Origin of the sequence: Ruminococcus albus AD2013, assembly GCF_000526775.1 — a bacterium.
In the GTDB taxonomy this organism is placed as follows: domain Bacteria; phylum Bacillota; class Clostridia; order Oscillospirales; family Ruminococcaceae; genus Hominimerdicola; species Hominimerdicola alba_A.
In genome coordinates this window covers 1,903,159-1,960,829 of sequence record NZ_JAGS01000001.1, presented here as the reverse complement: position 1 = coordinate 1,960,829, position 57,671 = coordinate 1,903,159, and the positions used below count along the sequence as shown (strand labels likewise).

Annotated in this window: 58 protein-coding genes (2 of these 58 only partly in view); 41 read left to right on the top strand and 17 right to left on the bottom strand. The window is 46.7% G+C overall.

All coding sequences use genetic code 11. The features are described from left to right. Nucleotides 1-1,744: the 3' portion of a response regulator gene (locus N773_RS0108645; RefSeq protein WP_024857422.1), read on the top strand. The gene continues 1,874 nt to the left of window position 1, outside the view; the window shows 1,744 of its 3,618 coding nt (coding positions 1,875-3,618); the start codon falls outside the window, past its left edge; its stop codon occupies nt 1,742-1,744. Nucleotides 1,745-1,782: 38 nt separating this feature from the next. Here the strand turns inward: N773_RS0108645 and N773_RS0108640 are convergent, their stop codons facing one another. From N773_RS0108640 to N773_RS20025, 4 genes are all read right to left on the bottom strand, one after another. Continuing rightward, nucleotides 1,783-2,760: a hypothetical protein gene (locus N773_RS0108640; RefSeq protein ID WP_024857421.1), complete on the bottom strand. Its 978-nt coding sequence runs from the start codon at nt 2,758-2,760 to the stop codon at nt 1,783-1,785. Between the two features lie 321 nt (nt 2,761-3,081). After that, a complete protein-coding gene (locus N773_RS0108635; protein ID WP_024857420.1) occupies nt 3,082-4,698 on the bottom strand; it encodes an ABC-F family ATP-binding cassette domain-containing protein in 1,617 nt (538 codons plus the stop codon). Nucleotides 4,699-4,731: 33 nt separating this feature from the next. Continuing rightward, nucleotides 4,732-5,187, bottom strand: a complete 456-nt coding sequence (locus N773_RS0108630) for a hypothetical protein (RefSeq protein WP_024857419.1) — start codon at nt 5,185-5,187, stop codon at nt 4,732-4,734. A gap of 10 nt (nt 5,188-5,197) precedes the next feature. After that, entirely contained in the window at nt 5,198-5,665 is a 468-nt protein-coding gene (locus N773_RS20025; protein ID WP_043537853.1) for a GNAT family N-acetyltransferase, read from the bottom strand. Nucleotides 5,666-5,844: 179 nt separating this feature from the next. On the opposite strand from N773_RS20025, the gene N773_RS0108620 reads away from it, so the two are divergent. From N773_RS0108620 to N773_RS22585, 5 genes are all read left to right on the top strand, one after another. Continuing rightward, complete coding sequence (locus N773_RS0108620; RefSeq protein ID WP_024857418.1) at nt 5,845-6,168, top strand: hypothetical protein; 324 nt, start codon at nt 5,845-5,847, stop codon at nt 6,166-6,168. A 69-nt stretch (nt 6,169-6,237) separates the two neighbouring features. Beyond that, the gene (locus N773_RS0108615) at nt 6,238-6,927 is read left to right on the top strand and encodes a DUF2461 family protein (protein WP_024857417.1); all 690 of its coding nucleotides are present in this window, start codon (nt 6,238-6,240) and stop codon (nt 6,925-6,927) included. Nucleotides 6,928-6,931: 4 nt separating this feature from the next. After that, nucleotides 6,932-7,708, top strand: coding sequence for an EFR1 family ferrodoxin (locus N773_RS0108610; RefSeq protein ID WP_024857416.1), 777 nt, complete (start codon nt 6,932-6,934; stop codon nt 7,706-7,708). 2 nt (nt 7,709-7,710) lie between these two features. Then, nucleotides 7,711-8,526, top strand: coding sequence for a hypothetical protein (locus N773_RS0108605; protein WP_024857415.1), 816 nt, complete (start codon nt 7,711-7,713; stop codon nt 8,524-8,526). A 279-nt stretch (nt 8,527-8,805) separates the two neighbouring features. Beyond that, nucleotides 8,806-9,108, top strand: a complete 303-nt coding sequence (locus tag N773_RS22585) for a hypothetical protein (RefSeq protein ID WP_024857414.1) — start codon at nt 8,806-8,808, stop codon at nt 9,106-9,108. On the opposite strand, the gene N773_RS0108595 is transcribed toward N773_RS22585, so the two are convergent. Together N773_RS0108595 and N773_RS0108590 are read right to left on the bottom strand one after the other, a co-directional pair. Next, entirely contained in the window at nt 9,089-9,775 is a 687-nt protein-coding gene (locus tag N773_RS0108595) for an HAD family hydrolase (protein ID WP_024857413.1), read from the bottom strand. The two genes, N773_RS22585 and N773_RS0108595, sit on opposite strands and share 20 nt — an antisense overlap. 230 nt (nt 9,776-10,005) lie before the next feature. Continuing rightward, on the bottom strand, nt 10,006-10,473 hold the full coding sequence (locus N773_RS0108590; protein WP_242840370.1) for a divergent PAP2 family protein: 468 nt from the start codon (nt 10,471-10,473) through the stop codon (nt 10,006-10,008). A gap of 40 nt (nt 10,474-10,513) precedes the next feature. On the opposite strand from N773_RS0108590, the gene N773_RS22580 reads away from it, so the two are divergent. From N773_RS22580 to N773_RS0108575, 4 genes are all read left to right on the top strand, one after another. Beyond that, nucleotides 10,514-10,702 (top strand): hypothetical protein, encoded by a 189-nt coding sequence (locus N773_RS22580; RefSeq protein WP_196231618.1) that lies wholly within the window; start codon nt 10,514-10,516, stop codon nt 10,700-10,702. A gap of 30 nt (nt 10,703-10,732) precedes the next feature. Then, nucleotides 10,733-11,560: an IS1595 family transposase gene (locus N773_RS0108585; RefSeq protein WP_024857411.1), complete on the top strand. Its 828-nt coding sequence runs from the start codon at nt 10,733-10,735 to the stop codon at nt 11,558-11,560. Nucleotides 11,561-12,231: 671 nt separating this feature from the next. Next, nucleotides 12,232-13,764, top strand: coding sequence for an EAL domain-containing protein (locus N773_RS21215; protein ID WP_024857410.1), 1,533 nt, complete (start codon nt 12,232-12,234; stop codon nt 13,762-13,764). A 151-nt stretch (nt 13,765-13,915) separates the two neighbouring features. Continuing rightward, nucleotides 13,916-14,791, top strand: coding sequence for an IS1595 family transposase (locus N773_RS0108575; protein WP_024857409.1), 876 nt, complete (start codon nt 13,916-13,918; stop codon nt 14,789-14,791). Nucleotides 14,792-14,831: 40 nt separating this feature from the next. Here N773_RS0108575 and N773_RS0108570 read toward each other — a convergent pair whose 3' ends face one another. Continuing rightward, entirely contained in the window at nt 14,832-16,220 is a 1,389-nt protein-coding gene (locus tag N773_RS0108570; protein ID WP_024857408.1) for a hypothetical protein, read from the bottom strand. Nucleotides 16,221-16,430: 210 nt separating this feature from the next. Between N773_RS0108570 and N773_RS23500 the strand changes: the two genes are divergently transcribed. The 24 genes from N773_RS23500 (at nt 16,431) to N773_RS0108450 (ending at nt 34,114) form a co-directional block, all read left to right on the top strand. Next, nucleotides 16,431-16,658 (top strand): transposase, encoded by a 228-nt coding sequence (locus tag N773_RS23500; RefSeq protein WP_278245334.1) that lies wholly within the window; start codon nt 16,431-16,433, stop codon nt 16,656-16,658. A gap of 906 nt (nt 16,659-17,564) precedes the next feature. Continuing rightward, nucleotides 17,565-18,368, top strand: coding sequence for an adenosylmethionine decarboxylase (speD, locus tag N773_RS0108565; protein ID WP_013497909.1), 804 nt, complete (start codon nt 17,565-17,567; stop codon nt 18,366-18,368). Nucleotides 18,369-18,495: 127 nt separating this feature from the next. Then, a complete protein-coding gene (locus N773_RS0108560; RefSeq protein ID WP_024857407.1) occupies nt 18,496-18,858 on the top strand; it encodes a four helix bundle protein in 363 nt (120 codons plus the stop codon). Between the two features lie 93 nt (nt 18,859-18,951). After that, nucleotides 18,952-20,403: an aminotransferase class I/II-fold pyridoxal phosphate-dependent enzyme gene (locus N773_RS0108555; RefSeq protein WP_024857406.1), complete on the top strand. Its 1,452-nt coding sequence runs from the start codon at nt 18,952-18,954 to the stop codon at nt 20,401-20,403. An 8-nt stretch (nt 20,404-20,411) separates the two neighbouring features. Further along, nucleotides 20,412-20,933 (top strand): hypothetical protein, encoded by a 522-nt coding sequence (locus tag N773_RS0108550; RefSeq protein ID WP_196231617.1) that lies wholly within the window; start codon nt 20,412-20,414, stop codon nt 20,931-20,933. A gap of 63 nt (nt 20,934-20,996) precedes the next feature. Then, nucleotides 20,997-21,506 carry a hypothetical protein gene (locus N773_RS0108545; RefSeq protein WP_024857404.1) on the top strand — a complete coding sequence of 170 codons (510 nt, stop codon included), beginning with the start codon at nt 20,997-20,999 and terminating at the stop codon, nt 21,504-21,506. Nucleotides 21,507-21,521: 15 nt separating this feature from the next. Beyond that, complete coding sequence (locus tag N773_RS0108540; protein WP_024857403.1) at nt 21,522-21,773, top strand: hypothetical protein; 252 nt, start codon at nt 21,522-21,524, stop codon at nt 21,771-21,773. A 4-nt stretch (nt 21,774-21,777) separates the two neighbouring features. Next, entirely contained in the window at nt 21,778-22,212 is a 435-nt protein-coding gene (locus N773_RS0108535) for a GNAT family N-acetyltransferase (RefSeq protein WP_051454274.1), read from the top strand. 20 nt (nt 22,213-22,232) lie between these two features. Continuing rightward, nucleotides 22,233-22,784, top strand: a complete 552-nt coding sequence (locus N773_RS0108530; RefSeq protein ID WP_196231616.1) for a hypothetical protein — start codon at nt 22,233-22,235, stop codon at nt 22,782-22,784. 71 nt (nt 22,785-22,855) lie between these two features. Next, nucleotides 22,856-23,470 (top strand): hypothetical protein, encoded by a 615-nt coding sequence (locus N773_RS0108525; protein WP_024857400.1) that lies wholly within the window; start codon nt 22,856-22,858, stop codon nt 23,468-23,470. Nucleotides 23,471-23,511: 41 nt separating this feature from the next. Beyond that, nucleotides 23,512-24,360 carry a polyamine aminopropyltransferase gene (gene speE / locus N773_RS0108520; protein WP_024857399.1) on the top strand — a complete coding sequence of 283 codons (849 nt, stop codon included), beginning with the start codon at nt 23,512-23,514 and terminating at the stop codon, nt 24,358-24,360. A 15-nt stretch (nt 24,361-24,375) separates the two neighbouring features. Continuing rightward, complete coding sequence (locus tag N773_RS0108515; protein WP_024857398.1) at nt 24,376-24,669, top strand: hypothetical protein; 294 nt, start codon at nt 24,376-24,378, stop codon at nt 24,667-24,669. 85 nt (nt 24,670-24,754) lie between these two features. Beyond that, nucleotides 24,755-25,261 carry a DUF3592 domain-containing protein gene (locus N773_RS0108510; protein WP_024857397.1) on the top strand — a complete coding sequence of 169 codons (507 nt, stop codon included), beginning with the start codon at nt 24,755-24,757 and terminating at the stop codon, nt 25,259-25,261. Between the two features lie 74 nt (nt 25,262-25,335). Next, a complete protein-coding gene (gene speB, locus N773_RS0108505; protein WP_024857396.1) occupies nt 25,336-26,190 on the top strand; it encodes an agmatinase in 855 nt (284 codons plus the stop codon). Nucleotides 26,191-26,406: 216 nt separating this feature from the next. Continuing rightward, entirely contained in the window at nt 26,407-26,892 is a 486-nt protein-coding gene (locus N773_RS0108500) for a DUF6756 family protein (RefSeq protein ID WP_024857395.1), read from the top strand. A 206-nt stretch (nt 26,893-27,098) separates the two neighbouring features. Further along, nucleotides 27,099-27,770: a methyltransferase family protein gene (locus N773_RS0108495; RefSeq protein ID WP_024857394.1), complete on the top strand. Its 672-nt coding sequence runs from the start codon at nt 27,099-27,101 to the stop codon at nt 27,768-27,770. A gap of 129 nt (nt 27,771-27,899) precedes the next feature. Continuing rightward, nucleotides 27,900-28,520, top strand: a complete 621-nt coding sequence (locus N773_RS21210; RefSeq protein WP_155250871.1) for a hypothetical protein — start codon at nt 27,900-27,902, stop codon at nt 28,518-28,520. Nucleotides 28,521-28,589: 69 nt separating this feature from the next. Beyond that, entirely contained in the window at nt 28,590-29,252 is a 663-nt protein-coding gene (locus tag N773_RS0108480; protein WP_024857392.1) for a hypothetical protein, read from the top strand. 67 nt (nt 29,253-29,319) lie between these two features. Further along, nucleotides 29,320-30,522, top strand: coding sequence for a saccharopine dehydrogenase family protein (locus N773_RS0108475; RefSeq protein WP_024857391.1), 1,203 nt, complete (start codon nt 29,320-29,322; stop codon nt 30,520-30,522). Nucleotides 30,523-30,910: 388 nt separating this feature from the next. Beyond that, entirely contained in the window at nt 30,911-31,630 is a 720-nt protein-coding gene (locus tag N773_RS0108470; RefSeq protein WP_024857390.1) for a leucine-rich repeat domain-containing protein, read from the top strand. An 85-nt stretch (nt 31,631-31,715) separates the two neighbouring features. Continuing rightward, complete coding sequence (locus N773_RS0108465; RefSeq protein WP_024857389.1) at nt 31,716-32,510, top strand: alpha/beta hydrolase; 795 nt, start codon at nt 31,716-31,718, stop codon at nt 32,508-32,510. Between the two features lie 18 nt (nt 32,511-32,528). Continuing rightward, nucleotides 32,529-33,134, top strand: coding sequence for an SMI1/KNR4 family protein (locus N773_RS0108460; protein WP_024857388.1), 606 nt, complete (start codon nt 32,529-32,531; stop codon nt 33,132-33,134). Further along, the gene (gene nth, locus N773_RS0108455) at nt 33,131-33,769 is read left to right on the top strand and encodes an endonuclease III (RefSeq protein WP_024857387.1); all 639 of its coding nucleotides are present in this window, start codon (nt 33,131-33,133) and stop codon (nt 33,767-33,769) included. The genes N773_RS0108460 and nth overlap by 4 nt, the downstream gene beginning before the upstream one ends. A gap of 66 nt (nt 33,770-33,835) precedes the next feature. Next, nucleotides 33,836-34,114, top strand: a complete 279-nt coding sequence (locus tag N773_RS0108450; protein ID WP_024857386.1) for a hypothetical protein — start codon at nt 33,836-33,838, stop codon at nt 34,112-34,114. Nucleotides 34,115-34,176: 62 nt separating this feature from the next. Here the strand turns inward: N773_RS0108450 and N773_RS0108445 are convergent, their stop codons facing one another. Further along, on the bottom strand, nt 34,177-36,102 hold the full coding sequence (locus N773_RS0108445) for an EAL domain-containing protein (protein WP_024857385.1): 1,926 nt from the start codon (nt 36,100-36,102) through the stop codon (nt 34,177-34,179). A gap of 324 nt (nt 36,103-36,426) precedes the next feature. Here N773_RS0108445 and N773_RS22575 point away from each other — a divergent pair, with 324 nt between their 5' ends. Beyond that, nucleotides 36,427-36,567: a hypothetical protein gene (locus N773_RS22575; protein ID WP_196231615.1), complete on the top strand. Its 141-nt coding sequence runs from the start codon at nt 36,427-36,429 to the stop codon at nt 36,565-36,567. A 109-nt stretch (nt 36,568-36,676) separates the two neighbouring features. On the opposite strand, the gene N773_RS0108440 is transcribed toward N773_RS22575, so the two are convergent. From N773_RS0108440 to N773_RS0108430, 3 genes are all read right to left on the bottom strand, one after another. Next, nucleotides 36,677-38,146 carry a hypothetical protein gene (locus N773_RS0108440; protein ID WP_155250870.1) on the bottom strand — a complete coding sequence of 490 codons (1,470 nt, stop codon included), beginning with the start codon at nt 38,144-38,146 and terminating at the stop codon, nt 36,677-36,679. After that, complete coding sequence (locus N773_RS0108435) at nt 38,143-38,673, bottom strand: sigma-70 family RNA polymerase sigma factor (protein ID WP_024857383.1); 531 nt, start codon at nt 38,671-38,673, stop codon at nt 38,143-38,145. Before N773_RS0108435 ends, N773_RS0108440 begins: the two co-directional genes overlap by 4 nt. Before the next feature lie 388 nt (nt 38,674-39,061). Further along, entirely contained in the window at nt 39,062-39,460 is a 399-nt protein-coding gene (locus N773_RS0108430; RefSeq protein WP_024857382.1) for an Hpt domain-containing protein, read from the bottom strand. A gap of 439 nt (nt 39,461-39,899) precedes the next feature. Here N773_RS0108430 and N773_RS0108425 point away from each other — a divergent pair, with 439 nt between their 5' ends. The 5 genes from N773_RS0108425 to N773_RS0108400 all read left to right on the top strand — a co-directional run bounded on the left by N773_RS0108425 (nt 39,900) and on the right by N773_RS0108400 (nt 46,482). After that, a complete protein-coding gene (locus N773_RS0108425) occupies nt 39,900-40,718 on the top strand; it encodes a hypothetical protein (protein ID WP_024857381.1) in 819 nt (272 codons plus the stop codon). A 23-nt stretch (nt 40,719-40,741) separates the two neighbouring features. After that, nucleotides 40,742-41,584, top strand: coding sequence for a hypothetical protein (locus N773_RS0108420; protein WP_024857380.1), 843 nt, complete (start codon nt 40,742-40,744; stop codon nt 41,582-41,584). Between the two features lie 155 nt (nt 41,585-41,739). Further along, nucleotides 41,740-42,285 (top strand): helix-turn-helix domain-containing protein, encoded by a 546-nt coding sequence (locus N773_RS0108415; RefSeq protein ID WP_024857379.1) that lies wholly within the window; start codon nt 41,740-41,742, stop codon nt 42,283-42,285. A 380-nt stretch (nt 42,286-42,665) separates the two neighbouring features. Then, nucleotides 42,666-44,057: a WG repeat-containing protein gene (locus N773_RS0108405; protein WP_024857378.1), complete on the top strand. Its 1,392-nt coding sequence runs from the start codon at nt 42,666-42,668 to the stop codon at nt 44,055-44,057. A gap of 595 nt (nt 44,058-44,652) precedes the next feature. Then, nucleotides 44,653-46,482 (top strand): polysaccharide pyruvyl transferase family protein, encoded by a 1,830-nt coding sequence (locus N773_RS0108400; RefSeq protein WP_024857377.1) that lies wholly within the window; start codon nt 44,653-44,655, stop codon nt 46,480-46,482. A 58-nt stretch (nt 46,483-46,540) separates the two neighbouring features. Here the strand turns inward: N773_RS0108400 and N773_RS0108395 are convergent, their stop codons facing one another. From N773_RS0108395 to N773_RS0108385, 3 genes are all read right to left on the bottom strand, one after another. Beyond that, a complete protein-coding gene (locus N773_RS0108395) occupies nt 46,541-49,234 on the bottom strand; it encodes a valine--tRNA ligase (protein WP_024857376.1) in 2,694 nt (897 codons plus the stop codon). 67 nt (nt 49,235-49,301) lie between these two features. Then, entirely contained in the window at nt 49,302-52,424 is a 3,123-nt protein-coding gene (gene ileS, locus N773_RS0108390) for an isoleucine--tRNA ligase (protein WP_242840368.1), read from the bottom strand. A 202-nt stretch (nt 52,425-52,626) separates the two neighbouring features. Then, nucleotides 52,627-53,265: a hypothetical protein gene (locus N773_RS0108385; RefSeq protein WP_024857374.1), complete on the bottom strand. Its 639-nt coding sequence runs from the start codon at nt 53,263-53,265 to the stop codon at nt 52,627-52,629. 287 nt (nt 53,266-53,552) lie between these two features. Here N773_RS0108385 and N773_RS0108380 point away from each other — a divergent pair, with 287 nt between their 5' ends. Then, nucleotides 53,553-54,761, top strand: a complete 1,209-nt coding sequence (locus N773_RS0108380; protein ID WP_024857373.1) for a SpoIVB peptidase S55 domain-containing protein — start codon at nt 53,553-53,555, stop codon at nt 54,759-54,761. 48 nt (nt 54,762-54,809) lie between these two features. Here N773_RS0108380 and rapZ read toward each other — a convergent pair whose 3' ends face one another. The 3 genes from rapZ to hprK form a co-directional block, all read right to left on the bottom strand. After that, nucleotides 54,810-55,670, bottom strand: coding sequence for an RNase adapter RapZ (rapZ, locus tag N773_RS0108375; RefSeq protein WP_024857372.1), 861 nt, complete (start codon nt 55,668-55,670; stop codon nt 54,810-54,812). A gap of 40 nt (nt 55,671-55,710) precedes the next feature. Continuing rightward, nucleotides 55,711-56,646, bottom strand: a complete 936-nt coding sequence (gene murB, locus N773_RS0108370) for a UDP-N-acetylmuramate dehydrogenase (protein WP_051454272.1) — start codon at nt 56,644-56,646, stop codon at nt 55,711-55,713. Between the two features lie 122 nt (nt 56,647-56,768). Beyond that, nucleotides 56,769-57,671 carry the 3' portion of an HPr(Ser) kinase/phosphatase gene (gene hprK / locus N773_RS0108365; RefSeq protein ID WP_024857370.1) on the bottom strand. 57 nt of this gene lie beyond the right edge of the window, so only the last 903 of its 960 coding nucleotides appear in the window; its start codon lies beyond the right edge, outside the window; it ends in the stop codon at nt 56,769-56,771.

Below are 57,671 nucleotides of genomic sequence, written 5' to 3'. Positions count from 1 at the left end.
CATAGATACGGCTTCATCTGGTGCGGAGGCGCTGAGACTTGCGGCGCTGAATACCTATGATATCTACTTTATCGATCACATGATGCCCGATATGGACGGTATCGAAACGCTGAAAAGGCTCCGTGCCATGGAGGGCAGAGAAAACGCTTTATGCGTGGCACTGACGGCGAATGCGGTATCGGGGGCGAGAGAGACTTACATCGAAGCGGGGTTCAACGATTATCTTTCAAAGCCCGTTGACGGTGAACGTCTGGAGAAGATGATGGCGGGTATGCTGCCCGAGGAAAAGCTGGAAAAACAGGCTGTATCCGAGGGACGCAGGGTCAGCACTGCGCCGAAGGTACTGGTGGTGGACGACGATCAGGTCATCAGGACAACGGCAAAGAATATCCTGGATAATATCTTCGATGTTATAACCTGCGGTACAGGTGAGGAAGCGATAGCTCTGACAAAAAGCAAGATGCCCGACGCTGTGCTTCTGGATATCAGCCTTGCGGGAATGAACGGTTTTGAAGTTCTCAGCAGGCTTAAAGAAGACCCCGAGGTGCGGGACATACCTGTTATATTCGTGACGGGTGAAGACAGCGCCGAGGCTGAAAGCACAGGATTCAAGAACGGTGCGGCGGACTATGTGAAGAAGCCCTTCTCACCCGAGGTGCTGATACAGCGAACGAAACGTGCCGTGGAGCTTTATCAGCTGCAATCGGGACTGAAGAGCGAAGTTGACAGACAGCAGATAAGGAGCGAAAGACTCTCGCTGGAGATGATGATGGCTCTTGCGAAGACCGTTGACGCGAAGGATCATTACACCAACGGACATTCCAACCGTGTTGCTATATACTCGGCTGAACTTGCAAGAAGACTGGGCAAGAGCGAAGCTGAACAGCAGCAGATATTCCGCATGGGACTTATGCATGATATCGGCAAGATAGGTGTCAGCGAGGATATACTTAACAAGACCTCCCGGCTTACTGACGAGGAGTTCATGCAGATAAAGCGGCATACTGTCATAGGCAGTGAGATACTGTCTTCCATAACCGAAATGCCGGGGCTTGCCACAGGTGCAAGGTCGCATCACGAGAAATACGACGGCAGCGGTTATCCCGACGGGCTGAAAGGCAAGGATATCCCTGAGGCTGCGCGTATAATATGTGCGGCGGACTGCTATGATGCCATGACTTCCACGAGAACGTACTCAAAGCCCATGGAACAGCAGAAGGTAAGGAACGAGTTCATCAGGTGCAGCGGAACGCAGTTCGACCCTGATGTTGCTGCGGCTATGATACAGATGATAGACGACGATGCCGACTACATCATGAACGAGCAGGGATTCACCAACGAGATATGGCAGGGCAGTGCGAAGATAGAAGAACTAGCCGCAGGTGAGAATGCCCTTGCGGAAAAGGGCTTTAACGGCATTGATGGTCTTGACGCGGATACAGGCATAAAGCACTGCAGCGGCGAGGACAACTATAAGCTTACACTGGAAGCTTTTGCGGAATCGGCTGAAGAGTATACCGAGAGCATAAGAAAATTCGTGGCGGAAAACGACAGGGAGAATGCCATGATAAAGCTCCATTCGCTGAAAGGTGCCGCAAGGACGATAGGTGCTGAAAAACTTGGCGATATGGCATATACAGGCGAGATGTTCTACCGTGGCAGATCGGAGGAGAAACCCGATATCGAGGGTACTCTTGCGGAGCTTGCAAGGCTGACGGAAGCGTTATATAAAAGACTCAGATGATAAAAAAGCCGGAGGACATCAGCGTCCTCCGGCATATTTTATATGTGGTTGTATGCCTCAGTATGTTCTGAGTTTTCTTTTTCAGCTTCTTCCATTTCGTGCTTTACATGGTTTGAAGATACCAGACTTATCGCAGCAAAGATAAGGAAACCTGTGGTTACTATAAAGGGGAACCTAACAAGAGTATGCTGCGGTATAATGTAGGGAAGAAGTCCGACAGAACCGCAGGGCGGGAAGTAGAAACCTGTTATTTCGATGGCGAACATTATAGCACAGGTGGTAACTGCTGCCGCAGCTGCCATTGGAAGTCCTGCTATCTCACCAAGAAGTATGCGGCAGGAAACTCCGAGAAATGCGCTTAGTGCCATCATTACCGTTGCCGTGGTCATGTCCTTTTTCACAGGTGATGACGGTGCAGTCATTTCAAAAAAAGCGACTATCAGCGGCGGTGCTATGAAGAAAGGTCTTTCCAGCGCCAGTGGGATAAAGCATACGATGCTTGCGATTATTACCTGAGCCAAACGAAGCCTGATAAGCGGTCTTGTGGGTTCAATGGGAACATAGCGGTACTTGTTCCGCATTCCTGTTTCTTCAAATATATGCAGCGTGAGAAGTGTGATACCCGTCACTGTCACCACCGATAGCGGATAAGCCGCACTGTGTGTGCCGTTCATTATCGGGAGTATGCAGGCAGATATTGCAGGAAGGAAATTTGTCTGCGAAAGGGTTATGAGTATCGTTACTGCGGCAAGCCCTATTGGTATTTTTATATATATCGGAAAAGGTACGAACATTACAACAGCCATGCCCAGAAGTGCGGCGGCTGTTATAGTCAGCATCAGGCGAAGCTTGCTTGTGTTCCACGACCTGACAGGTGCTGCAAGTACGCCTATGGCGACAGCGGCTGCCTCGGGAAAGATGATATCGGTTTCGCCTGTTATCCTTGATACTGCGACCATAAGCACCGAAAGTGCGGAGGTTATCAGTATCGGTATAAATTTTTTCTTATCGGTCATTGGTTCACCTCAAACTTTCCCTGCAAATTTAAGCTATATAAAAGTATATCATATTGCGGGGGCATTTTAATTAAGATTTTTTGAACTTATTAACGGGTATTTTTGAGTGGTCTGATTTTTAGGGCATTTTTGGCGCTTCTTTTGTGGGAGTTGCAGAAAATGTTGATTATATTAAATAATTGACATTCACAATAGTTTATATTAAACATGAATTAAGAGTAATTAACCTGCGAACATGGGCGTTTATGACTAAAGACACAGGCGCAAAAAGAGCGTATGCATTGGATCTGCATACGCTCTCTGCAATTATTATGAAACAGCTTATTCGATAAAGGACTTCATGCCCTGTTCTCTTCTCCATTCAAGGAATTCTTCGTAGGTTCCTGCACGGTCGATACAGCCGTCGGGTGTTATCTCGATGATGCGGTTTGCAACGGTCTGTACAATCTCGTGGTCGTGGCTTGCGAAGATAACAACACCCTTGAAATCACGCAGTGCATTGTTTACTGCGGTTATGGATTCGAGGTCGAGGTGGTTGGTGGGGCGGTCAAGCAGGATAACGTTGGAGCCGAAAAGCATCATTCGGCTGAACATACATCTGACCTTTTCACCACCCGAGAGTACCTCAACGGGCTTGTATATCTCGTCGCCCGAGAACAGCATACGTCCCAGGAATCCGCGGAGAAATGTGTCTGTTACCTCGGAAGTCGAGTAGGGGCGGAGCCAGTCAACTATGCTTTCGGTGTGGCCGTTGAAATACTCGGAGTTGTCAACGGGGAAGTATGAACGTGAAGTGGATACGCCCCACTTGATAGTACCCTCATCGGGTTCGGTCTCCTCTGCGAGTATCTTGAAGAGGGCGGTTATAGCCTGTTCGCTTTCGCCTATAAATGCCACCTTATCGGTGCGGGAGAGAGTGAAGCTGACATTGTTGAGAAGCTTTACGCCGTCAACTGTCTTGGAGACATTATTTACTTTCAGTATATCCTTGCCTAGTTCGCGGTCGATATTGAAGCCGATGAACGGGTATTTTCTCGATGAAGCGGGCATTTCCTCAACAGAAAGTTTATCCAGAAGCTTACGCCTTGCAGTAGCCTGACGGGATTTGGATTTGTTTGCGGAGAAACGGTTGATGAACTCCTGCAGCTCCTTGATCTTTTCCTCGGCTTTCTTGTTCTGGTTTTTGATAAGTCTCTGCATCAGCTGTGAGGACTCGTACCAGAATTCGTAGTTGCCCACGTACATCTTGATCTTGGTGTAGTCGATATCAACGATATGTGTGCAGACATTGTTGAGGAAGTGTCTGTCATGGCTGACAACCAGTACAGTTCCGAAGTAGTCTGCAAGGAAATCTTCAAGCCAGCGGATAGCGTCGATATCCAGATGGTTTGTAGGCTCGTCCAGCATGATGATATCGGGATTGCCGAAAAGTGCCTGTGCCAGCAGTACCTTGACTTTCTCGTTACCCGAAAGTCCTGCCATCTGCTGATAGAGAAGGTCTTCGGAGAGACCCAGACCCTGTATCAGCTTTGATGCATCGGATTCAGCTTCCCAGCCGTTGAGTTCTGCAAATTCGCTTTCCAGCTGACCTGCACGGTCGCCGTCTTCCTCAGAAAAATCTTCCTTGGCATAGAGTGCGTCTTTCTCCTGCATGATATCGTAAAGACGCTTGTTGCCCATGATTACGGTATCAAGGACGGTATACTCGTCAAATGCGAAGTGGTCCTGCTTCAGCACTGAAAGGCGCTCGCCTTTGGTGATAGCTACTTCGCCCGTGGTGGGTTCAAGTTCGCCGTTGAGTATACGCAGGAAAGTGGATTTGCCCGCGCCGTTGGCACCTATGATACCATAGCAGTTGCCGTTGGTGAACTTGAGGTCTACGTCCTTGAAAAGAAGCTGTCCGCCAAAGGACAGGCTGACGTTTGAAACTGTTATCATTTTACTTACTCCTTAATATTGAATATCCTTACTTTACTCTTTATCGTTCCAGCGGTAGGTGATACTATCCGCGGAAATTGTTATCGTAGCTTCGATATCGCCGTATTTGCCGCAGCCGAACAGGTCGCATTCGTAGAGATAGCTTTGATAGCCCTTGTACTCTTTGAGAAATTCTATCTTCATACCGCTGTTCATTAGTTTAACGAACTCCTCAAAGGGGAGATTTCTGCGCAGGGCAACACAATCGTCCTCGTTTTCGGTGCGCCATTCAAATATATCCACATAGATATTGCAGTGCATATCGGGGTAGATTGTATGGAACTCAACTTCGCCTTTGCCCGTATCGCGGGAAAGCATGGTAGTCCCTTTTGCGTACCAGAAACCCTCTTCAAATCCGAAAGTCAGCGTGCTGTCACCAAAGGTAAGGCTGGTGGCACGGCAGTCATGGAGAGAAAAATTCTCCATATCGTTATCCGAATATTTAAACATTCTTTTCTCCTTATTCAGTGGGGAGTATCATCTCATGTTCCATGGGAACAAAGCCGTAACGTTCATAAAGAGGTCTGCCCATATCGGTGGCTTCAAGGGCGATGAAAGATATGCCTTTAGCTTTAGCATCACGGGTAAGCAGGTCGAGTGTTTTTGTGGCTATGCCCTGTCTGCGGTATGCGGGGTCGGTGTACATATTCATTATATAGGCTTTTCTCCCTGTGGGGACATCGCAGGTGGGCATTACCCTGTAATAGCTTATTCCCCCTGCGGCGATGATATCATCACCGTCATAAACGAGATATGCGGTATGGCTGCCGTCCGTCAGGGACTGCCTGTAATATTCCCGTGACTGCTGTTCTATCACGGACATATCCGTATCATCGGGCAGTCTGTTCGCAGCTATCAGAACTTTTATCCTTGATGAAACGAGTATATCAAGGTCGCTGATGTCGGCGCGTTTGTATTCAGGTCGCACAAGACACACCTCCGCATTATATCATACTTTAAAATTATAACATTTTACGTAAGCTTTGTAAATCGGCAAATCATACGGAAAAAACTCAAATCTGAATAAAGCTGTTGACTGTTTGGGAAAAATCGGTTATAATATATCTGAATAGACGTATGACCCGATCAAGTGCAGGGAGAAAAAATATGCTCAGAGAAGAACTTGAAGAGACAGTGGAAAGATATGATCTGGTGAAGCGGACTTTTGACAGTTTTTGGGTGTGCTTTGAGAACTATCTTACAGACGATATCACAAAAGAGGAAAGCAGAGAGTACGGTCTTACTGACAAAGATCAGGTGGAAGTAAAGCTTTACGGCTATTCCTTTGTTGTATCAAAAAAGTTCAGCCGTGAGTTCATCAAGGTCGATCTTGATGTTTACAAAAAGGACAGCAGTTCCGAATTTGCCGAATACTACTGCATATACAGCCTTGCCGGCGAGTGCGAGGACGATTACTTTGTCATAACCTGACAGGGGTCATATACAAAAGAAGAAAAACGTAAAAGAGAAGATGATAGAAAGAAAGCAGAGGTAACAGTTATGCCGTTTACACCTAATGCACCGCAGTTTTTATTTGAAAACTACACCCGCAACGACAAGGAATGGTTCAGGGCGAACAAGGAGACCTATGAAAAGGAAGTTCTTGTTCCCATGCGGGAGATGATAGAGTACCTTGCACCGCTGATGGGGCGTATCGACAGCAGGATAGTATGCTCGCCGAAAAAGGTGAGCCGTATCTACAGGGACGTAAGGCTTATCAGGGACGGTATGTTTTTCAGAAAAAGCATATGGTTCTCTCTTATGCGCCCTAAGGAGAGGTTTGTCAGCAAGCCCGAGTTCTTTTTCTGGATAAGTCCCGATGACCTTGGCTGGGGCTGCGGGTATTATAATATGCCCTCGCCCGTTGTGGAAAAGGTGCGTATGTACATACTCAACCGCGACAAAGCAGCGGTGAAAGCTATCGACGCTTATGAGAGTCAGGACAGCCTTGTGCTTGACGGTGCACCTTACAAGCGTGACAGATACCCCAATGAACCTGTGAGATACAAGAACTGGCTCAACAGGAGAAATCCCGTAGTGCTTCATTCCAGCGATGACCCCGAACTGTTTTTCGGTGACAAGCTGTGTGAAAGAGTGGCGGCGGATTTCGAGAAGATAGCCCCCGTGTACGAGCTTTTCATAAAGGCAGAGGATGCTGTGGCAGCGGAGGATTCTGAAAAGACGAGGTGAGAAGATGGTCTTATATTTCAGCGGTACGGGCAACACCCGTTATGCGGCAGAGGTGATAGGTGAACTTCTGCACAACGAAGTCAAGGACATAAGAGAATTCATAAAATCGGGCGTTAAGACGAAGTTCTATTCAAAGGCGCCTTATATCATCTGTGCGCCTATATATGCCTGGAGGTTCCCGCCGCTGGTGGAGGGCTTTCTGGAGCGTTCCGATTTCTGGGGCAGTGACAAGGTATACTTTGTTGCGACCTGTGAATCGCAGACAGGTGACGCGGCAAGGTATCTCAAAAAGATATGTGAGAAAAAGGGCATGACCTTTATGGGATTTGCGGGCGTGCCAATGCCAGAGAACTATATCATCATGTACAAGCCCCCGAAAGAGGATGAGCAGAAGCACATTTTCAGGATGGCAAACAGTGAACTTGTGAGTATAGTCAACACTATCAGCCGAGGAGAAGTGCTGATAGATGATCTGGATATGAAGCTGCTGAAACCTCTGACGAAGCTGGTAAATCCATGGTTTTTCGGGGCTTGCGTTTCAAGCAGGAAATTCCACACGACGGATAAATGCATAGGCTGCGGCAAATGTGTTGAAGCCTGTCCTTACGGCAGTATAACTCTGTCAGACGGCAGACCTGTATGGGGCGAAAAATGTATGCACTGTATGTCATGCATATGCGGATGTCCCACGGGGGCTATCGAGTACGGCCGCAGGACTGTGGGCAGGGACAGGTATTACTGCCGAAAAGAGCCCAATATCACTTGGAGGTACAAATATTAAATATGGATATGAATAATATGCAGTTTGGCTGGCAGTATTCACCCGAGCAGAAATTCGTGTTCAAGCCGAAGCTTGCAAGGGGCGAGCGTTCTACAGGCGGCGGACTTTGGTTTGTGGCGCTGATACCGCTGTTCGGAATAGTTATGGAAAACTTCGCTGTGGATAAGTATTCGGGTGCGGTGCTGTGGCTGTCGGTTATATTCCTGATGTTTTTTGGCTGTCATGCTGACCTTAAACACGCTGACGACATTGATGATGCGGCGCGGCAAAGTCTGAAAAAAGCGGTGTGGATACCTCCGCTGTACCTGTACCGCAGGGACAAACTTCGCGGCGCGGGTAAAACCAAGAGTATCGTTCTGTTGATACTCATAGTGGCGGCGATATTCTCAAACGGATTTATTCAGGGGCTTACAGTGAATGAAAATTCCCTGATTGAAAGGCTTGAAAACACACCCGTATCGGTGATGAACTTTAAGACATCCGATGATGAAAAGACCGTTGGAAAGATGCTTGAGGGCTGGTTTGACGATGGTAAATACGAATGTGAATGCACACATTCGGGGGATATTTACGAGTTGGTATACAGCGGAAAGCGTGATGGCAAGCCTGCGGAAGTCACGGTCAACGTTGAACATGACGGTTTCGTTTTCAAGGATATCACAGCTGAGGGAATAACTATCGGCGGTGAAGAATTGAAAGACGATGAGCTGAAAGATATGCAGAAAGAGATATTTCTCGGTGATGAGGCTAAGGAGGAAGAAGGATCCGAAGCCGCTGAGGAAGATGATGATTCTGTGGTAGAGTCGGAAGAGGAATAGGTGTACAAAAGTTTACCCTTATACTGATATTGATACAGTATCTTGCCCCGAAGTTTTAGTGCTTCGGGGCATTATATTTTACGGTGTGTTTGTTTTCGGATAATTTCTGTTGTTTGCTGTATAGCTGGGTTGCAGTCCATGTAACAGACAGCTGTTTTTAATTTGGGTCGTGGGGTGCTGTGCTGGTCGCTGGTTTGGTTTCGGGACATTAGTTTGCGAGGTTTCGCCCCTCAGCTGCGACTGCGTCGGCAGCGACCTCGGGTCGAGCCGTCAAAGACGATGTCGCTGTTTGACGGCGGGCGCGGCAATTATTTTACGGACATAGAAAGAGCGTGGACGTTTGTTTTGTCCACGCTCGATTATTTGGTTATTGCCGCGCCTTTTTTGTTGGCGGGAGTTTGTCTCGCTCTTAAAGTTCGTTTTGCATTTTGGTTTTATGCCTTGGTGATTGAGGGACTCCGCCCCTCAAACTCCCCGCAAGCTTTTCGCGAAAAGCTTGACCAAAAGCTCTCTTCCTTGGCATTCTATCCCAAGTACAGCTACGTTATCTTCCTGCGAATAATTATGAATTATGAATTGTGAATTGTGAATTGTATCTGTTGAGCTGTTCGATAACAGGTATAACGTGCGCCAGTGTCTCACAACAAGCATACATCAGCGCAGATGTGTCTTCATCGGGCTGTGATAGGTCGGGGACGAATACAGGTACACACCCTGCGGAATGTGCTGAACGGATACCGTTCGGAGAATCCTCAAGGGCGATACATTCAGCAGGCGGCAGACCCAGTTCCGCTGATGCTGTTAGGTATATGTCGGGGTCGGGTTTGGAGCTTTTTACCATATTCCCGCATACAACTTTGTCAAAATGGTGGTACACCCCGATGGATTCAAGATAAAGCTTTGTGCGAACATTATCCGTAGCAGTTGCCACTGCAAGCCGTAGACCTTTGTCCTTGCCGTATGCAATGAGTTCATCGAGCCCCGGCTTTTTTTCAATGCCGTTTTTTTCGATATATGCGTTCATAAGCTCAATGCGTTTAAGGCGGACTTTTGCATAATCAAAATCGGGGCTTATCTCTTTTTGCAGTTTGGGACCTGCATACTTTCCCGCAAGCGAGCGTATGCCGAGAACGTGTTCCTGCTTCATTTCCCAGCCGTAGAAAGCGGCGGCTTCGCGCCAGAATCGTGTGAGCAGTTTTTCGGTATCGACCATAAGTCCGTCCATATCGAATATCAGTCCGTTTATCATTTTAGCGACCTCACTTTTTGTGAACAAAATTAAACATTGCTATCGATTTAATACACCACTGCAAAGTGCTGTATAACGATAACCGCCAAGTATTTCAAGTTTCGATATTACACCAATTGATTTGGTGTGTCAGCGTGATAACCAGAAAATTAAAATACCCTATGATTTTATCATATTGAAGTTCAGAAGTCAAGAGTCCTTCGACGGAAGACTCTGCTTCATGGACAGGCCTACGTAAACAGGTTATATACTATTATGGCATTCACTATGCCCATGATTATGCCTGCGGCAACCTGTGTCGGGGTATGGCCTACGAACTCTTTGAGCTTGACTTCGGGAAGTTCCTGAGAAGTCAGTAGTTTCAGGGTCTTCTGCATCTCGTTTAATATGGTGGACTGTTTGCCTGTTTCAAGGCGGACACCTCTTGCATCGTGGCAGACGACAACAGCGACTATACCCGCAATAGCGAATTCCACGGAATCAAGACCTTTCACAAGACCAACGCAGGCGGCTAGAGAAGTAACTGTAGCAGAATGACCGCTTGGCATACCTCCGTCGCCGAAAAGTCGGGTGATATCAAATTTTTTATTGACAATGGCGTGTATGATAGTTTTAAGCACCTGAGCTTCAGCCCAAGAAGCGAGGGCAGTAAGCACAAATATATTTGAAAACAGTTCGGTAATGTATCTCATGTTCATCAGTCCTTGGTTAAGATCTTTTTATATTATAGCACAAATTATGAGAAAAGTAAAGCGAGAAAAGTGGAAGAGAATTCCAAGGAGAAGAGCTTTGGCATTCTATCCTCATTACAGCTACGTTATCTCCATGCCAATAATTGTGAATCATGGTTATCCCTTTAACACACCACAGATAATTTACAATGCTGTCCAAATAAACAGACCTCAAAAGCCGGAAAATATAGTATAATAGTGACAGAAACCGAAGGGAACTGTCGCTATGTCAAAAAGATTTCCGAAACCTGAGATCACACTTGATGGGATATACTCAAAGTTCGCAGATGAAGGTTTTTGCAAGGATTTTCTGCTTGATATCCGCTTTGAAAAGGGCTTTGCCTGCACGTTTTGCGGTGGCTCTGAGTACCTCAGGATAAGGTCACGCCATCTGCTGCGCTGCAAGTTCTGTAAAGCAGATATATCCGCCACAAACGGAACTTTTATGCACAGAACACATATTCCGCTCAGACTGTGGATAGTCACCGCATTCCTCATTATGAGCAACAAATGCAGCGTTTCTGCTGTTACGCTGATGAGGTCTTTGGGGGTGACCTACAAGACAGCCTGGTACATCCTTCAGTGCATCAGAAAAGCTATGAAATGCCGTGAAGAACGCTATTTGCTCGACGAAATCGTTGAACTTGATGACACGTATCTCGGTGCTCCGACTCACGGTAAAATGCGCGGCAGAGGTACTGAAAAAGTCAAGATGATTGTAGCTTTATCGAAGAACGCAGCAGGAAATCCCGAGTACGTTAAAATGAGCGATGTGCCGAATTTAAAGGGCATAACTGTGGGTAGATTTGCCAGGGATAATATCCGCGCAGGCTCGAAGATCGAGAGTGATAATGCCCGAAGTTACAAGAAACCGCTGGCACAGAAATACTTCCATGTTTTTGAGACATATGATCCGACAAGCGGTCAGCTGAATTTAATCAGTATCAGCAATCCGTGCAGAGGGTATATCGATGTCTCAGCAGATATTATAACGAACAAGCCTGACAGAAAGCATCATGGACTGGGCTTGAAAAGCGTCCGAAACACACTGTAGAAATACGGCGGAACACTGGATCTTTCCTGTAAATAAGCGGGAAAAGGCTATACTTTTACTGCGGAGGTCATACTGCCTGCAAATCAATAGTCTGTTGAAACCTGAATCTGATGCCTAGTGATCTACTGGCAAGTATTTCCCTGGGCATTTCTTTCGGACATTCTGCTTTGCAGCTACAGATCACACCATTATATCTTTATTTGCTAAAGTTTCAAGCGTAGAAACAGCGGCTCCGAGTTTGGAGAGTATCCTTTCCCGGAGCCGCTCTTTTGTTATACTGCTCGTTTTTCATCTCGCTCATATGCTCGGTATACAGGCAGTCAAAAGCTGCATTCTATAATAAATCACAGTCGTTGATTTGGGATGTGTACTTACTTTTCGTGTGGTGGAGATGTGATTAGGCAGACAGAGATCGTGTTTAGGATCAAAAATTTACCGGGGAAAAGTGGATAACGAACAGAAAAGTCTTGAAAAATAAGATAATTTGTGATATAATATCATTATATATAATAATAGAATAATAATTACAAACAAATTGACAGAAGTATAACAATAGTTACAGAATACAGGCTGAAAACTGCAGTACATTGATACAAGCCTCATACGGCAATTTACATTTCCCTTATGAAGGGTGTAATATAATATATTTTATAATCAAGAGGTGATAGAGAATGGATTTTGTAAACAGATTTGAAGATGCCCTTAGCAAAGGCTGTATTAAAACATACTTCCAGCCATTGACAAGGACTATCTCCGGAAAAGTCTGCGGCGCTGAGGCATTAGCAAGATGGGAAGATCCGCAGCGAGGACTGATACCGCCAGGTGAGTTTATCGGTCTGCTTGAGGAATATAGGCTGATCCACAAGCTTGATCTGGCAATGCTGAAAAATGTCTGTCGATTCTATCAGCAAAACGACTGCAAGGACATGACGTTTTCCATCAACCTTTCAAGAATTGATTTTGTTGAAACAGATATGTTACGGGAGATCACCAAGATACTGTCAGAGTATGATGTTCCCGTCAATACGATTCACCTTGAAATTACAGAAAGCACTATGCTGAGAAACAGGGAGAAAACACGCAGATTGTTTAAACAGTTCAATGATGCCGGATTCAGTGTGTGGCTTGATGATTTCGGAAGCGGCTACTCATCTCTGAACGTTCTGAAGGATTACCGGTTTGATGTGCTGAAAATCGATATGTCTCTGCTGCAGCAATTCGATGTGTGTTCAAGAAAAATAATCTATTCTATCATCAATATGGCTAAGGCACTTGGGATCCACACGCTGTCGGAAGGCGTAGAGACCGAAGAACAGCTTGCTTACCTAAGAAGTATCGGCTGTGAGATCGTACAGGGATATTATTATTCAAAGCCGTTGTGTGAAGCGGATTTTTTAGGTTATCTTTCACAACATCCATCAGAATCCGCAAGTGAGCGTGACTTTTGGAACGATGCCGGAAAAGTGAATTTTTTAAGCGGTGATCCGCTTATGACTTCTTCCGATGCGGCAAATTCGGATGAGATGCTCAGTACGGCTCCGCTTGCATTAATAGAGTACAATAACGGCGTGATAACTTATCCGTATGTAAATACGGCGTATATCAAAGAGATATCAAAACTTGGCTATAATTCAGCAAAACAGATCGAGCATGATGTTAATGACGAACAGTATGAATACCGTGATCGATTTATGATGCAAATAAAGATGACTATCCATCGTGGCGGCGTTCAGAAAATGAATAACATCATGAATGAAGTTGTTTACACGTTCTCTACGAAGCTGGTGGCATCAGCCGGAGATAGACATTTGATAGCAGCTACGGTTCATGTGATCGAGTCGGAGCGTAGCGATTATCTGATCCTCAAATACAGCCAGTCACTTTATGCAACCTATAACCTTGTAACAGAGATCACACCGGATAAAGACATTGCAGTACAGATATACTCCAATGCGGGTTTTGCAAAAGTATACGGTAAGATTTCCCTGCGCAAAGGGATTCTCGAATTTGCTGACCATGAAGTGCATCCGGATGATCGTGACAGGTACCTGACATTCTTTGATCTTGAAACGCTGAATGAAAGAGTCACTCATTTCATCCAGCAATCGTTCAGGGTTCGCAGCGGTGAGGATTATGCGCTGAAAATTATCCGGATTTCAAAACTGAAGAACGGGAAATATCTTTATACAATACAGTCGTGTTGATACCCAGAGGAGTACATATGAACGAATCAAACAAAAACATGGTTATCCCTTTAACACACCACAGATAATTTACAATGCTGTCCAAATAAACAGACCTCAAAACTCAGAAAATATAGTATAATAGTGACAGAAACCGAAGGGAGCTGTCGCTATGTCAAAAAGATTTCCGAAACCTGAGATCACACTTGATGGGATATACTCAAAGTTCGCAGATGAAAGCTTTTGCAAGGATTTTCTGCTTGATATCCGCTTTGAAAAGGGCTTTGCCTGCCCGTTTTGCGGTGGCTCTGAGTACCGCAGGATAAGGTCACGCCATCTGCTGCGCTGCAAGTTCTGTAAAGCAGATATATCCGCCACAAACGGAACTTTTATGCACAGAACACATATTCCGCTCAGACTGTGGATAGTCACCGCATTCCTCATTATGAGCAACAAATGCAGCGTTTCTGCTGTTACGCTGATGAGGTCTTTGGGGGTGACCTACAAGACAGCCTGGTACATCCTTCATCGCATCAGAAAAGCTATGAAATGCCGTGAAGAACGCTATTTGCTCGACGGAATCGTTGAACTTGATGACACGTATCTCGGTGCTCCGACTCACGGTAAAAAGCGCGGCAGAGGTACTGAAAAAGTCAAGATGATCGTAGCTTTATCAAAGAACGCAGCAGGAAATCCCGAGTACGTTAAAATGAGCGATGTGCCGAATTTAAAGGGTATAACTGTTGGTAGATTTGCCAGGGATAATATCCGCGCAGGCTCGAAGATCGAGAGTGATAATGCCCGAAGCTACAAGAAACCGCTGGCACAGAAATACTTCCATGTTTTTGAGACATATGATCCGAAAAGCGGTCAGCTGAATTGGATGCATAAAGTTATATCAAACTTCAAAGCAATGATCATGGGGACTAACCACGAAAACGAAAAGATCCACACAGCGTTATATGCTGCCGAATACTGTTACAAATTCAACCGTCGCAAGCTGGAAAACAGTGCGTATTTAAGGCTTTTGGCTGCTTTGGTGCAGTGATTTTACTTGTGGTGTGTTAAGGGGATAACCATATTATGAATTATAAAACGTCCTGCCAGTAGTCAACTGCTATATCTCCATACCTCTCATATTCTTCTGCATCGGATATGATATCCACGAACACTTTTTCAACATCGCTGTCGTTATCGAACATCAGCAGATACCTCAGCGCAGCGGCGGTCAGCACATATCCGCCGAAATGTGTGCGCACTATCTCAAACGCCACTTCTTTCAGCGACTTATCATTGTCGCGATGTGCTTTTTCAAGCAGAAGTCGGAGTGCGGGTATCTCCTCGCCTTTCTCACGGTTGTTCCTGAAAAGTCCGCTGTCGATATCCGTCAGGGAATACAGCGATTTGTCAGCTTTCAGCCCATCTCTCAGGCAAGTGACAATTTCTGTATACCTGTCGGTTATCCCGAACAGCTTTTCAAGCACCAGCTGACGAACTGTGGGGTATTTTTCAGCATACGCGGTAAATTCGCTCTCCCATTCTCTAGGCTTGAACTTGTGGGGGAAAAGTTCAAGCTTTTTTCGGTTTGGCGAATTTATTTTTGCGTGCTTCACGACCCATTCTTTTCTGAACTGTGCTATTTCTTTTTCGGTGAAATCTTCCGCGGTAAAAAAGATTTCGTTTGTGAATACCTGTCGGCTGAATTCCCATTCGCCGCCCACAGGCTTACAGAATTGTTCAAAAGATGGTATTATCAGCAGACACTTTACCCGCTGACCGTTCATCGCCGCCGCTGCCGCCTTGTGATGACCGTCAAGAAGCGCACTGATACCGTAGGCGGAGTTGAAAGCTATGGCGCGGGGTGCGTTTTCGTAGTCGCGGTTGTGTTCGCGGTAGTATTCAGCACGTTCTCTGTTGAAAACCGATGCCGATTGTGTGGGGTACAGAAACATCGGTTCAACGTCTTCGCAGGCGCAAAGAAAACAGCCGTCTTCCTCGGATATGTAATAAGCCGAAGTCGCAGCATCATATTCGTGCAGGGTGGGGTCGATATCCCAGAAGAATTTCCCGTCGCCGTCGGTGGGGATACATTCAGCGTCCGCCAGAAGATAATAGCCGTCTTCCAGAAGACCAAGGAGAGGGCGCATTATCTCAAAGGAATGTTCGATGTCGATATAGTCAGCATTGACTGCATCACACACCGCCCGCAGTTCGGGAGAATCGGCATTTTCAATGCCGTAACCCGCCATCAGCAGACTGCGGCAGGTGGGGCAGCATGGGACTTCAGCCTGAATCAGCGGCGTGTCGCCAAGCATAAGGATATTGTTTGTATCGTAGTGATCGTCCGATGCGCCAAATTCATTCCGCAACTTGCCAAGTCCGTTTTTAACGCTGAAAACTATGCCGCTTTTGAATGTTCCGCGGGGAGAGATCTTTCGGCGTATTCTGATTTCGGGTGTTCCTTTTGAAAATAACATATTTTGTTCCTCCTTTTGTCTGTTAGTAAAGTATTACAGTATAGCACAAGACATATATTTTGTCAAGACGCTGCCCGTGATTTTCAAAAACTTTGTATACAATTAAATGTACTGAAAATGGTGCTGTTGCAGCCCAAACAAAGAAAAAGAGCCTGGCATAGACTGACCTGAAAGGTAGTTCCAAGCTCTTCTTTTTGTGGTATAATATAATTGCAAAAACCATTAAACCAACGAAAGGCTTGTACCACAAAAATGAGAAATTGTCAAGTGCGAATGAACGGGAGCATACAGGCTGAGGGAGCATTCGGCGTTCTTAAACAGGACTATGGTTTCAGAAGATTTCTGTGCAGAGGCAAGCCAAAAAAGAGAATACAAGTCAATCCCACCACAAAATTGACAAAATTGACAAAAGTTGACACGAAGATGTCAACTCTATAACCCCGAAAAATAGGGCTTTCAGAGGTAAAAACATGAAAGTTGACAAAATTGACAGGGTAGTAAGGATACTTTAAAAAAGTAAATTTACCACATATTGGAAATTACCTACTATTTTTTCATTTTTCCCCTTACCTTGTCAACATTGTCAATTTTCTCAAAAACAAGGCTTAAACGCCGTAATTTCGGTAAATCTTTTTCTGACAAAAGCGTGTCAATTTATGTCAACTTTGTCAACTTTTGTATTAGCGTGCTAAAGTGGAAGGGGTCTATCCATGAAAAAAATACCTGATGACCGTATATACCTATTTCGTTTCGGGCGAAAAATATACTCCTCGACCGTTTTTGAACTGAAAACGGCATAAAAACCAGCAGAACATAACACCCCCGAGTCCTCTTTTTTTGAAGAGGGCTTGGGGATGTGCGCACTGAAACAGCTTATTTCACCAGTAATTATGTTTTTTTACTCTGATGTTCGGATATGGTTAGAGGGTACTGCGGTTGCAACAGCCTTTCGATTTTTTGATTATTGCTGCGCCTTATTTGGTCGGAAGTTCGCTGTGCTATTTATTGCTTTGTTGCCACGTCGCTTTTGCGCCTTGAGTTGAGGGCTCTGCCCTCAAACTCCCGCAAGCCTGCTAGCGCGAGGCATATGCCGACGCAGTCGCATAAACCGCGCGCTTTGATTCGCGGCGTAGTTTGTTTTGGGCTCGGGTTTGCTGCCGCGAAATCACTTCACTCATAAAAACTTTTACACCCCAGTCTCTTTACATTTATAAAAAAATATGCTATAATGATGTGTAGTTTGCTGTAAGATGTTTACAGCTTTCCACCATACCATGTTCAACCACCGCAAACCCGCCTGTTTACGCGGTTTGCTTTAAATACACCGAAAGGATAGATGGCAGATTGGAGAATAATAAGATCACCCTTTACGGCTTCAATAATCTTACCAAGACCCTCAGCTTTAATATCTACGACGTTTGTTACGCTAAAGGTCAGAAAGAACAAAAGGATTATATCGAGTATATCGACGAGCAGTATAACTCCGAACGTCTTACCAAAATACTCTGCGACGTTACCGAGATGATCGGTGCCCGCGTGCTTAATATTTCCAAACAGGATTATGAACCCCAGGGCGCTTCCGTGAATGTCCTCATCGCCGAAAAGGAGCTGGATAAGGATTCTATCGATCCCTCCTGCAATCTGGGCATTCTCCCCGATACTCCCGAGATGATACACGCTCATCTGGATAAGAGCCACGTGACCGTACACACCTTCCCCGAGTATCACCCCGATAACTCTATCTCCACTTTCAGGGTGGATATAGACGTATCTACCTGCGGTACTATATCTCCCCTTAATGCCCTGAATTACCTGATAGCCAGCTTCGATTCCGATATCATCACCATCGACTACCGCGTCCGCGGATTCACCCGTGATGTGCTGGGCAAAAAGTTCTTCATCGACCACGATATCACTTCCATTCAGGATTATATCGATAAATCTACCCTTACCAAGTATGATGCCATCGATGTCAATGTATATCAGTCCAATATTTTTCACACCAAGCTGCTGATAAAGGAGATCGACCTCCAGAACTACCTGTTCAAAAAGGACGTCTACGAGCTTACCCCTAAACAGCGTCTTGATATCACCGACAGTCTCCGCCGCGAGATGATAGAGATATACAGCGGAATGAACATTTATTAATTCATAATTCATAATTCACAATTCATAATTATTGACAGGGTGCTTAGGTGCTTTGCACTGTCGATTCGCTTTGCGGGAATAATTATGGATTGTGGGTTATGTTTTTATATGGAGGGCATGATGTGGTGTGAAACAAAATAATATCGTACTTGAAAAAAGTATGGATTTTGCTGTTCGCATTGTCAGGCTTTATCAGTTTCTCTGCGACAGCAAAAAAGAATTTGTCATGTCAAAACAGGTTCTGAGAAGCGGTACGAGTATCGGTGCTAACCTTAAAGAAGCCATGCGCGGACAAAGCCGTGCGGACTTCTGTGCTAAGGTGAACATCGCACTGAAAGAAGCTTCAGAGACCGAGTACTGGCTTGAACTGCTGTACAGGACAGACTATATAACAAAAGCTCAATTCGATTCGATACACGATGACTGTACCGAACTTATAAAAATACTTACCTCTATCATCAAATCAACAAGGGGGGATATTGATCCATAGCTATTGCACGGGCTAAAACATAGATTTTCCAATAATTGTAAATTATAGATCATGAATTGAATAGCCCCTGCCAATAATTATGAATTATGAATTATGAATTATGAATTGCAAAGCAAAGCGCCGCTTTACGAGGCACTGAAAAAACACATGAAAAACCGTATCGTCCGACTTGATGTGCCTGGGCACAAGGGCGGTCGTATGAATAAAGAACTTAAAGCCTTTCTGGGCGACCAGTGTATGGCTTGCGATGTCAATTCCATGAAAAATCTGGATAACCTCTGCCACCCCGTTTCGGTAATAAAGGAATCCGAACAGCTGGCGGCGGACGCTTTCGGGGCTGACCACGCTTTCTTTATGGTGGGGGGAACTACCTCCGCAGTGCAGACCATGGTATTCACTGCCTGCAAGGCGGGCGAAAAGATAATCATGCCCAGAAACGTCCACAGGAGCGCCATAAACGCCCTTGTTGTATGCGGTGCTGTGCCTGTCTACGTTGACCCCGGCACCAACAAGCGTCTGGGCATACCCCTCGGTATGTCGGTAAGTGCAGTTGAAAAGGCTATCCGCGAGAACCCCGATGCCAAGGCGGTGCTGGTGAACAATCCCACCTACTACGGCATATGCTCCGATATCCGCGCCATAGTCAAGCTTGCCCACGAACACGGTATGCTGGTGCTGGCGGACGAAGCCCACGGCACCCACCTCTATTTCGGTGAGGGTCTGCCCTGTTCTGCAATGGCGGCAGGGGCTGATATGGCGGCGGTAAGCATACACAAGACAGGCGGCAGCCTTACGCAGTCCTCACTTCTGCTGTGCAAAAACACGGTATCCGAGGGCTATGTCCGCCAGATAATCAACCTCACCCAGACCACCAGCGGTTCCTATCTGCTTATGGTCAGCCTTGATATCGCAAGAAAGAACCTCGCCATGAACGGCAAGGAGCTATTTGCAAAGGCAGTGGCTTATTCCGACTACGCCCGCGAGGAGATAAACAAGATAGGCGGCTACTACGCCTACGGCAAGGAGTTGGAAAACGGCGATGATTTCTACGCTTTCGACTCCACCAAGCTGAGTGTTCACACCCGAGATATCGGGCTTGCGGGAGTTGAGGTATATGATATACTCCGCGACGACTACGATATACAGATAGAGTTCGGCGATATCGGCAATATCCTCGCCATAGTATCCGCGGGCGACAGAGAACTTGAAATAGAGCGTTTCATATCCTCACTCAGCGAGATAAAGCGCCTTTATTCAAAAGACCCCACAGGTCTTTTCGACCACGAGTACATCGACCCGCAGGTTGAAATGAGTCCGCAGAAAGCCTTTTACAGCGACAAGCACCCCGTATGGATAAACGAGAGCGAGGGTCAGATATGCGGAGAATTCGTGATGTGCTATCCCCCCGGAATACCCATACTTGCCCCCGGCGAGCGCATAACGAAGGAGATAATCAGCTACATAAACTACTGCAAGGAAAAGGGCTGCCTGCTGACAGGTACGGAAGACCTTGAGATAAACTATATAAACGTGGTCAGCGAGTGACAAAAAATATGATCAAAGAAAAAACGAAAAAAAGAATACCGACCGGCTGTGGCTGTCTGATAGCATATTTGGGGTTTGCTGTGGTCTTTGGAAGTATCGTTGTTTTACTCGTTACACGTTCTATGGTTTATGAGCGTACATCTTTCGGCAACGAAGAGATGGAGATTATCAACCAACATCTTGGCATTACGATCAAGGGGAGTACGACACCCGTAAAGCTAAGGGTGATCCGTGGGCGAGACCCTGATTATTCCCTTTGGCTTGAAAATATCGATGACCCCCGAAAGTTTATGGGAGATTGCTTTGAAGGCACATACTCTGTTTTTATGGATATATCGTATCTGAAAGGTTTCGGTGGTACTGACAATCATTACGATTATGACGATGACTTAAAAGTGGACGACGCATATATCGTGTACAGCTGTGAGTTAAAAAACGATCACGGCTACAACAGATACGATGATTATTATATAGCGTTCTACAAGGACGGAGAAAGTTTCAAAGCAAAGGTCTATGCAGATGACAAGTAAATAAAGAGGGTAATAATACGGACAGGAGAACAAATACACTAAGGTGGGCAGCGGTTAAGAAATATGAATAAAGAAAAAGTAAAAAATAAAGTAGTCAATGGCTGTCTGATCGCCATTATTGGTTGGTCGCTTTTTTTCGCTATCATGATCGCTATCGGTACTCGTCCGAAGACCTATACATCTTTCGGCGATGAAGAGATAGAGATCATACGCAAACATATGGGCATTACGATAGAAGGCAGTACTACGCCCGTAAAGCTAAAAGAAACTCACGGCGGCGGAGATTATGACTATCAGCTTTGGCTTGAAGATATCGATGATGCCGAAAAATTTATGGAGAACTGTTTTGACGGTACTTACTCTGTTGTTGAGGACTTACATAGTCTGGAAACATTCGGTGGTACCAAGGGTTCTAACGCTTATTACGATTACGAGGACAGAATTGTATCCGGCGCATATATCGCATACAACTGTGAGTTACCCGAGGGCTATAATTGGTTTGATGATTATCATATAGTGTTCTACAAGGACGAAGACAGTTTCAAAGCAAAGCTATATGCATGCAAGACGTAAAAAGAGAGTAATAATATGGACAACAGACAGAATTTCAAAGACCCCAACGAAGTAAAGCCGCCTTTGAGAAGCAGTCATATGCAGGGCTTTCAGGGCAACGGGGCATTCTATCAGGAACTTGCACCCACTAAGCAAAAGCGTGATCTGCGTATAAACGCAAGTATATCGGGCAAGACCTTCGGCAGACTGGTGCTGGGCTTTGTGGCGGCTTCTGCCATCGGGCTGATAGCGGCTGTAATAGTGATACTCAGATTTATATTCGGGTGAAGCCATGGCTGGATTTATCATACGTGAAGTACGCCCCGAAGATGCCGATAATATCGCAGAGATAAGCCGCGAAGACCTGGGATATCCCTGTGATGCGGAGATGGTAAGAGCGAATATATCGGGGCTTGACAGTTCCCGTGAAGCTGTTTTCGTTGCCGAGACGGACAGCAGTGCCGTGGGATATATCCATGTGGAAGAGTACAAAACTTTGTACTTTGAGAAGATGGTCAACTATCTCGGGGTGGCTGTAAGCAATAAGTACAGACGCATGGGAATTGGTGCGGCACTGATAAAAGCGGCGGAAAATTGGGCTGTGGAGCGCGGTATACATCTTGTCCGCCTGAATTCGGGCAGTACCCGCACAGGAGCTCACGAGTTCTACAAACGTCAGGGCTATGACGGCGACAAGATGCAGGTACACTTCACCAAGAAATTGTGAGTACATAAAACAGGACTGGAATGATTTTAATGACAGAGGACGTCAGCGAAAAGAACGTCATACGCAAAAAGAATAATGGCTGTATCATCGCGTTGGTGATGCTGCTGCTGTTTTTCGGGTTTATGCTTTACGCTATGATAGACTTCCGAAACATGATCCATAAGGACTGGAAACGTTTCGATGATGAACGCATAGCAAAAGTCGAGAAATATCTTGATATGACCATTCCCGACGAAGTTACTCCGGTGAGATTCAAGTGGTATTCTGCTCCGGGGGATGGTACTTGTTTCAACAAGCTGATAGTTGAAGGTATAAGCGACCCGAATGATTTTATTGACAAAGCTTTTTCGGGGGCTGATATAAAAGAAATCACGCCCGATAATGAAATGTTTTCAGGAATATGTAACACGCTGTACGAAGTATCTGAAGATCTGGATCTCAGTATAGAATTCTCCGATGTATACGAACGTGTATCCACCAAAAAAGACGAAAGAATAGATAAATATTACATAGGCTTCAGCAAAACAGACAGCGGATACTGCGCTGTGATAACTTGTCTGAATGATTATTAAAGACAGAAAATGAGAAACATCTCACCAAGAGATCATGAGTACATAAAACAGGACAGAAACGAGCTGACAGTATGGAAAAAGAAAAAAAGTCCAAAGTAAAACAGCTGATAACAAACTTGATAAGAATAGCACTTCTGCTGCTGATATTTTTCGGGGCTTTAATATACCCGTGCTATCATTTCATGAAACAAACCCACAAAGAATGGGACACTTTCGATGATAAACGCATAGCCGAAGTTGAGAAGCGCCTTGACATGACTATTCCGTCGTGTGCCGAACCTTTAAAGTTTAATTGGTCTACCGGTGCAGGAGATGTCCAAGCAAGGCTGATAGTCGGCGGTATAAGCGACCCCGAAGATTTTATCGAAAAGGCATTTCCTGAAATCGAGGTAAAAGAGCTTTCTGCTGATGAGAACCTGGACAACGTTCTGGACGCACTAAATGAAAGTACGCCCGAAAATGAAAAGAGCGGAGAACTGCTAAAAGTCCCGACCGATAATAAAAGCTTCGGCAGTATCAAAAACGAGCTGGAAGAATCAGCTTCAAAGTTGGGATACAGCATTGATTTTACCGAGGTATATGACCGTTTTTACCCTGACAGGATCCAGGGTCTGTATCATTATTACATCGGCTTTGGCAAGGCTGATGACGGATATTATGCCAAGATATTATATTGTACTTTATAATGAATAACAGTTGAAAAGTTAAATAGAAGAGAGGGAACACCATGGATCTTTGGTTTACTGAAAAGCATACGGACGATGTTAATTTTACTATAAAGGTAAAGAAGCAGCTCTACTCGGGTAAGAGCTATTATCAGGAGATAGACGTTTTCGATACCTACGAATTCGGGCGGGTGCTGGTGCTTGACGGCTTCATCATGCTGACCGAAAAGGACGAATATATCTACCATGAGATGGTAACAGCCGTGCCTATGGCTGTCAATCCCGATATAAAAAATGTGCTGGTCATCGGTGCGGGTGACGGCGGAACTGTCCGCGAACTGACCCGCTATGAATCAATCGAAAATATCGATATGGTGGAGATAGATGAACAGGTGGTGGAAGTCTGCAAGGAGTATCTCCCACAGACAGCCTGCAAGTTCGATGACCCGAGAGTACACCTGTTTTTTGAGGACGGTCTTAAATACGTCCGCAGAAAAAACAGTGAATACGACCTTATCATTGTGGATTCCACCGACCCATTCGGTCCCGGAGAGGGACTTTTCACCAAGGAATTCTACGGCAACTGCTTCAAGGCACTGACGGACAGCGGCATACTGATAAATCAGCATGAAAGCACCTATTACGACAGCTACGTGGATATGGTTACAAGGACGCACAAGCGCATCGGCGCAAGCTTCCCCGTATCAATGGTGTATCAGGCGCATATACCCACCTATCCCTCGGGACACTGGCTTTTCGGCTTTGCTTCGAAGAACCTGCACCCCGTATACGACCTTAAAGCCGACCGCTGGAAAGAGTTCGGCTTAAAGACAAGGTACTACAACACCGACCTCCACAAGGGCTGTTTCGCACTGCCCAATGATGTGCTGGAGATACTGGAGAATTCGTAACCACTGGAGGTTACTATGAAAAACATATCGTTGAAGAGAAGTTCAATTATATTCAATCTGATCGAAGGCGTTATTGCGGTTATCGCCTTAACAATAAGCTATGCTTTTATTTTCGAGAAAAATAATCAAGACCATGACATTGGATTAGGTTTGTTTATTTCATTTGTGTGGATGTTAGTTTTACTGATACCGAATATTTATTACAAATTAATTGGAAAATTCCATATAAAAGATACTTTGTATTTTCAATTAGCTCCACTTGTTTTAGGTTCCGGAATATATATTATATTTCAATTAGTTCTGTATTGATTACTGACCTATCTTGGGAACACTTTTATAAAAGCAGGAGATAATGGAGAATTCGTGATTGCTGGTACTCAGGTGGTGATATAATGTGAAAATCGTTATCCGTATCGTGATCGCTTGCTATATTGTTATCCTAACGGTCTTTCAAGGACTATATATTTATTACGGCGGAAAACCTACGCTTTTTTGGGGTTCTGTGTTCTTGGAAATACTATCTGTTCTATCATTGCTTGGATCTGGAGCGGGGATCAGTCATTTTCTTTCTGTCAGGTGTATTGTTAAAAATGGGATAAGCACCAAAGCAGTAATAAAAGATCATCACGTTGAATGGAGTAAAATGAAAAATTATTATCCGATCATTCAGTTTCTTGATACCTCAAAGATCTCACATAAATATCAAAGCAAGGTCGGAATGACTATACTGCTCAGAAAATACAGAAAAGGCTCTAAAGTTAAAATATCATATCTCGAAAACGAACCGTGGAAATTCGTTATTGTTCCTGCATACTATTATCAATCGATAATGGAGATGATAATGATTACGTTTTTGGGGCTCCCGGCTGTGATCGGCTCTTTCATTTTAGTGAAGTGCTAGATACGATCTATCTTGTGAACCCTTTTATAAACCAAGTTTTAAACACCCACGTCTATACCGAAAGGAGAATAATAATGCTAGAGAAAAATGTACAGACTTTCATCGCCTGCGACTGCGAGTACGATGAAGCAAAGATAGTAATGTTCGGCGCACCCTTTGACAGCACAACTTCATTCCGCCCGGGAACGAGGTTTGCAAGCCAGGCAATGAGGAGCGAGAGCTTCGGCATCGAGACTTTCTCGGTATATCAGATGAAGGATATGCTGGATATAAAGGTATTCGACAGCGGCGACCTTGAACTGCCCTTCGGTTCTCCCGAAAGAGCGCTGGACGATATCAGGGAAAGGACTGCCACTATCCTTGGTGACGGCAAGATACCCTGCATGATAGGCGGCGAACATCTTGTGACCCTGGGGGCTGTACGTGCCTGCGCTGAGAAATATCCCGACCTGCATGTTATACAGTTCGATGCCCACGCCGACCTCCGCGAGGATTATCTGGGCGTTAAGCTTTCCCACGCCTGCGTTATGCGCCGCTGTCAGGAGATACTGGGCGACGGAAAAATATTCCAGTTCGGTATACGCAGTGCCGATAAGAGCGAAGTTGAATTCGTTATGCAGGAGCATACCTCCCTCAACCTTTTCGACTTCCGCACTCTCCGCGAAGTTGCGGGCTATCTCGGCAACGCACCTGTATATTTCACCCTTGATATGGACGTTCTCGACCCCTCGGAATTCCCCGGCACAGGCACTCCCGAAGCTGGCGGCGTGCATTTTGATGAACTGCTTGACGCTATCGAAGTCCTTTCCGAGCTGAATATTGTGGGCTTTGATATGAACGAGCTTTCCCCTGCCTACGACCCCAGCGGCAGAAGCACAGCTCTCGCCTGCAAGACCATGCGCGAAATGCTGCTGAGATTTCACAGGTAATATTTTCCTGCTTTCACTTCAGAACACCGCTTGACCGTCGGTATACTCGGGTGTCATTTTCCCCCGCCTGATGCAGGGGAAGATGACCAACAGCTATCCGCGGGATAACAAATCGCAACCGACCGTTGCGCCATTGCCTTTGCGTGACGGTTGACAGCGGGTGCTGTCTGTGTTATCATGAGTTTAAGGTCAGTACGGCAAAACTTTGGAGGGTGTATGGAATTTGAAAAAAAGCCCGAAACAAGCTGCCTTGTCAGGGACGAGGCAGAGAAAGTAAGCAGGGAGAAGGGCATACCGCCCGAGAGGTTCGGAGAGTTCGCAAAATCGGGCTGGAAGGACATCATCACAAAATTCTGCTATACATTCCTCGATATGAAAAAACAGCGCGGAAGCAGCCTTGCTTACAGCTGGCTGAATTTCAGGGAAGGACTTGCCCACAGTGAGCCCGTAAGATGCGGGGCTGACGAATTCGCCTATTTTGCGCGGGTACGTGAGCTTATCCCCGCAGAGGACAGGGACAAAAAGCTGTTCCTGATACTTTCACAGGGCTGGGTCTATGAGGGCTATGCCGAGGAGATATTCTCGCTTCTGCCCGAGCTTTTCTATCTTGAAGATGCTTACATACTTTCGCCTAAATTCAGGTGGGTGATATGCCACTGCGATGACGGCGAATGTGCCGTGTTTTCTGCCGTAAAGAACTGACCAAAAGGCAGTACCGCAAAGTTTTTGTGCAATACACACATCCGCAGCAGCGTATATTTATGAAAAACCACACCATAAATATTCTCCCCAAAAACGTATATATAATGTGAGCGGCAAAGCGCCGCGAACTAAAAATACTATCAGGGAGGGGACGGCTGTGAAACAGTCATGCGGTATCGCCTTAATAATTCTAACGGGGTGATATTATGGACAGAAAACTGATGATAAGCGCAGTTACAAAATTCCTGTTGGGACTGGTGATGCTGGGTCTGCTGATATTCCTGCCTGCGGGGACGATGGCTTTTGCTCAGGGCTGGATATTCATGGCAGTGCTTTTCGTGCCGATGTTTATCATCGGTGTGGTGCTTGCTTTGAAAAGTCCCGAACTGCTGAGAAAACGCCTTAACAGCAAGGAACAGGAGACCACCCAGAAAGGCGTGGTAATATCCAGTATGCTGATGTTCCTTGGCGGCTTCATCACGGCGGGGCTGAGTTTCCGCTTTGGCTGGCTGAGACTTCCCATGTGGGTCAGCGTTACTGCGGCGGTCATATTCCTCATCGGCTACGCCATGTATGCCGAAGTTCTCCGCGAGAACGAGTATCTCTCACGCACGGTGGAAGTTCAGGAGGAACAGAAAGTCATCGACACAGGGCTTTACGGTGTGATACGTCACCCCATGTACACTGCGACTATTCTGATGTTCTGCTCGGCACCCCTGGTGCTGGGCTCGGTGATATCCTTTGTGATATTCCTCGCTTACCCTGTTATAATAGTAACGAGGATAGGCAACGAGGAAAAAGTCCTTGAACAGGGGCTCAAAGGGTATACAGACTACAAGAAGAAAGTTAAGTACAGGCTGATGCCTTTTGTGTGGTGAATTACTATGAAAGAAAAAATAATTTCTGTTTTAAAAAAGATATATGTGCTGATGATAATACTGAGCATATTAGGTGCTGTTTATATTGTCAAGCATATCGTTCGAACCCCTCCTAATAAAGGAGATATCATGAAAATAGAATTCAGCGGTGCGCCCGAGGGAACTGTGTACGCAGATATTCTCGGTAAGATAGACCGCACTGATGAAAGCTATTCCGATTTCAATTTTATTCCGAATGAACCCCTTGCCGACCAAACTCTAGTCGTTGACAGGGTACCGATGGAAATAGATGAAAACAGCGAGATAGCTAGGTATAACGAGGACGGTTATATGTCACTGTCCATCCATTCAACAGATCTGGAATACTTCGATCTGGACGGAAGTGACAGTTATCGTCTTTATCTGAATTGTTCTGCTAAAAACTTATATAAAAAATACGGCAAGTTCAGGATCGCTTATGTAGGCGAACACGGTGAGGTGCTGGGTGTGACAAAGAAAACGTCAAACGCCTATGATATTCATGAAGGGTATGCTGTCAGCACTGACGGTAAGAAGGCAAAGTTTATTTACGATGATTTCTCACCATTGTATTATGTGTCATTTTACATTATTATCATCACGATAGCAGTAACGGTAATCGTTATACCTGTGATAATCATCGTGCATATCAATGATAAGATAAGCTGGAAGAGTTGGGTCAGAGAAGAGCTGAATAAAAATTCAGGCAGCGAGGACGATGCTGAAAAATGATATCCTGCAGGTTGTTCAGGCTACAAAAAAGAAAAGTACAGGCTTCTGCCGTTTATTTGGTAAACTGATATGAACAAGGAATGGTCCGATCTTAACAAGGCTATGCAGCAGTTGCTGAAAAAGCGAGATACTTTCAATGAGGGCATCGCCGCACTTTTCAGACTGCGTGACGAGCTTTATAATACAATGCTTTCTCTGCGGGAAGAACTTTCACGTGGGGACTTTGATGCCATGCCGTACCCAAAGGCTAAGGGCTATCATTGCAAGAACATCGCCTACTCACTGTGGCATATTTTCCGCATTGAGGATATTACGGCGAATACCCTTATCGCTGACAGGGAACAGGTGTTTTTCACAGGTGACTATCAGCGCCGTATCAACTCGCCTATCATCACCACAGGCAACGAACTTTCGGGCGACGAGATAGCCGGTTTCACGAAAGTGCTGGATATCGGAGCGCTTTACGAATACATCAGTGATGTAAAGCAAAGCACCGAGGATACCCTATTGGGTATGGATTTCGATAAGCTGAAAACAAAGATACCCACAGAACGCCGTGAAAAGCTTATATCCCTTGAAGTCGTCAGCCGAAGTGAGGACGCATTCTGGCTGGTGGACTACTGGTGCGGCAAGGATATCCGTGGGCTGATACAGATGCCCTTTTCCCGCCACCACATAATGCACACCGAAGCTATGCTGAGGATAAGGGACGGTCTGCCGCGGCGGACTTGATATGATAATACGCGGAGCACTCTCCGCTTTACCCAAATAAATTATTAAACCGAAAGGAAGATGTAAAATGTCAAGAGCTTTGATAATAGGTGCAGGAGGAGTAGCAGGTGTTGTTATACACAAGTGCTGCCAGAACAGCGAGGTGTTCACAGATATCTGTATCGCCAGCCGTACAAAGGCTAAGTGCGATAAGTTCAAGGAGGAGCTTCAGGGCAAGACCAAGACCAACATCACCACCGCACAGGTAAACGCTGATAACGTTCCCGAGCTGGTTGCACTGATGAAGGAGTACAAGCCCGATATCTGTATCAACGTGGCTCTCCCTTATCAGGATCTGCATATAATGGACGCTTGCCTTGAATGCAAGGTTGACTACCTTGATACCGCTAACTACGAGCCTGAGGATACCGCTAAGTTTGAATACAGCTGGCAGTGGGCTTACCGCGAGAGATTCGAGAAAGCAGGCATCACCGCTGTGCTGGGTTCGGGCTTCGACCCAGGTGTTACAGGCGTATTCTGCGCTTATGCCCAGAAGCACTACTTCGATGAGATAAACTATATCGATATCCTCGACTGCAACGGCGGCGACCACGGCTATCCCTTCGCTACAAACTTCAACCCCGAGATCAACATCCGTGAAGTAAGCGCAAAGGGCAGCTACATTCAGGACGGCAAGTGGGTAGAGACCGAGCCTATGGAGATCAAGAGAGTATACAACTTCGATCAGGTGGGCGAAAAGGATATGTACCTGCTCCACCACGAAGAGCTTGAATCCCTGGCACTGAATATCAAGGGCATTAAGAGGATACGTTTCTTCATGACCTTTGGTCAGAGCTACCTGACACACCTGAAGTGCCTGGAAAATGTTGGTATGACCTCCATCGAGCCTATCATGTACGAGGGCAAGGAGATAGTACCTCTCCAGTTCCTGAAAGCAGTTCTCCCCGACCCTGCAAGCCTTGGCCCCAGAACAAAGGGCAAGACCAACATCGGCTGTATCTTCCAGGGCAAGAAGGACGGCAAGGACAAGACCTACTATGTATACAACGTATGCGACCATCAGGAGTGCTACAAGGAAGTCGGATCACAGGCTATATCCTACACAACAGGCGTTCCTGCAATGATCGGTGCTATGATGGTGCTGACAGGCAAGTGGAAGAAACCCGGCGTATACAACGTCGAGGAATTCGATCCAGATCCTTTCATGGAAGCACTGAACAAGTGGGGTCTGCCCTGGACAGAGAATTTCAATCCTGTACTCGTTGATTAATTCATAATTGTTGGCAGGGCGGGAAGTATGCTGTTCTTAGGGTAGAATGCCAAGGACAAGAGCTTTGGCTCAAGCCTTTCGCGAAAGGCTTGCGGGAGTTTGAGGGCAGAGCCCTCAATCACCAAGGCGCAAAAGCGACTCGGCAACCGTGCCGTAAATAGAATCGCGAACTTCGACCCAAGGGCGCGGCAATAATATAATCATGGGCGTGGACACACAAACGTCCACGCCCAAACTTTCCGCGTCGATATATTGCCGCGCGTCTGCCAGCGAGGACAGCGAAGCGTCTCCGAGCGGTCGTCCATCACGCACTGATGATAAAAGCAGGAGTGCCCAAGATAGGGTCAGCGGCAGTTTTCCGCACGAAGATTTAAGGAGATAATACAGTATGACACTAAATGAAGAGGGACAAAAGGCTGTGGCACGTCCCAGGAAAAAAAGATATATAGTGGCTGCGATATTGCTTGGGCTTATCGCGGTCTATGCCATTCTGGGCGCGATATTCTGGAAGATAGGTATGCCCGCATTTATGTTTGGATATGAGAAAAACGACAAAGGCGGTATAACCATCACCGATTACCTCGGTCCTTATCTGCAAGTACATATACCCGACAAGATAGAGGGGCTTGAAGTAACCGAGATAGGTCATGGTTCTATCGGCTATGAACTTTTACCAAGATCTGACTTCGATGAATATATCTGTCAAAATATCCTTGAGGTAAGATTGCCTGATACAGTGGAAAAGATTGGCTATTATGCCTTTGGTAATTGTAAAAAACTTACTAATATAAATATACCAAGTTCACTGCGTGAATTAGAAACAGGTGCTTTTGCCATAACAAGAATAAAGGAGATCGAACTGCCGGAAGGAATGACCCAAATAGGTGACAGTGCATTTCTTTTTTCAGGTAATCTGAAAAAGATCACACTGCCTGACAGCATTGAGGAGATAGATACATGGGCTTTTCATTATTGCGTGAGTCTCAAAGAGATAAATGTGCCTGACGGACTGAAAAAAATCCATTCTAATGTGTTTGGACATACTGCGCTTACTGATGAGCAAAAACAGGCATTTTACGATAAGGCGGAAGAGGTCATAGAAGATTAACCTGTCGGGTGAGGTTGTCGCCCGATACCTGTATTTAACGGCATTGATTTCGGGAATACAGGTGCTATATAAGGAGGAAACAAAGTTGACATTTGAAACTATGGGCGACCGCAGTCATCCTGCGGTGCTGCTGATACACGGTATGCTTTGCAATGCTGAAAGCAGCAGGGCTTTCGGCAAATATCTGGCTGACGAATACTTCGTTATCATGCCGACACTGGACGGTCACGGTAACGACGGCACTGACCTTGTGTCTGCCGAGGAAGAAGCTGAAAAGATATTCGCATATCTGAAAGAGAATGGCATTGAGAAACTGGCGCTGTTACAGGGCAGTTCGATGGGTGCATCTATCGCGCTGGCAGTATATGAACTTCTGAATACCAAGGGTATGTTCGTGCAGAAGTGCTTTTTTGACGGCGGACCTTTCTTTGATTTCAGCCATGCTGTAAGGAAGATAATGTACAAGAGATTCAGCAAGCTTGTGAAGCTGTTCGATACCGATGACCCGAAGTCAGCCTGCGACAACATGATGAACAGCGGCTTGATGAAGTTCATAACCAAGGGCAAGACAGCTGATTTTGAGCCGATGATACGCGCTATCACGACTGAACGGAGAAGTTTTTCGGACACAACAGTTCGCGGTATGACGGAGATATGCTACCACTGCAAGCTCCCCCACTTCACCGAGGGCGAACAGCGCAGAATGATATTCTTCCATTCAAATGAGGAACCTGCAAAGAAATCCCGCGGCAGGATAATGAAAGCCTATCCGCTGGCTATCTTCCGCGGTATCAACGGCTACGGACACTGCGGTTTGCAGATACAGAAGCCCAAGGCTTATGCGGGACTTCTGAAAAAGGCAATGAAAGAGTGGATATAAAAACAGGAGGCGTTCGGCATGACACTTAATGAACTCGAGACCCGACAGGAAGTGCGTTTCCCCCAGGCTTTCCACAGGATATACGACAGCGGTGCTATGAAATGGCTGGAGCTTAGTCGGGCGGAGCTGAAAGCACGTATCAAGGAGTATGTCAGTGATACCACAGCATTTCTCATGCTGGACTGCGACTGCGAGATGTACCTTTTTGAGGAAGTACAGTCGGCGGCAGAGGAACTTGCACAGCTTTCACAGTGGCAGGAGGAGGACAAGAAACTCCGTATAAAGGACGGACTGCGGATATTACCTTTCGGTCACAGCGGCGGCGGGGACATCTACTGTCTGCTGTATACCCCCGAAAATGCTGAGCCTATGGTGATAAGGTACTTTCATGACAGCTACGAAGCGCCTCAGATCATGGGTCGGGACTTTGACGAGTTCGTATACATACAGCTTCTTCTGGCGGCGGAGAACGAGCAGGACGTTGAGGACGAGAATTTCCGCAATAATGCGGCGTATCTCAGCGAAAGGTACCGCCCGATGGTGGAGGGAAAATCTGCCGATGAACTGACCGATGCACTGTACGCCATGGTCTTTTCACCTGCGGATATATTTGAGCGCCTATGACAGTGGCACAGAAGAAAGACCTCGCCCTGCAGGTGATAGGTCGGCTTGAAAAACAGTACCCCGATGCGAAATGTTCGCTGGAATACTCACAGCCCCATGAACTGCTGATAGCAACGCGACTTTCGGCGCAGTGTACAGATGCGCGGGTGAACATAGTGACTAAGGAGCTGTTTGCGAAGTTCCATACCATCAACGAATTTGCAGATGCGGATATAGCTGACATCGAGGAGATAGTGAAGCCCTGCGGGCTTTACAAGACTAAAGCGAAATCCATAAAAGAGATGTGCATACAGCTTCGGGACGAGCACGGCGGGGTACTTCCCGACACGCTGGAGGGGCTGACGAAACTCAGCGGCATAGGGCGAAAGACGGCGAACCTCATCATGGGGGACATATACCACAAGCCTGCGGTGGTGACGGACACTCACTGCATACGCATAACAGGCAGACTGGGGCTTGTGAAGAACAAGGAGCCTGCAAAAGTGGAAGCGGAGCTGTGGAAGATACTCCCCCCCGATAAGAGCAACGACCTGTGCCACAGGCTGGTGCTTTTCGGCAGAGAGTTCTGCACGGCGAGAAGCCCGAAATGCGCGGGGTGTCCTCTTGGGGATATCTGCGTATCAAAAAGTGAATGAGAGCCCGATTTAAGGGCAGAATAATACCGAGGGTAGACCTCGGTATTTTTTTATGGGGGTGTTCACATGGACGAAAACAGACAACTTACCGAACTGCTGGGCAGGGACAGGGAGAGCAGGGATTTTTTCGCGAGCCTTTCGCCTGAGCTGAGAAAACTGCTGATGGCGCGGGATATCGGGAATTTTGAGACGCTGGAAAAGGCGGTAGTAGAATGCGGCGGGCAGACTTTCGCGGCAGAGGATATGACGGAGGGTCAGGCGGCATCAGCGACGGAAAGTACAGGGATATTTTCTCGGGGTGAGGATATATCCGAAAGAAAATGGCGGGAGCTTGGGGGCAGGTGAATACAGAAAAGCGGCATTCCCCATGCATGGAGAACGCCGCTTTCTGAAAATATATCAGGAGATCACTTTTTGTCTTTGGTTATCAGGGCTATGAGATCCCTTTTGGATATGGGCTTTGAAAAGAGGTAGCCCTGGGCGAAATCAACACCGAGGTCGCGGAGCATTTGCAGATGATGCTCTGTCTCAACGCCCTCGACGAGTATCTTGCGGCGCATCTGCTTTATCATGCGCACGCTGCTTTCGAGGATTATCTGACCCATCTGCCCTTTTTCGGCGCTCCAGAGTATGCTTTTGTCGATCTTTATCAGATCGAAATCAAGCCTGAATATCGACTGCATATTTGAATAGCCTGTGCCGTAATCGTCCATTGAAAAGCGGAAGCCCTGCCTTTTCAGGATACGCACAACACGGCTGAGGGCGCTGTAATCGCTGGCTGCTATTGACTCGGTTATCTCGAAGTTTATCATATTTTTGTCAACGCCTATGCTTTCGGCTACGCTGATGACATGCTCGGCAAAAGCAGGCTGCATACACTGGAGTACTGACAGGTTGACATTTATGCACTCCATGCCGTTTTCGGCGGGTATACCGCTTTTTATGAACTCACAGACCTCGTGAAAAACGTAGTCGTCAATATCATCGATAAGACCTATCTGCTCGGCGATGGGAATGAATTCATCGGGGAAAAGATTGCCCATCTCGGGGTCATGAAGACGTATCAGCGCTTCCGCACCGTGGAGGGAGCTGTCGGATACGTAATATGTGGGCTGGTAGAAGACCTCGAAATTATGCTGTTCAAGACCGCGCGATATGGCGCTTTCCACCGCTGCACGGCGCAGCAGGTAGTCAAGATCGGAGCCTTTGAGAATGTTTTTGTCCAGTTTTTTGGGCACAGGACTGTCTGCCATATACAGTGCATCGCTGACGCTGTGTATCCTTCCTGGAACGTCCGCCGCCATTATCAGGGCTTTCAGCGGTATATCGTTATCCCCTATCCTCCAGGGGTATTCAAACCTTTCCGAAATGGTATCGGCAAGCCATGTAACTTTTTCTTCATCAGTACCGATGAGGGTTATCATAAAGGTATCGGGATTTGAGCTGTAGATATAGTACCTCGGCACAAGAGAGCGGAGATACTCAGCCACCAGCTTGGAAAGGGCTTCGGTATTATCCAGACCCGTGGTACGCTTGATGATCTCGGTATTGGTGATCTTAACACACAACAGATAAAGGCTTCTGCCGCTGACGATATAGGTATGCATATCGGATTTGATCGCACGGCGGTTATATATGCCCATGCCGGCGTCCATGCGGTCATCTTCGATCTCGATGGCGATCATCACACCCAGAAGACCAATAACTTCGGATATAAGCTCGGAACGTATATCGTAGTTCAACAGCTGTACGACTATACCCAGTATCCCCACTGTGAAAAAATATATCAGCGCGGCGCGGCGTTTGCGGTTCAGGGCTTTCCATGAGAAAAGCAGAATGAATATCGCCATAGCCATATACAGCCCGCTGAGGACGTATATCACCATAAGCCCCCAGCTTCGGTGGTAGACCATATCGCGGTCGTAGTAGTACATCCACTTTGTCGCAGGGTTGAGCAGGACTATCGCTTCTATCAAAAATGCGGGTATCGTCAGCAGGATATAGCGTTTTTGCTTGCCGCTGAAATTCGCACCGCAGACCGAAAGCACGTAGAACAGGAATATAGCGGGCAATATCGAATGCAGCAGGAAGTAAGAGAAATGCCCCACCCTGACCGCCATAGCCGCGGCAGGCGATACAGCCGCCCGCTGGTGATTACAGGCTGCGAGTATTTCAGAGATACAGTTGATATCGAGTATCACCAGCATAGCCAGGTACAATTTATTCTGATGTTTATCGGTACGTCGGTTCAGCAGGGTAAAAAGTATGCCTGTTGAGCCTATCAGCATAGAAGCGGCATACATCACAATTTTTGATATCGTAATCGATGACATATTCTCCCTCCTTTACGGCAGGATAATGGTTTGCAATTTATATACAATTATAACATATTTTGCTTTAAAATTCAAGAAGAAAAACATATCATTGTGAATTTTGTACTAATAAAGATGTTAAAATTTAACATACTACGACAGAGCTAACACGAAGTTGGGTAAGTATGCCAAGGAAGAGAGCTTTGGCTCAAGCCTTTCGCGAAAGGCTTGCGGGAGTTTGAGGGCAGAGCCCTCAACTCAAGGCGCAAAAGTGACGCGGCAACCAAGCCATAAATAGCACAGCAAACTCCCGACCAAAAAGGCGCGGCAATAAAAGCATCGAGCGTGGACAAAACAAACATCCCCGCTCTTACTATGTGCGGATATATTGCCGCGCCCGAAATCAACGGCGACAGCTCGTTGATTTCTCGACCCGAGGTCGCTGCCGACGCAGTCGCAGCTGAGGGGCGAAACCTCGCAAACTAATGTCCCAAAACCAAACCATCGATCAGCCCGGAAAACTCCGCACAGCGAGCATAAAAAACAGGCAGGACGATAGCATCACCGCCCTGCCTTAATTATAGATCAAAGATCATTATTCCGCTGCATATATAACGAAGCCGCCGTCAGCAGGAGAATATCTCACACTTACTACCTGTCCCGATGCAAATCTCTTGCTGGGAGTGTTTCTTATCACCGAGTTCTCTCCGAGATAGCTTATCCATTTCTCGGCTGTTTCAACACTACCGCCCTTGAATGAATTAATGAGATATTCTGTCATGCTCTCAACCGTTAATTCGTCAAATGACGGAGCATTTACATAGAACGATGAATCGTGATACATATGATCTGCAGCATCATATTTAAAGGTGCCATTTCCAAAAATGTTTATACCATCACCTGTATCTACTACATTGTATCCCACCAGCAGCTTATCGCCGGCGCTGTAAAGGTCGGGATCCTCCATCTCATACTCTTTTTCTGCATAGGCACCGCCATCTGAATATTCAGCCTTGCGGGGTACAGGTATTATAACGATCATTTCGCCGTTTGCAGGATCATAATCCTTCGACTGAGAAAGATCATTCAGATATTCCTCACCCTTGAAGCAGGTGCCGTCAAGTCTCAAAGTGCATCTGTAATAAAGTCTGCCCATATTGTCAAGTTCGCTTTCGCTGTAATCTTTGAGAGGTTTGAATTCGTTTTTTCTTGTACGGCCGTATATCTCCTTAGAGGTTATGGTACCCTCGCAGAGTATCGTTGTATTGTTGACCAGTTCTGTCAGTTCAAAACTAACATACTCATCATCATCAAGGATGTAACCACCTTCATAATTAACTGCGTGTGCGTGTCCGCCCATGTCATTTTCATCGCTGATCTCTTCATTCACATCATCAGGATTCCTTGCGTGCGCGTGTCCGCCCATGTCATTTTCATCGCTGATATCTTCGCTCACATCATCAGGATTTCTTGCGTGTGCATGACCGCCTTTGTCCTCTTCTTCACTTGTTCCGTTTACGGGCTTGCTGTCAGCGGAATTGTCAGACTTTTCAGACGAATTTTTGTCTTTCTTTTCAGACAAGCTGTCTGTTTCGGATATTATCTCTTCTTCATCTGAGTTGCTTTCTTCATCGGTCACGCCGCTGTCAGCAGGTACAGGTATCTTAGGCTTTGAAGTCTGTGCGATCTGTATCTTAGAATTGTTATCTTCATCTGTACCGATCTTTCCGCCGACCAGTGTATTTACTGCAAAAGTGCTTGCTGCCACTATCGCCAGACAAGCTGCTATCACAGCACCTCTGCGGAAGTGTATTACCTTACCTGTTTCTGTTATACGGTCTATCTTGTTATCTGCATTAATTCTATTCATAGTGATAAGTCCTTTCTTGTCAGGTGCAGGATCTTGCTGTTCAAGCCCTGCTTTCTTCAACGTAGAGGAAAGAATGCGGTCAACGGTATCATTTGAGACTTCATCCTCACCGAAACGTTCAAGATCAGCCTTGAAATCTTCCGCATCGGAGATCTCCCACTTATCCATAAGTCGTTTCAGCTTTTTGTCCATCATTGACCCTCCTCCAGTATCTTTTTAAGCTTTTTTAATCCTCGTGAGATCCGCTTGTCTATAGTATTATGTCTCATGCCCATTTCTTTTGCTATCGAGCGGCTGTCCTGTCCGAAAAAGTATTTGCGTATAAATATCTCCTCATCGGGCTGCCCCAGCCTGTGCATTGCTTCGTTCAGATATTCACGGTCATCATTCCGCTGTTCCTCAGCAGGAAACTCTGCCAGTTCATCTATAGGGATATCGTCCCTGTGCTTCAGCGCTTTTTCATATACATCCGCACATCTGCGTCTTGACATCACTGCAAGCAATGCTTTCACAGATCCGATCTCGTTTTTATTCTCCGTGACATATCTGTAAAACATCATGAATACATCACTGACAGTTTCTTCAAGATCTTCCTTAGTGCATATCCCGTCCAGTTTAGTCCGAACTATCTTCATTATATAAGGAGTATATTGCCGCACTGCCTGTTCAAGCCCTCGCCTCGGGTCTTCAGACAGCAAGGTTATCAATTCTTTTTCGGTCATATCAAAACCTCACTTTGAAACGTTTCATCTATCAAGTCGGGAAATATTTTTAAAATCTGACGCAATGACAAAAATTTTATTGTAAATAAATTATGAACGTCATTTCCAGATCATCACCGCGATCTGAACCCATACAAGTGCCGCGCGATCCAAAAAGAGCGTGGACGTTTGATTGCCCACGCTCGGAATGTCTTTATTGCCGCGCCTTTTTTTGAGGTCGGAAGTTTGCTGTGCTATTTATGGCTTTGTTTCCGCGTCGCTTTTGTGCCTTGACCGAGAAGCTCTGCCTCTCAACAGTCAGCTTTGCTGACTGTGGCTCCCCGCAAGCCTTTCGCGAAAGGCTTGCGCCAAAGCTCCTCTCCTTGGCATTCTATCCGCAGGAGTGCATTCACACATCTTCCTGTATCTTCTCATACTCCAGTCCGCCGTCAACAATGACCCGCTTGATACACTCCGCTGTCCGCTTATAGACATCATACGCCCTGCCAAAACTATCCAGCGCAGATTCCCTGTCGCCGCCGCGCAAAGCGTCTACTGTATCATAACACAAGGTATACAATTCATACATCGAAAGCGTTCCGGTTACCGATTTCATCGAATGTACCGCACGCATGACACCCTCATCATCGCCGCTTTCCATGCACCGCTTAGCCTCATCGAAAGTGTTCTCTGTCAGAAAATTCACCAGCAGCCCACAATACAGCAGTTCTTCCCCCATGAATTTTTCCAGTCCGTCTTCATAGTCGATACCGCACTTGATAAGCTTCTGCATATCATCTTCTGCCATAGATAACACCTCCTTCTGATGGCTCTTTAGTATATTATACACCATCAGTTCATAAATTTCAATAGTTTATTAATATTTCTGTAAAATGTACAATTGACACTCAATATTAATCACACTATTTATATACTATACCCCCGCCCACAAAAAATATTACTATTAATCAATATTAACTTAACAAGAGTACCAATTTACTCTGCGATAAGTTTTGTAAACATATTGAAATACATATGGCAGACATATAAAAGTTTCCGACATAAACAGCCAAAACACCGCAAAATCTGATAAACCGTTTCGACAAAAAAATATCCGAAATTACCCGAAAATTGGTAAAACCAATAATACTTGCCTATAAAGATTGACTTTGACAATTTTTGGTGATATAATTCAAATTGTTAAATTAGCTTAAAATTCATTTTTCTACGAAAGGAAAGAACCTAAAATGAAAACAAAAATACTTACAGCCGCAGTCATCGCGGCTATGCTGACCCTCACCGCCTGCGGCGATGCTGACACAAAGACTTCTTCCGAAAGTAAGGCAGATACTACAACAACTGCCGCTACCGAGCCCGCTCTCACTGAGGAAATAACCACACAGGACACCACTGCCCCCGTCACTGAGGAAACGACTACTTCAGTCACCACACTCCCACCTGTCACCGAGGCAACTACCACCACAACTACCGAACCCGAACCTGTCGTTCCCACCGAACTCAGCGATAAGTACGCCGACCTTGATAACAGAAGCTTCAAGTACAACGGCAAGATCATGACCCTCGGCGCTTCCACCCTGCAGGATTTCGTTGATGCAGGCGCTGAATTAGATGAATGGTCAAGCATCTCTCATGCCGGAAAGAATTTTGAAGTTCAGTTCGACGACCACTTCAGTGGTCAGTTTCCTTATGGGTGCGCTATTTATTATTTAGATGAAATGGTTAGTCCTGGAGTAGATCTGTACTTTATAACTCCTCACGATTCTCCATGTAAACTCAAAGAATGCATCCTTGCTAAAATTTCTGTTGATGTCGATAGAATATTAACGCCCGGACCTGACAACAACGTTTCCGAAAACCTTGAGTTTGCTTTCGACCGTTCCCTCACCTATGATGCACTTGTAGAAAACAGCGGTGAGCCTAATTATGAAGATCATGGATATAATTATACTGTCGTATCCGAAAAAACACCTGAATATGACAGCGGATATCGTTTCAGTTTCGATAGTGATGGTCTTTCACGCCTTGAAATGACTTGGATACCCTGACCCCCGAAAGGAGTAAAAGCAAAATGAAAATAAAAATGCTTACAGCAGCCATCGCTGCAATGCTCTGCCTTACCGCCTGCGGTGATGCTGACACAAAGACATCTACCGAAAGTAAGGCAGATACCACAACAACTGCCGCTACCGAGGAAGTCACCACCGTAGCCACTTCCGAAGAAGTGACCACCGAAACAACCCCCGCTGTTGAAACAACAGTGACCACCACTACCGAAGCCACCACAACCACCTCGGCGACCACCACCACTGCACCTGCACCCGCCGAGCCAGAAAAAGAGGAGTTCAAGCTGGCAGAGGGTCTGAGCGAAAAGTACGTTGATTTTGATAATATGGCACTTGAATGCAACGGACATATTTTCAAATTCGGTGAAGCCACCGTTCAGGATCTCCTTGATGCAGGCGTTGAACTGTTTTCCGATGAACTTGATAATGATGACCTTGCGTATTATGACGATGTAGAAGCTCAGGTCAAGGTCAATGATACTATCAGAGCAGATCTTACTTTTGCTCCGTGGGGTGACTCATCTAATGCCAGAGACTGCGTTTTGTGGAGATTTAAAATTAATCTCATAAATAGCCCCTATGATAAAGTTACGTGGGGAACAAACTATGGAGAGGGTATGGTACATACCAATATCCCGCTTCGTCTGAAAAAGGACGAACTTATCGCAAACAGCGGTGAACCCGTAGATATGCACAGCGGCTCTATCGGAGGTTCTTTGATATGCAAATACACAGCACCCTCCTTTAAGACCCCTGACAGAGATGATCTACGCGCTGAAATTGAATTTACTTTCTATAATGGTGATCTGGCTACTATATTTTTTAGTGCTCATGAAACTCAATACTGATATATCCAAAGCAGTATAGCCCCTTGACTATACTGCTTTTTTTGTTAAATGATTGGTTAATATTAAGCAATTATCTACTTGACTTTTTCGCAGGATATGTTATAATATAGTTGATAAGATTTTCTGAACACAAATATATAAGGGGGTACAGAAATATGAGTTCATTTGCTGAAAATCTCCGTGCCGCCATGGCAGAACGTTCCCTTACACAGGCAGAACTCAGCAAGCGCACAGGTATATCAAAATCCTTTATAAGCCAGTATCTTTCGGGTAAATTCAAGCCCCGTGAGGATAAGCTATCAGCCCTCGCACAGGCACTGGGCACAACTAAGGGTGCTCTTCTCGGGTATGAAAGTTCAAATAATTCAAACAGCGGAAGTTCCGACGATGTACACAAAGTTCCCGTGTACAGCGCCGATGACCCCAAGAATCCATGGGGCGAGGAATACGCCGATACCGAACACGGCAGCTACCGCTTTTATATATGCCGCGATGACAAGAATCGTCCTTTCGTGATGTTCGGGGATTATCTCCTTGTAAGCATCGATGAGATAGGCGCGGCAGGACTTTACGCCGTAGTGAAAGAGGGCATCGGTGACCGCGTGTATTTCCGCGAATTCTCCGACCCCAGAAAAGAAGCCGCAGACCTCGATCTGCGCATCATCGGCAGGGTTTGCGAGATACGCAGAAAAATGACCTGATAAAAATCGGCATTATGCATATCACTTAATGTACTTCATTATGCAAGCCAATTAAGTGGTGTGCCGTATAAGCTTTTCCACGGGACGTTTCCGACTTTTGCGGGAACGTCCTTTTTTGCGCCGCTGTTATTTTTGTGCAAAAAAAACACAAAATCGTTGTCTAATGTGATGAAAATTTCACCTGCCACATTATCTCCCGATATTGACATGAAGGCTGTGATGGTATATAATAATTATTAGGTGTTTTGTTAATAACTGCATAAAGAAAAATACAGATATTGACTATCATTTTAAAGAAAGGCAGACCTGCGCACAGCCATCGGTATGTCAAAGCCATATCCCACCGTACTTTGTGCGCACATATCGTTAGGAGGATTAAAATGAATAAAATATTGCGCAGCACCATAGCTGCGGCAGTTTCTGCGTTTATTTTCGCAGGCTGTTCAGTACCCGGCATCACCTCAAATAACAACAACGGCGATAATATGACCGATTCCTACAACTACAGCCCTACCGAAACAGGCGATGCAGAACAGGTGTACAGCTGGCTGATACAGCCCTCTATCCAGGCAGATAATATCATCTCATTCGATGCCAGCACGATAGACCCCGATAATGCCGATAACAGATCATATATCAACTATTCCGTCATAAGGCAGAACGGCAAGTACGGTCTTATCGACTACGCAGGCAACTATATAATCAAGCCCGCATACGAAGATTACTATGTATGCAGCTGCGGCGAGATAGTTCTTTTGAATATCATCGATGAACGCAACGAGGAATATGAGTACTGCACCATAGATAAGGATAGGAAGATATCCTCAACACCTCAGCACACCAATGACGATTCTCCCCAGTATTTTCTGGATATAAAATCCCAGAAAGTATTCGAGGGCAAGCACGGCAGCAAAAGCGTGACCGAGTATACAGGCAAAAAGACAGTTCCCGTAACCGAAGCGAATGTTGAGATGGACGACTACGGCAATTTAGAGGTATCTGTCCCCGACGGCGCACTCTGCGGACTTGCAAAAAGCGGCAAACTGCTGACGGATATGGTGTATACCGCTTTCTATGCACCCTCCTATAAGGGCGTAGGTTCCACACTTGTGGCATTCAGGAACGAGGACGATAAATGGGGCTATCTCGATACTGACGGAAATGTTGTTATCGACTTCATCTGCGACGGCGACCCCAATGCATATAACGGTATGACAACCGATGATCCCGCAATAGTCCACCCCTACCTCTTCTGTGATGACTATGTACCTATATATAAGGACGGCTATTACAGCTACTACGATTTCGAGGGCAATCAGGTAGTACGCGCAGGCGAATTCGCACAGGCCAGACCCATCAACAACGGCAGGGCATGGGTCAAGCAGAACGATTTCTGGGGCGTTATCCAGATGGGCGATATAATCGAAGAAGAAAAGCCCAAGGATGATTCCTCATCTATGGCGACCACCACATCGGGTTCGACCTATTGGACAGCTACCACATCCGATACTACCGAAAGCCAGCCCGAGTATACCGATTGGGCAAATGTAGTAACCGATGAGTACGGAAATGTAGTAACTACACCATCCGAATGGACAGACCCGAATAATACAGAACCTGTATTGACAGATCCTGTTGACCCCGGTTATACCGACCCTGTAACACCCGATCCGGGTTACACAGATCCTGTCACACCTGATCCGGGTTATGTAGATCCTGCGCCGATAGATCCGGGCTATACAGACCCAGCACCCGCCGACCCGGCATATTAAATTCATAATTCATAATTCATAATTCATAATTGTTGGCAGGGCAACCACGAAGTTGGATAAGAATGCCAAGGAAGAGAGCTTTTGGTCAAGCTTTTCGCGAAAAGCTTGCGGGAGCGCGAGGGCAGAGCCCTCGCATCAAGGCGCAAAAGCGATGCGGCAACTAAGCCATAAATAGCACAGCAAACTTCCGCCCCTGTCAAAAAGGCACGGCAATAAAGAAATTCAGAGCGTGGACAATCAAACGTCCACGCTCTTTCTGCGTCCGTAAACATATTGCCGCGCCCGAAATCAACGGCGGAACGCTCGTTGATTTCTCGACCCGTCAGGGGCGACCTGATACCGCAGTAACGTCAGTACTTATACCGCATAACAATCATCGTTTAAAAGTAAATATATTGTGAAATAAAAGCAGATATTTAGTGACAAGACTCAGCGCTCCTTTTGTGAGTATCTGAAAAGCCGATATTAATGCAAAGTCAAATCAGAAAAAATATTTATGCAATTTAAAGTAAAATTTACTTAACTCTTTACATTTGAATGATAATATGTTATAATCATGACAGTGCAAACAGCGCATAAGGGGGCTTATCCGGATATGGAACAGGGACTTAAAATACTGCTTGTATGTATTACAAATAAAAACTATGGAGATACTATTATTGCCGATTGTACCGAGTATCTTCTGCACAAGGTTCTGGGCAGGGCTGACAAGACCGCAAAAATTCTGAGATACAGTATTATGAGCTGCGACCTGCATCAGATAAGGTATGTTGATGCTGTGGTTTTCGCAGGGGGCGGACTTATCAAATATGAGCACGAGGATTTCTGCGAGCGTATATCTGAGATAGTGGAAGAAGCTGAAAAATGCGGCGTTCCTGTGTTCCTGAATGCTATGGGTGTTGAGGGCTATGATGAGAACAACGAGCGTTGTCAGCGGCTGAAACGGGCTCTGAATTCGGAAACTGTCAAGGCTGTGACCATAAGGGACGATTACGAATTGTTCAAAAACGAGTATGCTGTCCGAAAGGGGCTGAGGGTAAAGCCTGTGTTCGATACCGCGGTATGGGCGGATAAGGTGTACCGTGAAGTGCCTGAGAAAAGCGATGTCATCGGGCTGAATGTTGCCCGCGGAGATATATTCGCGGATTACGGCGCGGCGGATATCGACGAGGAGTATATGCTGGCGTTCTGGAAAGACCTTACGGACAAGCTGACAGAACGCGGTTTGAAATGGAAGATATTCACCAACGGTTTTGACAGCGATGAGAAGTTCGCGGTGAAGCTTTGCAAGATGCTGGACTGTGAGAAACTGCCTCAGGTTGGGTCTTCAAGACAGCTGGTGAAGTATCTGTGCGGATTCAAGGCTGTGGTGGCGGTGAGGATGCACGCCTGCATAACTTCATGTGCGCTGGGACTGCCCTGCGTGGGTCTTGTATGGAACGACAAGCTTAGAATGTGGGGCGAGAAGATAGGTACTCCCGAAAGATATATCGAGCCTGAAGAACTCAATGCGGATAAAGTTATGATCATGCTGGACAGAGCGATGTTCGAGGGCGGAAAATCGGCAGGGGCTGTAAGCAAGCTATGGGCGCCGTATGAGCTGAAAAGATTTTTAAGGAAAGAATGCAGACCGCGCGGAGTAAAGAATGAGGACAGACTGTCAGACAAGATAATGGAAGTCGGGCTGGGGGGCGTACAGCACAAGTACAAGGCACTGAATAACCTTTGCGAGATGAGACGAAGGCTGGAAAACGGATGCACAGTATTCGAGGCTGATGTGCGGCTGACCTCAGACCTGAAAGCGGTATGTGTGAACAGCTGGTCGGAGAAAAACCTGAAAATGCTGGGCATTGAGTACAATGAGAACAGCCGTCTGGGTATACCGTCGAAGGATTTTCTGACGGCTAAGTATGACGGAAAGTACAAGACCTGTAGTTTTGAAGAGGTGGCAAAGGAATTTGCTGTAAGGGGAAATGCGCGGCTGATGATAGACATCGGCATACCACCTAAGGAACAGCACGAAGATCTGCTGAAAGAAACGGCGAAGATACTGAAAGCTACGGGGCTCGGCAAAAAGCGGACGATGATACGCTTTCAGCGGGAGAAGGATATAAAGTTCTGGAAAACGCTGGAATGTGACTGCACGATAGTATACTTCCTGAAAGATTCCACCGACCCTGCGGAGCGGGAAGATTACCGTAACAAGGCTTTCGCGGTGTGCAAAAAATACGGGATAGATACTATATCCATGGTGGCACAGACCTACACAGAGGAAACGGCGGAGCTTCTTAAAGAAAAGAAGCTGAAACCTGTGATACTCAGCTGTGACAAGGTCGGAGACGCTGTTGAAATGATAGAGCGTGGAGCCTACCTTGTGGGCAGCAATTTCTATTCTGCGAGGTACATAAAAGACCTTACAACGTGATATCCAAAACAAAAAGCCATAGCACGTATTTGTGCTATGGCTTGATTTTATATGCTTATCAGAGGTTATTGAGCATCTCGGTGAGATTAGCTACAAGTGCCTTAGCCTTGACCTCTTTCTCACGTATCTCGTTAACTACCTTTTCGGGTGCCTTGGACATGAACTTTTCGTTGTTCAGCTTGCTGTTTACAAAGTCCAGTTCCTTGTTTGCCTTTTCAAGCTCCTTGGTGATACGTGCCTTTTCAGCTTCGATATCAACAAGCTCTCTGAGAGGCAGGAGCAGTTTTGCATCAGCGGTAGCAACTGTTACCATGCCGCTTGCATCAGCAGGTTCATCAGCGGTAACTGTTACCTCGGAAGCGCTTGCAAGTCTCTTCAGGAAGTCAGCAGCTTCGGCATAGTCAGCGGTATTTGCTGTAACTATGGTGATGTGCGCCTTTCTGGAATTGGGAACGTTATGACCCGAACGGCACTCACGGACAGCGCGTACTGCTTCCATGATCTTTTCCATTCTTGCCTCGTCAGCAGGGAAGTCAAGCTCAGCCTTGTACTCGGGCCAGCTCTGCATCATCAGGTAGCCCTCATCGTGTGGGAGTGCCTGATATATTTCCTCGGTAATGAAAGGCATGAAGGGGTGGAGCATTTTCAGTATATCTGTCAGTACATAAGCAAGAACGTTCTCTACATTCTTCTTAGCCTGTGCGTCCTCGCCGTTGAAACGGTTCTTTGCCAGCTCGATATACCAGTCGCAGAAGCTGTTCCAGATGAAGTCATATACCTTCTGTGCGGCTACGCCCATCTCGAAGTGTTCGAGGTTGTAGGTAACTTCCTTTGTCACCTTGTTCAGGCTGGAGAGTATCCACTTATCTTCAAGGGTCAGTTCCTTGGGAAGCTCGATCTTGTCGATGGTCATGTTCATCAGCAGGAATCTGGAAGCGTTCCATATCTTGTTGGTGAAGTTTCTCATGGCAACGATCTTTTCTTCGCTGTAACGCATATCGTTTCCGGGAGAAGATCCCTGTACCAGCATGAATCTCAGAGCGTCAGCGCCGTACTGGTCGATTACCTCCAGAGGGTCGATGCCGTTGCCCAGAGACTTGGACATCTTTCTGCCCTGGGAATCTCTTACTATACCGTGGATAAGTACGGTATCAAAGGGTGCCTTGCCTGTATATGCAAGACCGGAGAATATCATTCTGCTTACCCAGAAGCCGATGATATCATAGCCTGTTACCAGTGTGCTTGTGGGGTAGAAGTAGTTGAAATCGTCACTCTGCTTATCGGGCCAGCCAAGTATGCTGAAAGGCCACAGTGCAGATGAGAACCATGTATCCAGTGAGTCCTCGTCCTGAGTGAGGTTGGTGCTGCCGCACTTTTTACACTTGCAGGGAGCTTCCTTGGCTACGTTTATCTCGCCGCAGTCAGCGCAGTACCATGCGGGGATACGATGACCCCACCACAGCTGACGGGAAATACACCAGTCTCTTGTATTATTCATCCAGTTGAGATAGGTCTTGGTGAATCTTTCGGGAACAAACTTGATCTTGCCATCTTCAACTGCTTTTATTGCAGGTTCAGCCAGAGGCTTCATTTTAACGAACCACTGCTTGGATATCATAGGCTCGATGGTGGAGTGGCAGCGGTAGCAGGTGCCTACATCGTGCTTCAGAGGTTCAACTTCTTTCAGCAGACCAAGAGCTTCGAGGTCGGCAACGATGACCTTTCTTGCTTCAACTGTGGTCATGCCTGCGTACTTGCCGCAGTCGAGAACTTCGGGCTCACCCTCAGCCATCAGACCGCTGGCTTTCAGTTCTTCGTAAGCTGCCTTATCCTCAGCGCCTGTCATATGGCCGTCATAGGTGAAGCATCTTACGCTGGGCAGAGAATGTCTCTGACCAACTTCAAAGTCGTTGGGGTCATGGGCGGGAGTTATCTTAACTACGCCTGTACCCTTTTCCATATCGGCGTGTTCGTCGCATACTATGGGTATCTCCTTGTCAAGCAGGGGGAGTATGACGTGGCAGCCGTGGAGGTGCTTGTATCTGGGGTCTTCCTCGTTGATGGCAACTGCGGTATCGCCCAGCATAGTTTCGGGACGGGTGGTAGCTATCTCAAGGAACTCGCCTGTCTCTTTTACCTTATAGAGTATATGCCAGAAATTGCCGTCCTTGTTGTCGTACTCAACTTCCGCATCGGAGATGGATGTCTGACATTTGGGGCACCAGTTTACCATGCGGTTTCCGCGGTAGATAAGACCCTCTTCGTAGAGCTTTACAAATACTTCCAGTACAGCCTTTGAGCACTGGTCGTCCATAGTGAAATGCTCTCTCTCCCAGTCGCAGGAAGTACCAAGAGTTCTCAGCTGTTCAACGATACGTCCGCCGAACTTCTCTTTCCATGCCCATGCTCTCTCCATGAACTTGTCACGTCCGAGGTCAGCCTTTGTGATACCCTCCTGACGCATAGCCTCAACTATCTTGGCTTCGGTGGCGATAGCTGCGTGGTCGGTGCCGGGTATCCACAGTGCTGCATAGCCCTGCATTCTCTTGAAACGGGTGAGTATATCCTGCATGGTGTTGTCAACAGCGTGACCCATATGCAGCTGACCTGTTACGTTCGGGGGCGGCATAGCTATGGAATAGGGCTTTTTCTTGGGGTCGGCAACGCCGCGGAAGCAGCCTGCTTCCTCCCATGCCTTATATGTACGGCTCTCAACTTCGCGAGGGTCGTAGGTCTTTGATAATTCTTTCATTATGACTTATCCTTTCAAAATCCATACCCCGCCTCCGCCTTGCGGAAACGGGGGTATGACAGTATAATTACTTTTTAAGTGCAACAGTTACCTTTCTGCCGTCCTCATACTCTACCTCATAGGAAGTATCAGCATCAGCAAAATCTCTGTTGTCGGAAAGTGTTTCGCCGCAGATGTAATCTACCCATGATGCAGGAACATCGCCTGTCAGCTTCATGGATATCCTGTCGGTGATAGCGCAGCCCAGCTTACGGCGTGCGTCCTGAATGCTTCTTACGATATCTCTTGCAAAGCCTTCGTCGCGGAGTTCATCGGTGATGGTGAGGTCGAGGGAAACAACGATGCCCTTATCGGAAGCAACGTGCTGACCTGCCTTAGCCTGATATGTTACCAGTATAACCTCAGCATCGAACTCTTCATCGGTACCGTTTATGTTCAGCACTGCCTTTTCGCCAAGCTTGAACTTGCCGCTCTTGACAGCCTTGATGATATCTGGTATCCTATCGGGATATCTGTTTCTGATCTCGTTGAAGTTAGGAGCATACTTGATCTCTGCAACGCTCTCGGCGCTTTCGAGTATCTTGACTTCCTTAACGTTCAGTTCTTCTGCGATGATATCCTTGAAGCTCTCGACAACTGCATTGCCCTCGCTGTCGCTGAGTGCAACACACAGTTCGCTCAGGGGCTGACGGTTCTTAACGTTGTTCTTGCTTCTGATAGATCTTGCCAGATAGATGACGCTTCTTACAAGCTTTACTTCATCAAGCAGCTTGTCATCACGGAAGTTCTCGGGGATATCAGCCCAGCTTTCAAGGTGAACGGAATAGCCGCCTGTAAGTGTTTTATACAGCTTTTCAGCGATGATAGGAGCAGCAGGTGCGAAGAGCTTGCACATATTCACCAGTACATAGTACAGTGTCTCGTAAGCATTCTTCTTGTCCTCGCTCAGACCCTTCTCCCAGAAACGTCTTCTGGAACGTCTGATGAACCAGTTGGTCAGACCGTCTACCAGTTCGATAAGGTTCTCGACATACTTGTTTACGAAGTATGCGTCCATATTCTTGCTGATAGCCTCGCTTGCCTCCCACAGCTTAGCCAGCATCCAGCGGTCGAGCTGGTTGTCGGAAGTCGGGGGTGTCAGGCTCTCGGGCTTGAAATCGTCTATATTAGCATAGCTGATGTAGAAGTTGCAGGCATTCCACAGGGGGAATATAATCTGCTGAAGTGCATCGGATATACCGTTGTCATCAAACTGGAGATCGCCTATCAGCATAGCGTTTGTCTGATAGAGGTACAGTCTGAATGCGTCGGTACCGAACTTCTTCATCAGTTCCATGGGGTCGGTGTAGTTTCTGGAGGACTTGGAAAGCTTCTTGCCGTCCTTAGCCAGTATAGTACCGTGTACTACGCAGTTTGAGAAGCAGGGCTTATCGAACAGCGCAACTGAGAGAACGTGCAGGTAGTAGAACCAGCATCTGATCTGACCTGTATACTCAACGATGAAGTCAGAGGGGAAGTGGCTGTCGAACCATTCCTTGTTCTCGAAAGGATAGTGCTTCTGTGCGAAAGGAACAGAGCCGCTCTCGAACCAGCAGTCGAGAACTTCGGGTACTCTTACCATAGTGCCGTCGCAATCGGGGCAGTCGCACTTGAATTTGATCTTATCCATATACTGTCTGTGCAGATTTGTGAGTCTTACGCCGCTCTTTTCTTCGATCTCGTCGATAGAACCGAGTACGACTCTCTTGCCGCACTTGTCGCACTCCCATATCGGGATAGGAGTAGACCAGTATCTGTTTCTGGAGATGTTCCAGTCACGGGCATTTTCGAGCCACTTGCCGAATCTGCCGTGCTTAACGGTCTCGGGTACCCAGTTGATATTCTCGTTCTGGGCGATCAGCTTGTCCTTGATCTTGGTAACATCGAAGTACCAAGCGTCCATAGCCTTGTATATCAGAGGTCTCTTACATCTCCAGCAGTGAGGATAGTTATGCTCGATGGTACCGTCAGCAACAGCCTTACCCTGCTCGTAAAGGAAGCGGATAACTGTGGGGTTCATCTCGATAACGTTCTTCTCGCCGTCCTTCTCATAGAAGTCGGTTACTTCCTCGGTGAATCTGCCCTTAGCGTCAACGGGGTTCACCAGCGGGATTCCGTTGTTCTTGCAGGTCCAGTAGTCGTCCTCACCGAAAGCGGGAGCGGTATGTACGATACCAACACCTTCGTCAGCACCGACATAATCAGCTGTAACGACTCTGAATGCCTTATCTTTAAGATCTGCAAAATAGGGGAAGAGGGGCTCATAAGTTCTGCCTACCAGTTCCTCGCCCTTTGCGGTCTTTACTATCTTGGGTTCCTTGCCGAAGATCTTGTCATATCTGGGAAGAACTGCGGTACAAGCGATGAATATCTCGTCGCCTACGTCACAGAAAGCATATTCAAGATCCTTGCCTACTGCCAGACACAGGTTTGAAGGCAGTGTCCAGGGAGTAGTTGTCCATGCCAGGAAGAATACGGGCTTGCCGTCGATAACTTCCTCGGTCTTGAACTTTGTGATTATCCATCTGTCCTGACGGGGTCTTGTGGAGTCGGACTCTCTTGTATCGGAGATAGAAAGAGAGGTCTCGCAGTGTGTGCAGTAGGGGGTAACTCTGTAATCACGGTAGATGAGTCCCTTATCGTAGCACTGCTTGAATGCCCACATTACGGATTCCATAAATGTGGGGTTCATGGTCTTGTATGCGCCGTCGTAATCTACCCAGCGCGCCATTTGTTCAACGTATTCTTTCCATGCTTCGTTATTGCCGCTTACCAGCTCAAAGCACTTGTCGTTGAACTTGTCTATACCCAAAGTATTCTCGATGTAGTTCTTGTCATCGATACCCAGATCCTTCTCGACCTGGTTCTCGATAGGCAGACCATGGCAGTCCCAGCCCCATACTCTGGGGACCTTGTAGCCCTTCATTGTCCAGTAACGGGCTATCATGTCCTTGATGAACGATACCAGTATGGTACCGTGGTGAGGCTTTCCGGTTGGGAACGGAGGTCCGTCATAGAATACGACCTCGGGAGCTTCCTTGTTGACCGATTTTTCAAATACGCTTTCGTCTTTCCAGAATTTCAGGACATCTTCCTGAATTTCGGGAATGTTGGGCTTTCCTGCCAGTTCTTCGTACTTCAAATTATTCACACACCTTTTCTTGGCGGGAGCTGTTCTATTTAACCCGCGCCTAAAATATACAAAATCAATTATACCACCCTATGCTGTCAATGTCAAGCATATTTTATTAACAATCTTGCAAAATCTCCCCTGAAATCATATATCTGCAAAAACAGCGCAGATCTCCCATGATCGGGAAGTCTGCGCTGTTATGATCGTTGTTGCCTGTATACTACTCCACGACGGACTTGACGGGGGCGGTATCACGCTCGTGTTTCAGCCGTTTAGCCGCCAGTATCTTCAGTACTATCCACCAGATGAGTATACAAAGTTCAAGTACAGCCACTGCAGCCATCGGGTAATGGTGTTTCATATATTCACGGTCGATGCCGCGTATCTCTTCCTCCACATACACTTTATCCAGCCTGTCAGAGAGATAGTTGATGAAATACTGTGACGCTTTAAGGTACAGTCCCGTACCCGCTGCGATGAAGACGAAAGCGGGTATATGCTTTTTGAGATATTCAATGATGATGCCCGCAAGTATCAGTATATCTCCTGCAAGCATCGTCCAGCCCACCCATTGCGGGGGCTGAGGTACTATGTATCCGCCGAAGGTGCCGAATATTACGATGAGTCCGTAGTATATGCCCGACCATGCGAATGGTATCAGCATAAGCAGACGCAGGAAAAGGAATGCCCAAGGTTCCTTGCCGTAGCGTCCGTATTTCGTTTTGTTCAGCAGTTTTTTAGCGGACTTGCTTTGTCTGTTTCGGGCAGCTTCACGTTCCTCGCGTTCTTCTTCCTCTTGTTCACGGCGTTCGCGTATCTGTTTCTGCGACTGCGCTTTAAGTCTATCCTTTTTTGACATTTTTTACCTCTTGTATATGTTAACATTTTCATTATCTGATATGCGGCGAAAAAGCCGTAATCTATTATAACACATTGATGTGTTTTTTGCAACAGGGGAAAATGTATAAAACAATGTCTGAATGAAAGTTCATGCAAAAAAATGACACTTGAAAAAAATAGAGTTTCTTTTGCCATAACAAATAATACTTTATGGGGCGGCTGTATCAAATGCGGCTGACGGTCAACAATAGTAATGACTTCGGTATTCAGCCGAAAGTTGAAAAAACTTGGAAAAGGAAGAATAAAATGGAAATAACAAAATATTTTTTCAGGCGGACAGCCGCGGCAGCAGGGGCTTTAACGCTGACTTTGCTTGGTGTGGCAGGATTTTATGACAGGACACTCCCCGACAGTTACAGCGTGGCACATGACGGCAAGCTTGAACTGAACACATTTTTCAGCATATCCTCACGCCCTGCGAAACGTTCCTACATGACAGCGCTGACGGATCTATCAGGGGATACTTCACGTGGCAGGGAAAGCACGCTTATGCTTTTCGGGGCGGTGCCTGTGAAGGACGTTACTGCTGTTTGCAGCGAAAGACCTAAGCTTGTGCCCTGTGGTGAGACCTTTGGTATAAAGCTTCTGACAGACGGGGTGATAGTTGTTGAACTAACCGATGTGGGCGGTCGGTGTCCTGCGAGGGAGTGCGGGATAAGAAAAGGTGATATAATTATATCCGTCAACGGCAGGAATATACGTTCAAACCGCGATATTTCCGAAGAAGTCAGAAAATGCCGTGACAGCGGCTGTGAGGTGGTCTATCGGCGGGACGGAAAGGATAAGAACGTTATGCTTGAACCTGCATATTTTGAGGGCGGATACAAGGCGGGAATGTGGGTGCGGGATTCCTCGGCGGGGATAGGCACGCTGACATTTTTTGACAAGGACAGCGGAGTTTTCGGCGGGTTGGGTCATGCCGTATGCGACAGTGATACAGGTAATATCCTGCCCCTTTCGGAGGGTGCTGTGGGGGATATCGAGATAACGGGGCTGATACCCTCGGAGGAGGGTTCTCCGGGGCAGCTTCTGGGGGAATTTTCGGGTGAAGAAGTTCTGGGTGAGATAACACTGAACTGTGAGGCAGGGCTTTTCGGTAAACTGGAAAATGCTCCCGATGAAAAAGAGGAAGTCGAGCTGGGCTACAAGCAGGAGGTACACCGTGGAAGTGTGCAGATATATTCCTCGGTAGACGGCAAAGCCCCCGAGCCATATTCTGCGCGGATAGAGCATATCGACCTCAGCGACGGTTCTGAGCATGACCTTGTGGTACACATCACCGATGAACGTCTTATCGGCGAAACAGGGGGTATCGTGCAGGGCATGAGCGGTTCGCCGATAATGCAGGACGGCAGGCTTGTCGGGGCGGTCACTCATGTGTTTATCGATGACCCGACGCGGGGCTACGGGATATTCGCGGAGGATATGGTTTCCTGCGCAGAAAAATCGCGATGAAAAAGGCAGCATCACACGTTTGCATACGTGGGGTGCTGCCTTGGTTTTTTATCTCTTTTCGATATCCCGGTGAGCCAGCCTTATGGTCTTGCCTGAATCGGTAAGGTGCTTTGCGACTGCTTCTGCGAAAGTCACACTTCTGTGCTTTCCGCCTGTACAGCCGAAAGCTATGACCAGCTGTGCCTTGCCCTCTTTTTCATAAAGAGGGATAAGGTAGTCGATGAGGTCTGTGAGCTTTTCCAGGAGAGTCTGTGCTTCCTTAAAACTCATGACGTACCCCGACACCGCGGGGTCAAGACCTGTTTTGCTCTTCAGCTCGGGTATATAGAACGGGTTCGGCAGACATCTTACATCGAAAGTGAGGTCTGCATCGTTCATGACACCGTATTTGAAGCCGAAAGAACGCACTTCTATCCTCATGGCGGATTGTCCCGCGCTCAGGAAGATATCGTACATCTTGCTTTTGAATTCAGCCGTTGAGGTGGAGGAGGTGTCGATATAATAATCCACTTCGTCCCTGACCGATTCAAGAAGCCTGCGCTCGGTCTCTATGGCATCGCGTATATTGCCGTTGGCTATCTCGTAAAGAGGGTGCCTGCGGCGTGTTTCTTTATAGCGGCGCATTATCACTTCATCGCTGCAATCAAGGAATATAACTTTGACTTTGATGCCCATATTGCGCATATCTGTTATAGCGTCCTTCAGCTTGAAGAAAAGTGCTCCGCCGCGTACATCGGCAACGAAAGCGACTTTGTCAAAATTACCCTCGGACTGAACACATATATCGGCAAACTTTACCATAAGCTCGGGCGGCATATTATCTATGCAGTAATACCCTATATCCTCCAGAACATCTATAGCGGTCGATTTGCCCGACCCTGAAATACCTGTAACTACTACGAACTGCACTTCATCCATCCCCTTTTTACCCTGATTTTCAAGGAGTATTTTAAGCTTCGTAAGGTATGTATCTTACCTCACATTCAAGCTCTATGCCCGTATCTTTTAATACTTTTTCCTGTACCTGTTTTATAAGTTCCAGTACATCGGCGCTTGTTGCGCCGCCTTTGTTCACTACGAATCCGCAGTGCTTCTCGCTTACCTGCGCTCCGCCCACGGAGAAACCTCTTAGTCCGCTGTCCTGAATAAGCTTGCCTGCGAAAAGTCCTTCACCTGTGGGTCTTTTGAAGGTACTGCCTGCGCTGGGCATATTCAGGGGCTGTTTATCGCGGCGGCGTCCCATGAGGTCTACCATCTTATCCTGTATCTCGTCATAGCTTCCGCCCGGCAGTTCAAATTCACCCTCGACTATCAGTTCACCGCTCTCGATGAACCTGCTGGTCCTGTAACCGAACTTCATCTGGTCGTTCTGGTATTCAAACTGTCTGCCTGCGCGGTCAACTGCTCTGCCGTATTTTATAACGTCCTTGATCTCTCCGCCGTATGCGCCTGCGTTCATGAATATAGCGCCGCCGACGCTTCCCGGGATACCGTATGCGAATTCCATACCGCTGAGAGAGTGTTCCAGTGCGAAGCGGCAAAGCTTCAGCAAGGGACAGCCCGCCTGTGCAACGATGGTATTTTCGTCTTTCATATATATCTTATCCATCGAGCTGCCTATCAGGAAGATAACGCCGTTGTAGCCGCGGTCATCGAACAGTACATTCGAGCCGTTGCCCAGTGCCATCGTCCTTATGCCGAGACGGTTCGCTTCTTCCCACAGCTGGGAGAGATTATCTGGCGAATTTATATCTATCATTGCCGAACAGCATCCGCCTATGCGGAAGGTGTTGTGTTTATCCAGCGGTTCGTTCGGGAATACTCTGCATTCCAGTTCTTCCGCAAGTTCCAGCAATGAACGTGTGTTCATATCAAGTTCTTTCACTTGTTCTTCTCCTTGTTTGTTTATTGGTGCCGAAATATCCTATCGGACATTTTGGCATAAAGCGGCATGGCGATATCCCGTGACTATGTCAGCAGGACGTACCACGCCGTATGCAAGCTATATCAGAAAACGTCCCAGTTCTTTACGGATTCCTTGGTATCCATTTCAAGACCGAGGTTCTGTAAAAGCTCAGCCGCTGCATTGTAGCCCATCTTCTTGTGACGGTTGTTCATAGCGGCAACTTCCAGTATAACAGCGAGGTTACGGCCGGGCTTTATCGGTATGGTAAGGCTGGGTATCTTTATGCCGAGTATTGAAGTATACTCGTTATCCACGCCCATACGGTCGTATATCTTCTTGCTGTCCCAGGGTTCGAGCTGAACGATGAGGTCTATCTTTTCGGATATCTTAACGGCACCCATACCGAACAGTCTTCTGGTATTTATAATACCTATGCCGCGGAGTTCGAGAAAATGCCTGATGTTATCGGGGGACTGACCTACCAGAGTTCTGCTGGAGGTCTTTCTTATCTCAACGGCGTCGTCAGCCACAAGACGATGTCCGCGCTTTACCAGCTCGATAGCGGTCTCGCTCTTACCTACGCCGCTTTCGCCCACGATGAGTATGCCTTCGCCGTATACTTCGATAAGCACGCCGTGGCGGGTGATACGGGGTGCAAGCTCAACATTCAGGTAGCCGATAAGCGCTGCGATGAACGCAGTGGTACTGTCGGAGGTACGTGCTATCGGCACGCCGTACTTTGAAGCTATATCTATCATTTCGGGATAGAGCTCATGGCTTCTTGCTACGATGAACATTGGTATCTTTGTTGCAAAAAGTGCGTCGAGTCTTTGTCTTCTTACTTCTTCATCGATGGAAGCCAGATAAGCAAACTCCATATTGCCGCATATCTGTATACGCTCGGCGTTGAAGTACTCATAGAATCCCATCAGCTGCAATCCGGGACGGTTGCAGTCGTTGTCGGTGACTATCAGCTCATCGATATTATCGGGAGCATAGAGCAG

Excerpts from the sequence above, each read along its gene's own strand:
- N773_RS21210 (WP_155250871.1), top strand. The coding sequence starts at position 27,900 with ATGAAAATAGAATTCAGCGGTGCGCCCGAGGGAACTGTGTACGCAGAT.
- N773_RS0108425 (WP_024857381.1), top strand. The coding sequence starts at position 39,900 with ATGAAAACAAAAATACTTACAGCCGCAGTCATCGCGGCTATGCTGACC.
- N773_RS0108540 (WP_024857403.1), top strand. The coding sequence starts at position 21,522 with ATGGACAACAGACAGAATTTCAAAGACCCCAACGAAGTAAAGCCGCCT.
- N773_RS0108535 (WP_051454274.1), top strand. The coding sequence starts at position 21,778 with ATGGCTGGATTTATCATACGTGAAGTACGCCCCGAAGATGCCGATAAT.
- N773_RS0108630 (WP_024857419.1), bottom strand. The coding sequence starts at position 5,187 with ATGTTTAAATATTCGGATAACGATATGGAGAATTTTTCTCTCCATGAC.
- N773_RS0108555 (WP_024857406.1), top strand. The coding sequence starts at position 18,952 with ATGAATTATGAATTGCAAAGCAAAGCGCCGCTTTACGAGGCACTGAAA.
- N773_RS22580 (WP_196231618.1), top strand. The coding sequence starts at position 10,514 with ATGAGAAAAGTAAAGCGAGAAAAGTGGAAGAGAATTCCAAGGAGAAGA.
- N773_RS0108635 (WP_024857420.1), bottom strand. The coding sequence starts at position 4,698 with ATGATAACAGTTTCAAACGTCAGCCTGTCCTTTGGCGGACAGCTTCTT.
- N773_RS0108475 (WP_024857391.1), top strand. The coding sequence starts at position 29,320 with ATGTCAAGAGCTTTGATAATAGGTGCAGGAGGAGTAGCAGGTGTTGTT.
- N773_RS0108500 (WP_024857395.1), top strand. The coding sequence starts at position 26,407 with ATGGAATTTGAAAAAAAGCCCGAAACAAGCTGCCTTGTCAGGGACGAG.
- N773_RS0108470 (WP_024857390.1), top strand. The coding sequence starts at position 30,911 with ATGACACTAAATGAAGAGGGACAAAAGGCTGTGGCACGTCCCAGGAAA.
- N773_RS0108545 (WP_024857404.1), top strand. The coding sequence starts at position 20,997 with ATGAATAAAGAAAAAGTAAAAAATAAAGTAGTCAATGGCTGTCTGATC.
- nth (WP_024857387.1), top strand. The coding sequence starts at position 33,131 with ATGACAGTGGCACAGAAGAAAGACCTCGCCCTGCAGGTGATAGGTCGG.
- N773_RS0108405 (WP_024857378.1), top strand. The coding sequence starts at position 42,666 with ATGAATAAAATATTGCGCAGCACCATAGCTGCGGCAGTTTCTGCGTTT.
- N773_RS0108585 (WP_024857411.1), top strand. The coding sequence starts at position 10,733 with ATGTCAAAAAGATTTCCGAAACCTGAGATCACACTTGATGGGATATAC.
- N773_RS22585 (WP_024857414.1), top strand. The coding sequence starts at position 8,806 with ATGTCGCTGTTTGACGGCGGGCGCGGCAATTATTTTACGGACATAGAA.
- N773_RS0108615 (WP_024857417.1), top strand. The coding sequence starts at position 6,238 with ATGCCGTTTACACCTAATGCACCGCAGTTTTTATTTGAAAACTACACC.
- speB (WP_024857396.1), top strand. The coding sequence starts at position 25,336 with ATGCTAGAGAAAAATGTACAGACTTTCATCGCCTGCGACTGCGAGTAC.
- N773_RS0108530 (WP_196231616.1), top strand. The coding sequence starts at position 22,233 with ATGATTTTAATGACAGAGGACGTCAGCGAAAAGAACGTCATACGCAAA.
- N773_RS0108420 (WP_024857380.1), top strand. The coding sequence starts at position 40,742 with ATGAAAATAAAAATGCTTACAGCAGCCATCGCTGCAATGCTCTGCCTT.
- N773_RS0108495 (WP_024857394.1), top strand. The coding sequence starts at position 27,099 with ATGGACAGAAAACTGATGATAAGCGCAGTTACAAAATTCCTGTTGGGA.
- N773_RS0108575 (WP_024857409.1), top strand. The coding sequence starts at position 13,916 with ATGTCAAAAAGATTTCCGAAACCTGAGATCACACTTGATGGGATATAC.
- N773_RS0108480 (WP_024857392.1), top strand. The coding sequence starts at position 28,590 with ATGAACAAGGAATGGTCCGATCTTAACAAGGCTATGCAGCAGTTGCTG.
- N773_RS0108605 (WP_024857415.1), top strand. The coding sequence starts at position 7,711 with ATGGATATGAATAATATGCAGTTTGGCTGGCAGTATTCACCCGAGCAG.
- N773_RS0108550 (WP_196231617.1), top strand. The coding sequence starts at position 20,412 with ATGATCAAAGAAAAAACGAAAAAAAGAATACCGACCGGCTGTGGCTGT.
- N773_RS0108610 (WP_024857416.1), top strand. The coding sequence starts at position 6,932 with ATGGTCTTATATTTCAGCGGTACGGGCAACACCCGTTATGCGGCAGAG.
- N773_RS0108380 (WP_024857373.1), top strand. The coding sequence starts at position 53,553 with ATGGAAATAACAAAATATTTTTTCAGGCGGACAGCCGCGGCAGCAGGG.
- N773_RS0108515 (WP_024857398.1), top strand. The coding sequence starts at position 24,376 with ATGAAAAACATATCGTTGAAGAGAAGTTCAATTATATTCAATCTGATC.
- N773_RS0108640 (WP_024857421.1), bottom strand. The coding sequence starts at position 2,760 with ATGACCGATAAGAAAAAATTTATACCGATACTGATAACCTCCGCACTT.
- N773_RS0108435 (WP_024857383.1), bottom strand. The coding sequence starts at position 38,673 with ATGACCGAAAAAGAATTGATAACCTTGCTGTCTGAAGACCCGAGGCGA.
- N773_RS0108445 (WP_024857385.1), bottom strand. The coding sequence starts at position 36,102 with ATGTCATCGATTACGATATCAAAAATTGTGATGTATGCCGCTTCTATG.
- N773_RS0108415 (WP_024857379.1), top strand. The coding sequence starts at position 41,740 with ATGAGTTCATTTGCTGAAAATCTCCGTGCCGCCATGGCAGAACGTTCC.
- N773_RS0108440 (WP_155250870.1), bottom strand. The coding sequence starts at position 38,146 with ATGATGGACAAAAAGCTGAAACGACTTATGGATAAGTGGGAGATCTCC.
- N773_RS0108450 (WP_024857386.1), top strand. The coding sequence starts at position 33,836 with ATGGACGAAAACAGACAACTTACCGAACTGCTGGGCAGGGACAGGGAG.
- N773_RS0108620 (WP_024857418.1), top strand. The coding sequence starts at position 5,845 with ATGCTCAGAGAAGAACTTGAAGAGACAGTGGAAAGATATGATCTGGTG.
- N773_RS21215 (WP_024857410.1), top strand. The coding sequence starts at position 12,232 with ATGGATTTTGTAAACAGATTTGAAGATGCCCTTAGCAAAGGCTGTATT.
- N773_RS0108570 (WP_024857408.1), bottom strand. The coding sequence starts at position 16,220 with ATGTTATTTTCAAAAGGAACACCCGAAATCAGAATACGCCGAAAGATC.
- N773_RS0108460 (WP_024857388.1), top strand. The coding sequence starts at position 32,529 with ATGACACTTAATGAACTCGAGACCCGACAGGAAGTGCGTTTCCCCCAG.
- N773_RS0108400 (WP_024857377.1), top strand. The coding sequence starts at position 44,653 with ATGGAACAGGGACTTAAAATACTGCTTGTATGTATTACAAATAAAAAC.
- N773_RS0108430 (WP_024857382.1), bottom strand. The coding sequence starts at position 39,460 with ATGGCAGAAGATGATATGCAGAAGCTTATCAAGTGCGGTATCGACTAT.
- N773_RS0108385 (WP_024857374.1), bottom strand. The coding sequence starts at position 53,265 with ATGTCAAAAAAGGATAGACTTAAAGCGCAGTCGCAGAAACAGATACGC.
- N773_RS0108595 (WP_024857413.1), bottom strand. The coding sequence starts at position 9,775 with ATGATAAACGGACTGATATTCGATATGGACGGACTTATGGTCGATACC.
- N773_RS0108395 (WP_024857376.1), bottom strand. The coding sequence starts at position 49,234 with ATGAAAGAATTATCAAAGACCTACGACCCTCGCGAAGTTGAGAGCCGT.
- N773_RS0108525 (WP_024857400.1), top strand. The coding sequence starts at position 22,856 with ATGGAAAAAGAAAAAAAGTCCAAAGTAAAACAGCTGATAACAAACTTG.
- N773_RS0108590 (WP_242840370.1), bottom strand. The coding sequence starts at position 10,473 with ATGAACATGAGATACATTACCGAACTGTTTTCAAATATATTTGTGCTT.
- speE (WP_024857399.1), top strand. The coding sequence starts at position 23,512 with ATGGATCTTTGGTTTACTGAAAAGCATACGGACGATGTTAATTTTACT.